This window comes from Desulfobacter sp., assembly GCA_028768525.1.
Taxonomy (GTDB): Bacteria; Desulfobacterota; Desulfobacteria; order Desulfobacterales; family Desulfobacteraceae; genus Desulfobacter.
Genome location: CP054837.1, coordinates 4,661,149 through 4,718,819, shown reverse-complemented (window position 1 = coordinate 4,718,819; position 57,671 = coordinate 4,661,149). Strand labels below are relative to the sequence as shown.

Here is a 57,671-nt window from a genome sequence, read left to right as displayed (position 1 = left end):
TGTGGCCTTGAATTCCGGGCACAGGTTTTCAAGCCCCTGCCGGCAGAAGCGGCACCTGCCGCAGGCAGAGTGGATCCATGCCACACCGACCCTGTCACCCTCTTTAAACCTGCCGGCATTGCTGCCGGTCTCCGCCACCCGCCCCACGACCTGGTGCCCGAGAACCACCGGCAGTACCGGCGGCGGTGTCCACCCCTCGATTTCATCCAGTTCGGTATGGCAGACGCCGCAGGCTGAGACCCGGACAAGGATCTCTTCGGGTGCGGGTTCCGGGACCGGCAGGACTGCCGATTCAAGCGGGTTCCGGCCCTCTTTAACAGGTGCGATCCTCTTTAATACCATTGCTTTCATAATATGAATCCTTGATTTTCTTATACCCCGATAATCTGTTTCATGGGAATGCCGCCACCGGCATCCCCCCTGATGATGGCAAAGGATTTTACCCCGGGGGATTTATGGATATATCCAGGGGAAAGATACGTATTTTTCACCTGCAGTTCCATAAATACTTCCTTGGGTCTTTTGTATCCGGCCCCGGCGCTGAGTTCATCGGCGAGGGAAAAAACGTCTTCGAGCTGGTCTATTTTCACCAGGTGGTCCACATGAAAGAAAATTTCCGGGTAAGATGCGAAAATATCCCTGATCCACGGGGTGTTTGAAAATTTTTCCGCATAAATGGCCTCAATGTTCATGGCATCGGCCAGATCTTTAATAAAGTCCATGGTCTTTGAAAACACCTCGGCCTTGGGACCCTTGCCCCCCGGGGAGATATCCTCCCGGAATGCCACCGTGGTTTCAATGGCGTCAACGGCCAGAAACATATAATCTGAAATTGCGGAGGCAGTGCCGCCAAAACTGATATACCCCTGGTCCCCTGTCACATAGATGGGCAGCAGGTGAACCTTCATGACGAACTCGCCCTCCAGAAAGACCTTGAGGATCTGGTAGTTTCTATCCAGGATCCATGAAAAAACCGTCCAGAAAATATTTTCAATGGTGCGGTCTGCCTGGAAATTCCTTTTATCGGCTGTGCAGTCTCCTGTCCGCTTGCCCAGTTCAAGGTAGGAATAATCCCGGGGGGCGTATTCAAACTCAACCCCCCTGCCGGTGACGGTGGAGACCGGTTCAACGCCCGAAAGGGGGTGTACCCCATGAAAGGCCAGAAGCGCCTTGCCGATTTCATCGGCAAAACAGGCGGCGTCATCCCCGGTGGGCAGAGAGGAACCGTCACGGGAATACTGCATCACCCCCTTTACGGCACCGTAGCAATTGAGGGTTGACAGCACCTCACGGGCCGGCGCCCCTGCCGGCCGCCCCCCGGCCCTGATCTTACGGGTCAGAATCTCGGTGGTCTTGGACAGCAGATGGTCCGGAGAGATGGAATTGAGCACATCCCTGCGGATAAGGCCGCTGTCCTGGAGGGTCTTTTTTATGTCAAGGCCGGCGGAATGAAGCAGGGCCGCCCTATTCCCCCGGAGGACTTTTTCGACCAGGGAGGGGCGGTTGATATTGAAAAAAGGGGCGGTGTTCACCCGGAATTCTGACTTGAAATCCCTGTGCCACTCCCTGAAAAAATCACAAACCTCCCTCTTTAAACTCCGTGTCTTATCCGACAGCAGTTCCCTTATCAGGGACCCGATATCCAGGTTGAGGGTTTTGTTGCTGGCCCTTCTTTTTTCGGCGGATACGAAACCGTATTTGCTGGGCAGCTGGCCGTAAGCTTTTTTTGCATCGTTCAGGGTGATGTCAAGGGGCCCCTCTTCCCAGCTGAAGCCGGCAATCACTGGATTGTATTCACTGGTCTGGTGTTCAGGCATTTTCTCCCTTTCAGCCTTGCGCTATAGTCCTTCCTCTTTTAATGATGATTCCGGCATCCGCCGCATTCCCCCAGGCCTTACCGTATCACCGGGCCGGAGGATTCGTCAATCTCGGTCCGGGATAATGGTTTTACGGATTCATCTGGTTGACAAAATAGAAGCTCCTATCTTAATCTAAGGGTGGCAGTTCCGAGGTTTGGCAATTTCTGACAACCGGGAATCCGGCATGAACAAACTAAATCAATGTAAAATTCTTCTCGTTGACGATCATAAAACGAATATCGATATCCTTGTTGATGTTTTGAGGGACCGGTACAGGCTGGGCATGGCGCTGAACGGGGAAAAAGCCCTGGACATCATGGACAGGGATAGAATCGACCTCATTTTACTTGATATCAGCATGCCCGGCATGGATGGATTCGACGTCTGCAGGCAGATCAAGGCCAATCCCCTCACAGCGCATATCCCTGTGATTTTCATCACGGCCATGGACGATCATAAATTCATCAAAAAAGGGTTTGAATACGGGGCTGTCGATTACATCACCAAACCCTTTAACCCGGAGGAGGTAGAGGCCCGCGTAACCACCCACCTCACCCTGAAAAACGCCAAAGAGGCACTGAAAAAACAAAATATCATTCTGGATGAAAAGGTAAAGGAAAGGACACGGGAGCTGGAGGAGGCCCAGATTGAAATCGTACAGAGGCTGGGGCTTGCAGCGGAATACCGGGATGAAGACACGGGCAACCACGTCAAGCGGATGAGCCATTATTGTTATATCATGGGCAAATCATACGGGCTTTCCAAAGAAGAATGCGACAATCTGTACCTGGCCAGCAAACTCCATGATATCGGGAAAATAGGGATATCGGATGCGATCTTGCTGAAAAAGGGAAAACTGACCCCGAAGGAGTATCAAATCATCAAAACCCACACCACCATCGGTGCCAAAATGCTCTCCGGAAGCCGGGTGAATTTGCTGCAAACGGCAGAAACCATAGCATATACCCACCATGAAAAATGGGACGGCTCCGGGTATCCCAGGGGGCTGAAAGGAAAGGATATCCCACTGGTGGGCCGAATTGCCTGCATCTGCGATGCATTTGATGCCCTTGTTTCCGAACGCCCATATAAAAAACCATGGCCCGTGGATACGGCGCTGGACGAGATACGCGCCGGAAGCGGCACCTTTTTTCAGCCGGAACTGGTTGAATTGTTCAACCGCCTTGAACCGGATATCCGCTCAATCGTAAATGAATTACAATGACACGCTTCTTTCGGCCACCCTTCCCACCATTGACGGCTTTTAATGCCATTGTCTTCATCATCTGTCTGCTCGGCCTGCCCGTCCACAGCCATGCAGGAAATCCGCCAATGGGCGGTGAACTGCATATCCGGCTGGGGCAGTCCCCCCATCACCTCAATCCGGCCATCCAGTCCGGAGTGGTGACCGGCATCCCGGGCGCGCAGATTTTTGCCGGACTGATCCGCATGGACAACGCATGGCGCCCCTCCCCATACCTGGCCAGGCGGTGGGAAACCGCCAAAGACGGCCTCAGCCTGACCCTGCACCTGGTCCGCCATGCCAGATTCCATGACGGCCGGCCCATCACCTCCGAAGACGTGGCCTTCTCCGTTTTAACCGTTAAAAGATGGCATCCCTTCAAGTCCATGCTTGCCCCGGTGTCCCGGGTGGACACCCCGGATCCCCATACGGCGGTCATCCGGCTCAGCACCCCCCATCCGGCAATCATGCTGGCCATGTCTCCCGTCCTTCTCCCCATTCTCCCCAAGCATATCTACGGCAGTGTGGAAGCGGTCAAAGGGCATCCGGCAAACCTGAAGCCCGTCGGCTCGGGTCCTTTCATCCTTGAAGAATTTTCACCCGATAAAATCATACGCCTCAGGAAAAACCCCCAATTTTTCCTGCCAGACCGCCCCCGCCTGGATTGCATCTGCTTTTCCTTCAGCAAAAATACGGAAGAAGGCGCCATAGAACTGGAAGTGGGGAACACCCACCTGATGTCCTTTTACCAGGATAGACATCAGCTCCGCCAGCTCAGGGATCTGGACCATATCACCGTGTTAGAGGATGCTTTCAAAGGGGTGGGGGGAATCCAGTGGCTGGCATTCAATCTCCGCAAAAAACCCTTCAATGATGTTCGCGTCCGGCAGGCCATCGCATATGCCGTTGACCGTGACTTTATAGTGGAAAAATGGTTCCAGAAGCAGACCCGCGTGGCCACGGGCCCCATATCGTCATCCAGCCCCTTCTATACCAGGGATGTAAACCTCTACCCCCAGGATTTTAAAAAGGCCAACCGCCTCCTGGACGAGGCCGGGTACCCACGGGGAAAAACCGGGAAACGCTTCTCTTTCAGAATGACCTATATCCCCGACAGGAGCGGCAACCGGCAAATTATGGCCGAATATTTTGAACAGCTTTTCCTCCGCCGCCTGGGCGTCGAGGTGATCATTGATCCCCCCAGGAATTTTAAATCCTGGGCCCGGAAAATTGCGAACTGGGATTTCGATGCCACCATAGACAGTGTCTACAACTGGGGGGACCCGGTTATCGGGGTCCACCGGACCTACCTGAGTACCAATATACGCAAAGGAATCATCTGGTCCAACACCCAAGGGTACAGCAACCCTGATGCGGACCGGCTCATGGAAGCGGCCGGCACGGAACTTGATTTCGGCAAGCGCAAAATTCTCTATAAACGGTTTCAGCAACTCATCATGGAAGACCTTCCCCTGCTTCCCCTTTATGAATCCCCTTTTGCCATTGCCCACCACAAGCAGCTGGCCGGCATCGGCGAAAGCATATGGGGTCTTATGACTCCCATGGACGGTGTATTTTGGAAAAGCCCCCCCTAGAGCGGACAACACCACGGCCGGCGTTCGGCATATTTGCCAAGGTATTGACAGGACTGGTACTCATCGTCATTGTTGCCGTGTGTTCCCTGGGCGTCACCCGGCATTATTTCACCACATTCGGAACCGCATTCCAGAAAATACCCCAGACCCACCTGCCGCTGTTTATAACGGCATCCGACCTGGTGAAGGGAACGGGAAAAATGATTCGGAATGTCCCGGATATCGTCACCGCCCAAAGCCCCTTTGTCCTGGAAATCCTAAAGAATGAGATCGAACAGGAATACAGGAATAATATCGCCCTCATCATCCAGATGGAACAGACGCAGATGGAAGGTATCCACAACCTTCCGGACAAGCTGAAGCAATTCTTTGCCCATTTTCAATCCCTGATCGCCCTGGCTGAAAAAAACATAGAGGTCAGCCGCCGGATCGTGCAGATATCCATCCATCTTCGGCGGGTCTCAGAAGAACTCACCGTAACAGGCAGCCCTGCCCGCCGGGACTGCGAATACCAATGGAAAACCCTGGTCCAGATTTTCAGTCTGCTCCAGGCCGTCCCGAATATTCCCACCCAGCAGCAGCTTGAGGAGTACAAAACCCAGATCAGCCAGCTGGAGCAGGCATTGGAAGAGATGTGCCCCATGGCCAGCCGCCCCCCCGATCTAAACCGCTATGGGACAACAATCAGGCGTTACGGCACCGGCGAGAAAGGACTGTTTACCCTGGCCGAAGCCCGGATCAGGCTTGAGGACGCCATCCGCAAAAACCTGATTGAAAACAAATTCCTCTCAGATAAACTGGTGGCGCATACGGATGAGATTTTTAACAAGGTCTCTTACAATGTCCAGGCAAAAAGCGCTGAAGTGGTTAACGACATTGGTTCTCTGGATACCCTCTTTGCGGTGACCCTCATTGCCATCACCCTGAGTGCCGTATTGATTTTCCTCTTTATCCGGAAATCCGTCATCGGCAGGATACTTGCCTTGGAACACTGCATGCAGCAACAGGTGAAAGGCAACCCGTTCCCCGTCCCCAGCGAAGGGCGCGATGAAATCTCAAGCATGGCCAAATCGGTCTCCTTTTTTATTGAAAAACGCAAAGAGTACGAAACAAACCTTGAACAGGCAAAGGAATCCGCGGAAAAGGCAAACCAGGCAAAAAGCATATTTTTATCCAACATGAGCCATGAGCTTCGCACGCCGTTGAACGGCATCCTCGGCTATGCCCAGATCCTGAAAAAGACCCGGCTGACAGCGGAACAGAAAAACGGCCTGGGCATCATCCATGACAGCGGGCAGCACCTGTTAACCCTGATCAATGATGTGCTGGACCTTGCAAAGGTGGAAGCGGGGAAAATGGAGCTCTGCCCCTCGGAGGTCAATTTGCAGGACCTGTTGTCGGAAGTGGTCGGCATGATGCGGATGACAGCCATGGAAAAGGATATCCACCTGGCGTTCACGCCGGATCCCCGCCTGCCCGCCCGTGTTCTGATTGATGAAAAAAGGCTGCGACAGGTCCTGTTGAATCTGCTGGCCAACGCCATTAAATTCACACGCCGGGGCAAGGTGACATTTGCAGTGGATGTGGTGGATACGGACCGCCATTCCCCTGGCACTTCCCGGACGGCCGCCATCCGTTTTGACATCCGGGATACCGGGACAGGCATGCAAAAAGAAGAGATAGAGCAGATCTTCGAACCCTTTGAACAGGTGGGGGGCAGAAAAGAGCGGAGCGGCGGCACGGGGCTGGGGCTCACCATCACCCGCAACCTGGTTCGGCTGATGGGAAGTGAGATCCATGTCAAAAGCAAATACGGAAAGGGATCGTCATTTTCCTTTGTTTTAAACGTCTCCGCGGCCATAAATGCGCCGGTTCAAACGCTCCGGGGCGGACGCCGGATTACCGGATACCGGGGCCGGCGCTACACCATGCTGGTTGTCGACGATCGCCCTGAAAACCTGTCCGTACTGAGGGACATGCTCACCCCCGCCGGATTTGAAGTCATTCCGGCGGAGAACGGGAAAGAGGGCTTTGAAAAAGCACAGAATTTGCACCCCGACGCTATTTTCACCGATATTGCCATGCCGGTTATGACCGGGTATGAGATGCTGGAAAAGATCCGGAACATTCCCGAAACCCGTGACATTCCGGTTTTTATGGTATCGGCCCACGCCTTTGACTCGGAAAGGGAAAAAAGCCGCACAATGGGCTGCCAGGGTTTTTTACCCAAACCGGTGGACCAGGACACCCTATTCTCCCTGATCTCAGACCATTTAGGCCCCCAATGGATCTATGAAGAGACAGCCACCGGAAAGCCGGAATCAGAAGACCCGGCCGACCTTGTTCCGCCGCCATTGGAGATATTAAACGCCCTGAATGAATGGGCAATGACCGGCAACCACATCAGGTTGCAGGAAAAAGCCGAAGCCCTCGAACAGATGGACGATAAATACATCCCCTTTGCCCGCAAATTAAAAGCCCTGAATGAAAGCTATGATGCCGATGCCATTACAGCACTGGTTGATAAGATGATGAAAAAAGAACGAAAAAAGGGAGGCTGACCGCCCCCGCCATTCTCCTTGTAACTTTTTTGTAACCCAGGTTGTGCTAATAGAGCATTTTTTTTGGACCAACCTGTGAGCTATAGAAAAGGAAGGGGAGGATGGAAAACAATACATTAAGAATCATTTCCAAGACCATGGGACGGATGGCGGCCAGGGAGCATCTGCCCCGGGAGCTGATGTCGCTTCTGGGCCGGACCGCCCAGCTCCAGGCGGATGAAAGCAACGGGCTGGACCTGGATCTGTCCGGCATCAATCTTTCCCGCTCTCCCATCTGTCCTCCGGAACAATTCCCCCTGGACCGGAACCGTTTCACGGCCCTTGCCCGGAAAATCATCAACCTCATCCTCAATTGCGCCGATGAAATGCCCCCGGCCATGGCCCAGGCAGCCCTGGCCTTTAATTCAGCCCTGAAAAACGGTGAACTGCACCTTGAAACCGCATTGCGCGAGGTACAGGCCTGCATTGCAGGGAAAAGCACCCCCGGCCCCACCCTTGCCGCATGGGCAAAACAAATACCCGGTGCCCCCTCGGCCATGGCCTTCCTTGTCACTGCCGCCGCAGCCCCGAGCATTGAATCCGGCGCCGTTGCCCTGGCCGAGGCCGCAGGGCTTGACCGGGAGGCAATCAATCCCACCGGCACCTGCCCCGTCTGCGGCAGCCTGCCCTATATGCTGGAACTGCGGGAAAAAGAGGGGCAGCGGTTCGCCCACTGCGCCCACTGCCGCCATACATACCGGATCAGGCGGCTTTCCTGTGCCTGCTGCAACACCGACAATGCAGATCAGCTCAAATACTTCACCGCCGACGGGGAGCCCGGATACCGGGTGGAAACCTGCGACGCCTGCAGGACATATATCAAGACCATTGACTTCAGGGAACTGGACCGGGAGGCCTTTGCCCCCTTGAACGACCTTGAATCCATGTCCCTGGACATCCTTGCCGGGAATGAAGGATTCCAGCGCATGGCTCCCTCGGTGTGGTCAATTTAACCCCCCTAAAAAAACATGCCAGGCATGAAATGCGGCCTGGCCCAGATACAGAAGCACCAGACAAGCACAATTGATTAAGTAAAATTAACCTTAAGGAGAAACAATGGACTTAACCCGCAGAAATTTTGTAAAATTTGCCTCTGCGGCAGCTGCCGGCCTGGCTGCGTCCCCGGTGTTCACCGGGCTCGGGCAGGCCGCTGTTTCAAAATCAAAGAAACGTGCCCGCCAGCTGGATCCCAAGTGGACAAAACAGACCACATCCGTCTGCGCCTTTTGCTCCGTGGGATGCGGCCTGCTGGTTAACACGGAACTCAAGACAAAACGTGCCGTAAACGTGGAAGGGGACCCGGACCATCCCATCAACCGGGGAGCGCTCTGCGCCAAGGGGGCCGCCGCCATCCAGATGACGGAAAACCCCAAACGGACCACCACCTGCCTCCACCGGGAACCCTACAGCGACCAGTGGGTGGAAAAGGACTGGGACTGGTGTAAAAAAAGGATCGCCCGGCTGATCAAGGATTCCCGTGATGCTTCCTTTGAGGCCAAAAACGAAAAAGGCCAGGAAGTCAACCGGACCATGGGCATCGCCTCCCTGGGATCGGCCGCCCTGGACAACGAAGAGTGTCTGGCCATGCACAGCTTCATGCGCTCTTTGGGGCTGGTCTACGTCGAACACCAGGCCAGGATCTGACACAGCGCAACTGTAGCGGCTCTGGGAGAGTCGTTTGGACGCGGTGCAATGACCAATCACTGGATTGACCTGAAGAACTCTGATTGTATTCTGATCATGGGCAGCAACGCTGCCGAAAACCATCCCATCTCCTTTAAATGGGCTCTCAAGGCCCAGCAGAAAGGGGCAAAAATCATCCATGTGGACCCCAGGTTCACCCGGACCTCGGCCAAGTCCGACATGTACATGGCCCTCCGGTCGGGAACGGATATTGCCGTCCTGGGCGGGATGATACGGTACATCCTGAACAATAAAAAATACTTCACCCCATACATGGTGGAATACACCAATGCCGCTTTCATCGTGGGCAAGGGGTATGGATTTGAGGACGGACTCTTTACCGGATTCGATCCGGCAACCAAAACCTATGACAAATCCAAGTGGGCCTTTGAAACCGACGCAAACGGGGTGCCCAGGCAGGACAAGAGTCTGACCCATCCCAGATGCGTCTTCAATATCCTGAAAAAACATTTTGAAAGATATAGCCTGGACCGTGTATCGGCCACCTCGGGCATTTCAAAGGAGGATCTGCTGGCCCTCTACCGCACCTACAGCGCCACGGGCAAAAAGGGCAAGGCCGGCACCATCATGTACGCCATGGGCTGGACCCAGCATTCTGTCGGGGTCCAGAACATCAGGGCCATGGCCATCATCCAGCTGCTTTTAGGCAACATCGGCGTGGCCGGCGGCGGGGTCAATGCGCTCCGCGGGGAATGCAACGTCCAGGGCTCCACAGACTACGCCCTGCTCTACCACATCCTGCCCGGGTACATCAAAACCCCCCTGGCGGGCCAGGAAACCCTGGCGGACTACAACACGGCCTTTACCCCGAAGAGCGCCGACCCCAAAAGCGCCAACTGGTGGCAGAACTATCCCAAGTATTCGGCCAGCCTCATCAAGGCCATGTACTCCGACGACACCGTGGAGGAAGGCTACAGGTACCTGCCTAAGCTGGAATCCCATGCGGCATCCAAATATTCCTGGATTCCGCTCATCCACCGGATGCACGAGGGTAAATTCACAGGCGGACTGGTCTGGGGGATGAACCCGGCCTGCTCCGGCTCGGACTCGGTGAAAACCCGTGAGGCCCTGGGAAAACTGGACTGGATGGTCAACGTCAACCTCTTCCAGTGCGAAACCAGCGACTTCTGGAAGGGTCCGGGAATGGATCCCAAAAAGATCAAGACCGAAACCTTTTACATCCCCTGCGCCTCGGCCATTGAAAAGGACGGCTCCGTATCCAACTCGGGCCGGTGGATGCAGTGGCGGTACAAGGGTCCTGAAGCGCCCAAGGGCGTGCTCACCGACGGCCATTACTTCCACGAACTCTGGGAAGAACTGGTCAAACTCTACGAAAAAGAGGACGGCGCCTTTCCCGAGCCCATCACCCGCCTGAGCTTTAACAACATGTGCGAAAAAGGCCGCAACGGCCACTACCACTTCAGTGCGGACAAAACAGCCAAACTGGCCAACGGCTGGTTCACCAGGGATGTCACCGTAAAGGGCAAAAACTTCAAAAAAGGCCAGCAGGTACCCTCCTTTGCCTATCTCATGGACGACGGGTCCACGGTATCGGGCAACTGGCTCTATTGCAACTCCTACACGGAAGACGGCAACAAGTCCCGGCGCAGGGACCCCGCCCAGACCGAGGAACAGGCCAGAATCGGGCTGTATCCCAAATGGACCTGGTGCTGGCCGGTCAACCGCCGGATCCTCTACAACCGGGCCTCCGTGGATCCCAAGGGACAGCCCTGGAACAAGGACAAGGCCGTTATTGCCTGGGACGGCAAGGCCTGGCAGGGAGACGTGCCCGACGGCGGCTGGGCTCCGGGGGAAAAACACCCCTTTATCATGAGAAAGCATGGATTCGGCCAGCTCTTCGGGCCGGGCCGTGCGGACGGCCCCCTTCCCGAGCATTACGAGCCCCTGGAATGTCCGGTTCACCGGCACGCCTTTTCCCCGCGGCTCCATAACCCGACCTCCGTGGAAGTGGGTAACGAAAAAAAGGCGGTGTGCGATCCCCGCTACCCCTTTGTGGCCACCACCTACCGGGTAACCGAGCACTGGCAGACCGGGTCCATGACCCGGTGGATGACCTGGCTTACGGAAGCCGAACCCCAGATGTTTGTGGAAATCAGCCCCAAGCTGGCCAAGCTGAGGGGGATTGAAAACGGGGAACGGGTGGTCATCGAAAGTGTCCGCGGGGCGCTCTGGGCCATTGCCATGGTCACCGAGCGGATCCAGCCCTTTAATGTACAAGGGGTGGAAACCCACATGGTGGGCATGCCCTGGCATTACGGCTGGGTAACACCGCTTAACGGCGGGGATTCGGCCAACATCGTCACCCCCAACGTGGGCGATCCCAACACCGGGATTCCCGAGTACAAGGCCTTTATGGTGAACCTGCGCAAGTGGAAAAAGGGAGATAAGATATGAACGGTAAAAGCTTTTTCGTAGACCTGACCCTGTGCACCGCCTGCCGGGGCTGCCAGGTGGCCTGCAAGCAGTGGAAGGACCTGCCTGCCGAGCAGACCAAAAACTTCGGCTCCCACCAGAATCCGGCGGACCTCTCCTCCCAGACCCTGCGCCTGGTGCGGTTCAACGAAGGCCGGGACAAACATGGGAAACTGCGGTGGAATTTTTTCCCCGAGCAGTGCCGCCACTGCATCGAGCCCCCCTGCAAATACATGCTCAACATGTACCGCGCGGACGCCGTAACCCATGATGAAAACACCGGTGCGGTGGTTTACAACGAGGGGGTTAACCTCTCCGCAACCGTGGGCCTGGAACCCAAGCAGATCTGCCCCTACAACGTGCCCCGGCTGGATAAATCAACCGGGCAGTGGACCAAGTGCGATATGTGCATCGACCGGGTAAAAGAGGGCCTAAAGCCGGCCTGCGTCAATTCCTGCCCCACCGGCACCATGAATTTCGGGGACAGGGAAGCCATGCTGGAACTGGCGGAAAAGCGGCTGGCCGAAATAAAAAAGACCCGGCCGGATGCCTTTCTGGCCGACCCTGAAGACGTACGGGTAATCTATCTTTGCGACTCCGAAGCAGAGAGCTACCATACCCACCTGACCGCCGATGCAGGGACAAAATCCGCCATCCTGGCCCAGGCCAGGCCGGCAGCACAGTCCAGGCGGGAATTTATCACCGGCCGCTTCACCTTCGGCACCCCCAAGGTTTAACCCGGGATATAAGGAGACTAAAATGAAAAACAAAGTGTTTATATTCCTGGCTGCAGCCCTTCTGACCCTGGGCTTGAGCCTGGCGGCCCAGGCCAACGATCCCGAGCCCGCGGAATTCGAGGCACCGGAAGACGGGCTTGAGATTAACTTTATCCAGGGTCACTCGGACCGCGACCTGTCGGTGGAATTCAATCATTCCAGCCACGAGTCCTACGAATGCATTGACTGCCACCACAGGATGGGGGAACTCAAAGGCAGAAAGCCCCCCAGAAGCTGTGCCGCCTGCCATGACAACTTCAGCCCCGACGACCTCAAGGGCTACAAAAGCTATTTCAAGGCCATGCACAAGATCCGGTACGCCCCCAACGCGGAACGGCCCTCCTGCCTGCACTGCCACACCAATGAATTCGGCGCTGACGATAAGGACATGACCGGCTGCAACGCCTCGGCCTGCCATTCCGACGGCATCCGCTGATTCCGGTTCAAAGCAAGATCTTTATCCCGGCCCTTCCAGGGCCGGGATATTTTCCCCCACCCAACCGCCTCCCATTTTTTCCATACCTGAAAGCATCCATCCCCCCCGTTCAAGGCCGGGTTCACGGCACTCTCTTTCAAACGTTTTAGAAAAAACAAATTTCAAGGAAAAGGCTTGCCAAAGATACCGGAGTAAGGTTAGTTACTCCAGTTGACTGAATATTTTTCACATGGGAAATTCCTGATTTTCACGTCAATATCAAATTATCATGGGGAATTGATCTGATAACAAAAATATGGGGTGTCATTCTGAAAATAAAAACCATGAAAATACCATTTAGTTTCTATTTTAAGCACTGGTTATCCACTTTGCTTTTAGCACTAACGACCGGAGCACTCGTTGGAATTTTCTCATTTCAAACTGGTTTTGGAATTGTATATAAATACGTAAACAATATCACCATAAGCATCGGCCTGTTTTTTTTATACTCCCAACTCATTTCTTATCGCCACTTCTGGGGCTCTCAGAGGGGAAATTTTGAATTCATGTTTGTGGAGAATACTTTTGAAAAAGAAATAGCAAATTCAATTTTAAGGTATTTTGGTTATATCACTTACTTAAGATATAAAATCGACAACTATCATAGCGCTGGATACTTTCAGTTTAGCATGTGTGATAAATTAATTCAGAAATCAGAGATTCATTCCAATTTAGAACTCTATCATCTGATTTTTGTTAAAATGGCACACCTTTCTTATAAAGATGGTAACTACTCAAAAGGGCTAAATTTTCTCCAAAAGGCCATAGAACTTAAAGAAGACAGTTTGATCGCAAATTTTCGGTTTGGTGTTGCCCAAGAAAAGGAGAATGAAGTTGAAAAGGCAGTCCGTTTTTATAAAAAAGCGTCAACCTCGCAGGAAATTACAACCAAAGGAATTCAAAATTTCATTATGGACCAAATTGATAGGGTTCAATCCAAAGGCCCCATGATTAAACCACCTATGCCAGGGACACGATTTAATATTCGGTAAATACTGATTTCAGTCCCCACTTTACATAAAGATACTAATTTTCTAAATTCAAAAATTTCAATCCATTATCATCGCCTTTACCTCGCCCCCAAAAATGGGCGGCGGAATTGTCCTGATGCAGACTGGATTACCATGGAACTTTCAACGGCAGCAAAGCTGGGAAAACGCATTTTCATCATCCGTATTGACGACAACCCCGCCGGCCCGTATTATTTTTTATGTTGCTTTTTTGCCTGCGGAAAGGATACTCTCATATTAATTTACATTTGTTAATCAATTCAAAATATACGGTCCGATTGTAAATTCAATGGAGAAAAAACCGACATACGAAGAACTGGAAGCCAGAATCCGGGAGCTTGAGCGTGACGCGGATGCCAAAGCTGAAAACAATGACAGTGATATTATCAGAACCCTGTCGGAAAGCTTCCAGCATCTTGCCGACTTTTCCCAGGATGCCATCTACCTCTTTGACATCGAATCCGGCACCTTCCCCTTTTTCAACAAACGGTTCCTGGAATTGTTCGAGACCAAAAAAGCGGGACGGTCCATATTATCTTCCAACAGCGTCGCCCGGTACATCCACCCGGATGACGCAGACAAACTCAGGACGGCAAGGAAAAAAACCCTGGAGGCCGGCGGCACTAGGGGGGAGGTCGAATACCGATACATCGGCCCCGACGGTACAACCCGGTGGATGCATGACCGGTGGTCGGTGGTCAGGGACAGCCAGAACAAAACCGTGGCCATAGAAGGGTTCATCCGGGACAACACCCAGAAAAAACAGGCTGAAGATGAGCTTGAACACAGCCGCAACAGCGCCCTCATCGGCAGCTATATTCTCCAGGACCGGCGGTTCAGGTATGTGAATCCCGAATTCTGCAGGATTACCGGATATGCAAAAGAGGAACTCATGGGCATGCCCTCCATGGACCTTGTGCACGAAGAGTATCGGGACGAGGTCCGGGAAAATGCCAGGCTGATGCTCACCGGGCAAAAAAACACCCCCTATGAATTACGGGTGGTGGACAAGACGGGCCGGATCAAATGGATAATGGAGACGGTGACCTCCGTCAAATACGAAGGCGCCCGGGCGGTCCTGGGGTATTTCATGGACATTACCCAACAAAAGCAGGTTGCAAAGGAACACCGGGACAAGGAAAAATTACGGGCCATTCTCGAAATGGCAGGGGCGGTCAGCCACGAACTGAACAATCCGCTGCAGGTGGTATTAATCGGCATAGAAAAACTGGACGATGAAACCCTGGAACCGTCCCGGAAAGAAGACTTAATCCGGCTGGTCAAAAAACACACCTTGAGAATCATGGAACTCTCTTCGAAAATTCAGCGTATTTCCCAATATGCCAGCAAGGACTATGTGGACGGCAGAAAAATATTCGATATCGACGCCGCCACCGGAGAATAGCCTCCCTCTCTTTACCCGATCCCCATTTTAATCTGGAAACTTCTTTTTAGGTTGTGTTAAAAAAGCGGGCTTGATATTTTTTACGGAGGATGAAAATCATCCGGATGTTTACCCCATTAAAAAAGACAGAGGAAGACCATGGGAATGTCACTCCAGGACCAGCTCCTGAAAGCGGGACTTGTTGATGAAAAAAAGGCTAAAAAAGTAAAACACCAGAAGCATGTCAGCCGCAAAAAGAACAAGGGCAAAAAAACAGCACCGAAAATCAATGAGACACAACAGGCCCAGCTGGCCCAGGAAAAGGCGAACCGGGAGAAAAACCTCAAGGCCAATGCCGAAAAACTGAAGCAGGAAGCCCGGGCCCAGATCAAACAGCTCATCGAAGAAAACAGGCTGGAACTGAAGAACTGCAACGACCCTTATTATTTTAAAATGGGAACCAAGATCAAAAAAATCTGGATCAAGGACGAAATCTCAAAAAAACTGGAAAAGGGGCAACTGGCCATTGTCATGCACGAAGGCAACTTTGAAGTGCTCCCCACCGCCATTGCAGCACAGATTACAGAAAGAGACAAGGAGTATCCGGTCATCCGCCACGAGCCGGAATAAATCCAGGGTTAGATCAGTTCCCTGAATTTCTTGAACTCCGCCTCGGAATAATGGAAAAAGCTGTCGTGCACGGTATCGGCAAAGGCCTCGAACTCCCGGTACCGTGCATCATCCAGGGAGGCGGAGTAAAGGTTGACCACCAGGTCATGGGCGATATAATCCTCGCTGACCTCGATAAAGCCCTCATCCCGGCTCCAGGTGACCTTTGAGGCCTCCCCACGGGAGACAATGCCCGAGACCACATGGGAATGGTCGATGATCACCGAAAGATACCGTTCTTTTTTTTCGGCCATATACCGCTTGATCCGACGGTGGGGCACCAGGTCCTCATAGACCTTTGCCGTACCGAAATATATTCCCCTCAGCCTCACCCCCCGTTCCAGGGCTTCATCCAGTTCCTCGGTCAGGGCGTTGAGTTCCTCATCCCAGATGGAGACGGCCATCCGCTCCCTGGCCCCTTTGATGAGCACCTTTAAAAAGGAAATAATATTATCCCGGCCCTGGATCACCACCAGCTTGTCATCCTGTTTGGGCTCCCGGTAGAGGGTGCCGGCATAATCGGTGAGGTCGTCAAAGATTTTGTTGTACCTGGCCCGCAGTTTTTTGATGAAAATCTCGGGTTCCATGGGGGTATAGACCTTGGTTTTCCCCTGGGCGTCTTCAAACACCATCTGCTTTGCAATGAGGTTTTTGATGACCTCGTAGATCCTGGAACGGGGAATGCCGGAGGCCTTGCTCAGGGCGTAGCCGTTCACCGGAAATTCCTCCAGCAATGCCAGATAGGCACGGGATTCATAGGCCGAAAATCCCAGGGTTTTCATTTCCTCCATCATCCGCTCGTCCATGGCGCCCCCTCTTTTTATAAAAAGCTTAAGGCCAGATAGGCCACACCCACCGACCCCAGCACCGGCACAATGATCCCGCCCCTGAACAGGCCGTAGACCAGGGTAAACCCCATGCCGGCCAGGGCCGCCACCGGCATGTCCGGGGTGGCCGTCACCGCACCGGGGATGATCAGGGCACCGATGGCCGCCACAGGGATGGCCTTTAAAAAAGCATCCACCACCGGGGGCACCTTCATATTGGAAAAGAAAAGAAAGGGGGCAAGCCGCGGACCGTAGGTAACGGCGGCCATGCCCAGAATCAGGGGAATCAGACTATACTTCTCCATGGACTTCCTCCTTTTGGGGCGTTGTGAGGCTCAACACGGCCCCGACGCCTGCGATCACAAGGATACAGACAATAATGTTCCAGCCTTTGGGCAAAATGTCCAGGTGAACCAGCAGCCAGTTGAGCAGTCCCGAGGACAGGGCCAGAAACAAAGACCTGTGCGACGATTTGATCTCGGGCATCAGGATGGCCAGCAGCAGGGCATAGAGGGCCACCCCCATGCTCTGGGTCAGGACAGGCGGCATGAACCCGCCCAATAGAAACCCGGCCAGGGTCCCGGACACCCATCCCGAATAGGCCGTCACCTCCACCACCAGCACAAAGGTCCGGGTCAGCTTTTCCCGGGTGAAAGAGAAGACGGAAAAACTCTCGTCGGTGATGCCGAAGGCCATGGGGAGGTACCAGGCCGCCGCCCTTTCTTTTATCCGGGTGGCAAGGTAGGTGCTCATGAGAAAATGCCTGAAATTCACCAGCAGGGTGGTCAGAATGATCCCCACCGGCCCCATGCCCGTCACCAGCAGGTTCAAGGCGATGAACTGGCTGGCCCCGGCAAAGACCACCGATGAAAATAAAAATGCCTCCAGCAGGGAGACCCCGCAGGTTTTGGCCAGGATGCCGAAGGCCACGGCAGCCGGGAAGTAGCCGATAAAAATCGGAATTCCCGCCTTGGCTGCGGCCTGTGCACTTTGTTTATCCATAATTACCGCTCCATCAAAATTATTTAGTGACTATTGTAGTAACTACTATCAATTTGTCAATAAAAAACTAATGAAGCAGACCGGAGATGCCCGACTCACTGATGTCGGCTTTCATGAACCGGATAAAGGTCCGTTCCGTGAGGCTGGGGATTTTATCCTGGAGCTGGGCCAGGGAAATCTTGTTGATGACATCATTGCGTTCCGTCTGGACCGGAATGATCTCCCCTGTGTCAATCTCGCTTTCCACGATATGGGTGGCAATGACCCCCATGCCCAGGTGGTTGAGGATGCCGTTGATCACGGCCTGGTGACTGTCCACAGTCATCACCCGGTTCAATTCCCCGGGAAAACGTTTAAAATGGTGCTTGAACCAATTCCTCAGGGTCAGAGCCCCCTTGCGGTAGGAGATAAACTCCTTTGACACCAGATTGGCAAAGGAATGGTCGCCCTGCACCGCCCGGTCGTAATAGGTCTTTGAACAGCCGAGGATCACCTCCTCGTCGATGAGGGGCTCAATGCTGTACCGGCCCAGGTCACCGACCATCTGCTCTTTGGTGAGAAACACGTCCACCAGGCCGAAATCCAGCTCCCCGGTGCCGATCATGGCGAAGATTTCAGAAGGGTCCCCAAGCACCAGGGTAAATACCACCTCGGGATACTGCTGCCGGAATGCAGCGAAAATCCGGGGGAAATAAGACTTTCCAAACTCAATGGGAGAGCCGATGCGAAGGGGACCTGAGGGCACCTCCCTGGCGCGGATGATCCGTTCCACCCCCGAATCCAGCTCCCGGATCAGGGGGGCGGCAAGGTCAAACAATTCCCTTCCCGCCGTTGTGGGGACCAGTTTCCGGTGAAGACGGGTAAACAGGGGCAGCTTCAGCTCCCCTTCCAGCTTGGCCAGGGCCTGGCTGACGGCCGAGGGGCTGATGTTCATTTCCCGGGCCGCCTGGGCCACGCTGAGGTGGTGGTAAATATAATAAAAGGCTTTGATTCGGTTCAGGTCGGGTAGCATTAGCAATACTTACGCAAGAGGTTAAATGTTTTAATTTTACTTAATACCAAAAAGGCGCTAATTTGGCAAACACAGACGGGGATTGTGTCTGGAACCCAAAATCACTGGAGGTGAAAAATGAAAGAACAGAATAAACTCATTGAGACCCTTATTTATTTTTTCACACCCGAAGACTCCTCAGCCATGGCGGGGAACGGGAACCTGTCCTTTGATTTCAGTCTTTCGGACCTGGGGCTCGGCAGTTTAAAAGCCATGTTCTGGGTGCTTGGGGCTGTGGGGATCATGTACCTGGCCTCCCTGATGTAAATAAAGACCAAACCAATACAAAAAAAATAAAACGGGCTGCTTATCTACCCTAATTTTTGGATCGACACCTTTTAACGTACAGCATACCTTAATAAATTGTCTTTCCTTCTCCTCCCCTTCTATTAGAAAAGTGATAAGCAGCTCTTTTATTTTTTTAGAAAAACATTCACCGCATCATAGTATCCCCTGAATTCTGAAATGGTATTGTGGCCGGCATCCCGGATCACCACCATCTCCCTGTCGTTTCCCAGAACATCATAAAGCGCCCGTGTCCTTTCCATGGGAATGATTTCATCATGCTCAGCGGCAAGGATGAGGGTCTCCACCTGAATCTGATCTGCAAAATCGACGGTCCTGTGCCTGTCCGTCAGTACCATGGACACCAGCCAGCCCGGATAGAACCCGGCAGCAACCTTCTCAATGCTGTCAAAGGGACAGGTCAGCAGCAGCCGGCCCAGCCCCCGCTGCCAGGTGAGATAGGCGGCCATGGACGATCCCAGGCTCCGGCCCCAGGCCCCGCAGCGGTCAGGAACGAGGCCGTAGTGTTCTGAAATATGATCGTACAGGGCCAGGGCATCGGCCTTGAGCGCCGCCTCGGTGGGCCGCCCGGTACTGAGCCCGTATCCCCGGTAATTGACCATCACCACGTTGGCGTCCACTTTTTCAATATAATCGGCAATATTCAGGGACACCTCCTCGGCATTGCCCCCGAAATAAAAGATAAAGGGCAGCCCCGCCGCATCCTTTTCCAGCACCCATCCCCGGAGCACAGCCCCGCCCGCCACAGGCAGGGATATCTCCTTGACCACCGCGCCGGTTTCCACGGGCCCGGCCAGGGGCACCGGGAAATAGAGCAGTTTCCTGGAAAACAACCGAAGTCCGGCAACGATGAAAATCACGGCCAGAATTATAATCATCACAAGTTTCATTTTGCCCTCCCTTATGGTCTCTTTATCCCATATACCAGACCGCGCAAAATTTCATCCCTTTTTCCCGGGATCAGCTCCCGGGCATCCCGCCAAAAAGGCAAGAAAATAAAACCCTTGCAAACACAGATGCTTTTTTATACAGTTTTTATTGTATAGCAGACGCCCTAAAACCAGCCAAAGCCCATTTTAAAGTTTACCATATCGTAACCGTTAATCAGGGGAGGGGTATGAAGACGACGATCAACCCGGTATTCTTGATAATCATGGTATTCATTCTGGGATGTTTCTGCCCGCCGGCCTCTGGTCAGCCCCTTATTTTCAATACCCAGGACTTCCCGCCTTTCAGCTACCTGATCGAAGGGCAGGTGGCAGGCCCTGCCGTCCGGATCATCCAGACAGCCTGCCGGAAAAGCGGTTTGGACTGCACATTCAAGCTCCGCCCCTGGACACGCGCCCAGAAAGAGGTGAGAAGCGGTAAGGCCCATGCCCTCTTCCTCATCGGCAGGAACCCGGAAAGGGAAACCTGGCTGCGGTTTTCCCCGCCGATTCTGAAAACGGAATACGGTTTCTTTTTCAGGTCAGACAACCCTGTAAACTATACAGGTATTGGTGATATAAGCGGGTATACCATAGGGGTTTACGGTCCCTCCAATACATCGGACAAATTGTCACAGCTCAGGTCAAAAACGAAAAACGCTTTCTCAATAGATATCCGCCCGGATGATGAATCCGGTTTCAGGAAATTGGCCATCGGCCGCATCCATGCGGTATTTTCAAATAGGGATGCCGGGTTCGCCCTGATATGCAAACTCAATCTCAAAAATATCTGGTATGCCGGAAAACAATGTGACCTGGACTACTACATCGGATTTTCCAAGGCGCATACCACCAAAACAATTGTGGACCGTTTCAACACCGCTGTTACCGCACTGAAAACCGACGGCACTGTCCAGCGGATTTTAAATTTCAATCAACTGACTCCGGCAGGCCCCTGCCAGAGGAAATAGCGCCATGGGCAGTTTCATCCCGGCATCCGGTCTGAACCCGGAGGCCCTCACAATAAATGGGTAATCTACAGGGAGGCCACATGAAATTCAAACTCACCTCAAAGCTGCTTTTCCCTTTGGGCGGACTGGTTGTCCTCGGGCTTGGCATTGCCATATCAACGGCATATATGACAGCCAGAAGCGGCCTGGAAAAAACCGTTACAAAGGAGCTCATACAGCTCTCCGCATCCACGGAAGGCAAGGTCTCCCAATGGATCCGGCGGAATGCCATCAGCGTCGACACCTGGTCCCGGATGGGGATAATGGCCGATGTCCTGGGCGGCCCGGACCGGGAGGCCGCAGGGCGGAAGGCCAGTGAAAAGATGAAATACTTCATCGACACCCACAAGGTATTCACCGGCATGCGCCTGGCCGACGGCACGGGGCTGGTCATGGCCTCCTCCCATGCCAAGAATATCGGCAAGGTCAACGTGGCCAACAGGGCATATTTCAAGGCCTCCATGGCAGGCAAAGCCTTTATCTCAGAGCCCCTGTTGAGCAAGACCTCGGGCAAACCCATTCTGGTCATGTCCAGCCCGGTGAAACAGGGCGCCAAAACCCTGGGCGTCCTCTACGCCGTCATTGACCTTGGCGGATTTACCGCCACCCAGCTGGACACCATCAAGGTGGGGGAAACCGGCTACGTCTACATGATGACCGAACAAGGACAGGTGCTGGCCTATCCACCGGAAACCGGACAGATCATGAAACTGAACCTGGGCACCTTTGATTTCGGCAAAAAGATACTGGCGGAAAAAAACGGTTTCCTCAACTATTCATACCAGGGCACAGACAAGATTTCCGCCTTCAGGCAGTCTGAAGAGACCGGCTGGATACTGGTCGCCACGGCACCTGCGGACGAGGTGTTTGCCGAAGCCCGGAAAATGAGGACCTTCCTCCTGATCATCGGCGCGGCAGTCACCCTGGTGATCTGCGTCGGCATTATCCTTCTTGCGGCAGTGTTTGTCATCCGTCCCATCAAAACTGTGGTGGCAAGCCTCAAGGACATTGCCCAGGGAGAGGGAGACCTGACCCAGCAACTTCCTGTCAAAAGCGATGACGAACTGGGAGAGCTGGCCACCTGGTTCAACACCTTCCTTGAAAACCTGCGCCAGATCGTGAAAGATATTTCCGAAAATTCAGGACAGGTCGGATCCTCCTCCTCCACCCTGCTGGATATCGCCCGGAACCTGGCCGGCGGCGCAGAAGAATCTTCCCGCCTGGCCAATTCAGTGGCAACCGCCTCCGAAGAAATGGGGGCCAACATGAATTCCATCTCCGACACCATGAACACAACAATGGACAATACCACCATGGTTGCGGCATCCACCGAGGAAATGACAGCCACCATCAATGAAATTGCCAAAAATTCGGAAACGGCCCGGACCATTTCCACCCATGCGGTCTCCCAGGCCGCCACCGTATCGGAAAAAATGTCGGAACTCGGGTCCGCCGCCCAATCCATCGGCGCGGTCACCGACACCATCAACGACATCTCTGAGCAGACCAACCTTCTGGCCTTAAATGCCACCATTGAGGCGGCCCGGGCCGGGGAGGCCGGAAAAGGATTTGCCGTTGTGGCCGGGGAGATTAAGGAGCTGGCCAGCCAGACCGCCAGGGCCACGGCCGATATCAAGGAAAAAATCACAGAGGTCCAGAACACCACGGTCGGCACGGCGGATGAAATCAAATCCATCTCAGGCATCATATCCGAAATCAACGACATCATCTCCACCATTGCCGCCGCTATCCAGGAACAGTCCGCAGCCACAGGCGAAATTTCAAACAATGTCAACCAGGCCGCCCAGGGGGTGGAGGAAATCACCGGCAACATCACCCAGGGGGTGGAAGTGATCCAGGAAATCAACCAGGACATCTCCTCGGTGAACGCATCCTCGGAACATATTTCAGGAGACAGCCAGAAGGTGGCCCAGAACGCCGAAGAGCTGAAGCAGATGGCAGCCCAGCTCAACGCCATTGTGAATAAATTCAAATATTGATACGCCGGCGCCTCCCCAGCCTTGACAAATGAGGGCCCCGTTCCAATGATGTACAGGAAATAAACAACAGCAAAGGAGGCGCCATGGCCCATCCCCCCACCCATCCCAGAAAAAAGGTATCACCCGAAGACTGCTGGGATCTGACCCCCATGTTCGGATCCGACGGTGACTGGGAAGCCCTGTACACCGACCTGGAATCCCGACTGGCGGAATATGAAACATTCAAAGCCGGATTCGGCGATGATTTCCGGCAGTTCAAGGCCTGCCTGGACTTTGACCACAGCATGGGCCGGGACCTGGAAAAGATATACACCTACGCCCATCTGAAAAACGATGAAGACAAAACCGCCCCCGCAGGGGACAGCCTTTTCCAGCGGGCCATGAACCTTTACACCCGGATTTCGGATGCCTCAAGCTTCATCGTTCCCAAGATCCAGGCCGTTCCCGTTGCCACCCTCAAGGCCTATATACAGGAGCCGGACATGGCGGCCTACCGGTTCTACCTTGAAAAAATCATCCGTAAGATTCCCCACACCCGCAACGAAGAGGCAGAACAGCTTCTGGCCATGGCCGGGGAAAGCCTGGCTGCGCCGGGACAGATATTCAGCCAGCTGGATAACGCCGACCTGGACTTCGGCAGCGTCACAGAAAAAGGCGAAACAAAACCCCTGACCCACGGCAATTTCATCTCTTTTTTAAGCAATAAGGAACGGAAGGTGCGAAAAGCCGCCTTTGACCGGTACTACGACGTATACGACGGCCATAAGCACGCCATCTCATCGGCCCTGGCCGCCTCGGTGAAAAAAGACCTCTTCCTGGCACGGGCCCGCAACTTTGATACGGCCAGACAGGCCGCCCTGTTCAGGGATAATGTCCCGGAACCCGTATACGACAATTTGATTATCAGCGTCAGGGGGGGGCTGTCCCCCCTCTACCGCTACCTGGATTTCAGGAAAAAGGCCCTGGGCCTGGATGAACTGCACATCTTTGACACCTATGTGCCCGTGGTCAGGGATGTGGAGTTTCACATGCCATACGATGAAGCGGTGCAAACCTGTCTGGAGGCCCTGGCCCCCCTGGGAGAGGAATACTGCAGCACCCTTGAAAAGGGGCTTGCCGCCGGCTGGGTGGACCGGTACGAAAACAAGGGAAAACGGAGCGGGGCCTATTCCTCCGGCTGCTACGATTCCCCGCCCTATATCCTGCTCAACTACGACGGCAATACCATCAACAGCCTTTTTACCCTGATCCACGAGGCCGGCCATTCCATGCATTCATGGTATGCCAACCGTGCCCAGCCCTACCCCACCCACGACTACACCATTTTCGTGGCCGAGGTGGCCTCCACCCTCAACGAAACCCTGCTGGGGCAGCATCTGCTCAAAAAATACGCGGACCAGCCCGAAATGAAAGCCTATATCCTCAACCGGGAAATCGATAATATCCGGGCCACATTTTACCGCCAGACCATGTTTGCCGAATTTGAACGGGTCGTCCACGGCAAAGCCGCCGAAAACCAGCCCCTGACCCTGGAAACCTTCACCACCATCTACCGGGAACTGCTGGCCGACTATTTCGGCGGGGGCATGGTGATCGACCCGGCCCTGGATCTGGAATGCCTGCGCATCCCCCATTTTTACTCGGCCTTTTATGTCTATAAATACGCCACGGGCATTGCCGCGGCCCTGGGAATTGCCGACCGGATCAACCGCAGGGGCCAGCCCGCCGTGGACGACTATATTTCCTTTTTAAAACTGGGCGGCTCCATGTTCCCCATTGACGAACTGAAAACCGCGGGCGTTGACATGGGCTCCCCCGGACCTGTGGAAGCCACCGTTGCCCACTTTGACAGCCGGGTGGATGAACTGGAGGCCCTGTGGCAGTCCAACTAGCGCCCGTCGGCATCCTGCACACCTGCTTCAAGGAGAAATTCGGCATTCCCCGCCAGCCCAACCTGGTGGGGACGGCCCGGGGCACCCTGGAGTTTTACCCCGAATTCGCCCGGGAGGAAGCGGTGCGGGAACTGGAACGGTTTTCCCACATCTGGCTGGTCTTTCTCTTTCACAAAAACATGAAGAAAGAAAAACCGCAATGGTCCCCCATGGTCAGGCCCCCCCGTCTCGGCGGAAACAAAAAGGTGGGGGTGTTTGCCTCCCGTTCGCCTTTCCGGCCCAATCCCATCGGACTTTCCTGCGTGGCCCTGGACCGGGTGGAGATCACGGACAGGGGGCCCATGCTCCACCTCTCCGGGGTGGATATCCTGGATAAAACCCCGGTACTGGATATCAAGCCCTATATCCCCTATTCGGATATCCTGCCCGATGCCCGGGATGGTTTTGCCCAGGGGCCGCCCCCGGTCCGGTTGCGCGTTGGATTTTCAGACCGGGCCGAAGCACAGGTCCGGGAAAAGGAAAAAGAATTCCCTGAGATCCGAACCGTGATCACCGGGATGCTTGAAAACGATCCCCGCCCCGCCTATGCCGGCGACAATGATCCGGAACGGATATACGGCATACGGGTATTTGATGTGGATGTGAAATGGATGGTGAACGGAAAGGCGGTCGACGTAGTGTCCCTTGACTGAAACGCGTTTTATGGCACCTTGCCCGCCAGGAGCTTTCCCACGGTTCCGGCAAGTTCGGCCATGGCCACCGGCTTTTCCATGTAGGTAATGCCCATGGCCACGGCCGATTCCTTTTCAATGGATTCGCTGTATCCCGTACACAGGATCACCTTCTGGCCGGGATTGATCCCTTTAACAGATTCAATCAGGGACAGGCCCGTCATCCCCGGCATGGTCATATCCGTAATGATGAGGTTATATCCCGACGGATTCTCTTCATAAGCCCCAAGGGCCGATACGGCCTCGGCAAAACAATGGACCGCGTATCCTTTTCGTTCAAGGTAGTTTTTCCCGATCTTCCGGATACTGGGTTCATCGTCAACAAACATGATGGTGCCGGTGCCCCCTGACGCTGAAAGGGCTTTAGACTGGGCCTCGCCCCCCTCTTTCACCCTTCCCCGGAACACAGGCAGGTGGACAATGAATACAGACCCTTTTCCAACATAGCTGTCCACATCAATATACCCCTTATGCTCCCTGACGATGCCGAAAACCACGGCCAGCCCGAGTCCGGTGCCCTTGCCTGACGCCTTTGTGGAATAATAGGGATTGAAAATCTTCTTGAGCACATCGGGTGCCATACCGTGGCCGGTATCTGCCACTTCCAGCCGAAGATATTGGCCGTGCCGCATTTCCTGCCCGGATTCATCGCCCCGGACCTCCTGCCTGTAGAGGGTGACAGAAAGGGTGCCCCCCCCTTCTCCCATGGCATGGTAGGCATTGGTGCCCAGGTTCATGACAATCTGGTGCATCTTTGCCGCATCGGCCATGACATGGCCCCGGCTCAGCAGCCGGGTCTTGATCTCAATGGTTGCCGGAATGGTTGCCCGGAGAAGTTTCATGGCCTCTTCCACCACCCTGCTGAGCTGGACCGGCTTTTTTTCCAGGGCGGAATTCCTGCTCACCGCCAGGATCTGCTGCACCAGGTCCGATGCTTTCTGGGCCCCGCTGATAATTTCATCAAGACACTCCGCCATCTCTGCGGGGTGATCCAGATCCATCTTGGCCAGATCGGCATACCCCAGTATCCCCGAGAGGATATTATTGAAATCATGGGCAATGCCCCCGGCCAGGGTGCCGATGGCTTCCATTTTTTCGGCCCTCAGCAGCTGTTCCTCCAGTTTCCGCCGTTCCCGGATATCCTTTTTCAACTCTTCATTCACCAGGACCAGCTGGGCGGTCCGCTGCCTCACCTTGTCTTCCAGGTAGGTATTAATCCGGTCCAGCCGCCTCTGATGCTTCTCCAGGGTCCGTTCAAAGAGAAAGGAAAAGCCCCAGATCATCAGATAGACCCCTGTCATGCGGATTGCCATGTCCAGCCCGTATCCGGTCCAGCTCCGCCCAGCAATCTCCAGGACCACGTCGGCAACCAGGGGAACCAACATAATGCCGGCGGCGATATTGCCCTCATCTCCGCCCAGCATGCAAAAAGCGGCCAACGGGTAGATCACATACCATATCCCGGCCGAATAATTGATTCCCCCGGAAAACAGAAGATAGACGAAACAGACCGAAACCAGCCCCAGTCCGACCCTGGCGTTGATTCTATGATTCATGCGCCGGGCCGCATCAACCAGGTTGAGAGCTAGCCCTGCCGAGGTCACCACCCCGAACATGCCCAGCAGGACGTGGTCCCGGAGAAAGGCGGAAACGGTAAAGATCGTGAAAAACAGGATGCCCGGCAGGGAGAGTCCCACCAGCATGATGGCCCGCCGCCGTTCCTCCGCAACCATATCGTCGGATAAATAGATGCCCATAAACCTGTTTTTAAAAAGTTTCATTCTAAGAATACGCTGTTTTATGGTTAATGAACGAATTGAGAGCGGGCCTCAATAAATTATTGATACCACAGTTTTACCCCCGGTCAAATATTTTTCCCAAACGTCTTCACAATTCCCGCCGCCGGATCGGAAAGTGCATCCCCAGGGGCCGGAGACCGGCAATCCCCCCCTTTTCACATTTATTTCAATTTCACTTCATATTGGTTTCACTTTCCTGACCTACCCTGGTTTCAAATGACATCCAAGGATGTCGAACCCATAACCCGATCAGGAGGCAAGGTGAAAAATATTCTGATACTGTTCATGTTTCTGGCATTTTACCCGGCCGCGTTTGCCGAGAATGCCGTGACCATCCCCTACGGGGAATTTAAAAAACTATACGGCGATGAAATCCGCCGTGAACTCATGGCAGAAGCGCCCGACACCCCGTTTATCCACACCATTAGCAGCACCAGGTACGACATGGCCATCGGCCCGGAAGGCGCCCTGTGCCGCGCGGAGATTTCCGGCAGCATGATCTCGGGCTCCCCCGAAGCCATCCCGCTGTTCAGTGATAAAATCATCATCCGGGAGGTTAAAAACGTCACAGGCGGTGCCCTGGTCAGCGGCGAGAAAAATTCAGGGGGCATCTGTTTTTTCCCTTCCGGGGACCCCGCCTTTTCCCTGGCCCTGACCTTTTTCATCCCCGCCGGCGAAGACAACAACAGCGCCTATATCGCCCTTAAAATCCCCAGGGCCCTGGAAAATGCCCTGGCGGCCACGGCACAAAACGACACCGTGCTTCTGGACCTGCCCGGGGTGCAGACCCGTACCGGCACCTGGCATTTTTCCCCACGGTCCACCCTGAAAATACGGTTCAGTCACGGGGCAGCGGCCCGGGCCAGGGCCGCCGAAAAACAGGCAGCCATTTCCCGAAGCTATAAAGCGGTATCCACCCCGCCCGTGGTCCTGGATACGGTCCACTGCTTTACCACCTTTGAGGAAGGCGGCAATATTCTCTCCGTCATCTCGGCCAAAATCCCCCCGGAAGCCGGGGCCGCCTTTGCCGTGAAAGCCCTGGCCGGAGCGGAAATCTGGCAGTGCAAAATCAACAACAAAAAAGTAAAAGTCTATAAAAGCCCCGGAGGCGACTGGATCTTCCCCCTGGCCCGGGACAGGGACTCCCGCCTGGAACTGTCCCTGCTCAGCCGGGGCAGGAAACTGGGGCTCCACGGCCGGCTGGACCTGACCCTGCCCCGAATGGCCCTGCCCGCCCGCAGGATCAATATCGCCCTGGGCCTTCCCAAGCGGGTGGAACTGGTCTCCTTCCAGGGGCCGCTCTCCCCGTCCCGCCCCTTTAAAGCCAGGGCACCGGGGGAATTTTCCGGCACCCCCTATTATTTTTCCCGCTCCTTTCACAAAGGCGAAGCCGTGACCATGGCCGTCTCTTACAAAGAACCCGTTAAAAAAGGAAACCCATCATGAGCATCAAAAAAATCATCTGCATCGCCGTTATCTATGCCCTGGGATGGGCCGGATGGTGGACCCTGGGCACGGTCACCTCGGTCCGGTCCCACACCTATGCCGGCCGGCTGGGTCCCATGGTGGCCGCCCTCTGGGGCCGCCCCCTTTCCCAGGACGCCCCCCGGTTCTGGGTAAAAATCCCGGGCACGGACCGGACAAAGGAACTGATGCCCGAAGCCAGCAGCATCCGGGTGGACATCACACCGGACTACCGTAAAAAAGGGCTGCTCTGGTATTCCACCTATAATTGCGAATTCGACGGAATATACACCGTAAAAAACCACCAGCCCGTGGCCCAGACCGTCTACCTCCATTTTGATTTCCCGGCCAAAGGCGCCACCTACGACGCCTTTGCCGCCCGCCTGGACGGCCGTCCCCTTTCCGCCCCCGTGGACACCCGGGGCGGCATGGACGAGATCATTGAACTTGCACCGGGCAAATCGGCCCGGTTCCATCTCCATTACAGGACCCGGGGCCTGGACACCTGGGAGTACCGACCGGTCGGCCACCCCCGCGGCACAGGCCGGGTGAAAGACTTTTCCCTTACCGCCAATACAGGCTTCACCGATGTGGATTTCCTGCCGGGCAGCCTCTCCCCCATGGAAAAGGCAGGGGCCGGAGACCAGGGAATGACCCTGGAATGGAAGGCCTCGGACCTGATCACCAACAGCACCGTCGGCATCATTGTCCCCAAAAAACTCAACCCCGGCCCCCTGACCACCCGGATCACCTATTTCGCCCCGGTCTGCCTGCTCTTTTTCTTCATCCTGGTGACCACCATGGGCATCATGTACAATATCAGCATCCATCCCATGCATTTCCTCTTTGTCACGGCCGGCTTTTTTTCCTTCCACCTGCTGCTCTCCTACCTGGCCGGCCATGTCTGGATCCACCTGGCCTTCCTTTTGTCCGCCGCCGTCTCCGTGGGCCTGGTCACCTTTTACCTCTCCGCGGCCCTGGGAGACCGCTTTCCCTGGAAGATCGCCGTGGCCGGCCAGCTTTTTTTTCTGGTGCTTTTTTCCTACACCTTTTTCATCGAGGGGATCACCGGCATCATCGTAGCCTGCGGCACCGTGGTCACCCTGGGGGTGCTCATGAAGGTCACGGCGGGGGTGGACTGGGACCAGGTTTTCAAACCCAAACCCAGGCCGGCCAGAACAACACAGCGCAGGATACGGGTGCCCGGCATAAAAAAGGCGCGCCCCACCGACGCTCCCGGTTGAAAATAAGGAATCGATCCGGTATGAAAGAGGACATGAAACCCTTAATACTCATTGTGGAAGACGAACCGGCCATCGCGGACAATATCATCTTCGCCCTGTCCACCGAGGGCTTTGACACCCTGTGGGAGGCCGAAGGGGGCCCCGTCCTCCACCGGATCGATTCCCATCCCGTGGACCTGGTGATCCTGGATATCGGGCTGCCGGACATGAACGGGATGGAACTGTGCAAGGCCATCCGGGAAAAAGGCAACATTCCGGTGATCTTCCTTACCGCCCGCGCCCAGGAAATCGACCGGGTGGTGGGCCTGGAAATCGGTGCCGACGACTATGTGGTCAAGCCCTTCAGTCCCAGGGAACTCACCGCCAGGGTACGGGCCGTACTCCGCAGGACCCGGGGCAGCATGGAGACGCCTGCCGCCCCCGGCAGCACCCGGGAAATCTTCACCGTGGACCCCGGCCGTCACAAAATCGTATACAGGGGCCGGGCCCTGGACCTCTCCCGGTACGAATACCGCCTCCTTGCCATCCTCATCCGGCGGCCCGGGCAGATCTTCTCCCGGGACCGGCTCATGGAGATGGCCTGGGACGAGCCGGATATGAGCATGGACCGCACCGTGGACGCCCACATCAAAAACCTGAGGGCCAAGCTCAGGGCCGTGACACCGGAAACAGACCCCATCAAAACCCACCGGGGCCTGGGCTATTCCCTCAAGGAATCCCTGTGAATAGGGCAGATCTGTGAAGCTGGCCGCCAAAATACTTTTTGCCGTATTCCTGATCACGGGCACGGGGCTGTGGTGGCTCACCTCGGGCATGATGGACAATATCCGGCTGCGCTACCTGGAAGGGGTGGAAGAGGCCCTGGTGGACCAGTCCCGCATCCTGGCCGCCATGGTCTCCCGGCAGATGGAGGCAGGAGAATTCGCCCCCAATGAACTGGGGGAAATATTTCACCGGGCCTATGAAAGCCGGTTCAACTCCAGAATATACCACCTGGACAAAACCGGGGTGGACCTGAGGATCTATATCACCGATGAAAAGGGAATGATTCTCTTTGACTCCCAGGGTAAGGCCGCCGTGGGAGAAGACTATTCCAAGTGGCGGGACGTCTGGCTCACCCTCAGGGGCCAGTACGGGGCCCGCTCCTCCCGGGAGGACCCCGGCAAAGAAACCTCAACCATCCTCTACGTGGCCGCACCCATCCTGGTGAAAGATGACATCCGGGGGGTACTCACCGTGGCCAAGCCCACCACCAACATCAATCTCTTCATGACGGCGGCCCGGGAAAAGATCAAATCCCGTGCCCTGGCCATCGGCGCCGTTATCCTTGGGCTGTCGGTCCTGGCCGTGGTAGTCATCACCCGGCCGGTGAAACGGCTGACCCGCTATGCCGAAGATATCCGGGCCGGGCGCAAAACCGCCCTCCCCCGGCTGGACCGCACGGAAATCGGCGACATGGGCCGGGCCTTTGAACGGATGAAAATCGCCCTGGAAAACAGAAAATACGTGGAAACCTACGTCCAGACCCTGACCCACGAAATCAAAAGTCCCCTGGCCGCCATTCAGGGGGCGGCCGAACTTCTGGAAGAAGATATGCCCGAGGAACACCGGGAGCGGTTTCTGGGCAATATCCGCACCGAATCCCAGCGGATCCGCCGGCTGGTGGACCGGCTCCTGGAACTGGCCGCCATCGAAAATATGAATGCCCTGGACAACACCGAATCCGTACCGGCCACGGACCTGATCCAAAAGGTCCTTGAGCGCCTGGGACCGATGCTGGACAGCAAAGGCGTCTCTGTCACCACGAATATCCAGCCGGATACCGTTGCCGCGGGCAACCCTTTTTTGCTCCGGCTTGCCCTGTCCAACCTCATCCAGAATGCCGCCGACTTCAGCCCGGCCAAAGGAAAAATTGTCATCCGCGCCGCCCGCACCCGGGGGATGCTGGCCGTGGAAATCAGCGACCAGGGGCCGGGCATCCCCGGTTACGCCGCGGACCGCATCTTTGAAAAATTCTTTTCCCTGCGCCGCCCGGACAGCGGCCGGAAAAGCACCGGTTTAGGGCTCAACTTTGTCCGGGAAATCGCCCTGCTCCACAAAGGCGATATCACCCTTGAAAACCTCCCGGCGGGAAGCGGAAGCGGCACCCTTGCCCGGCTTCTCCTTCCGGCGCCCCCGGGAAATTAACCCGCTTTGCCCTCCCGTCAGGGCGTGTACAATCCGGCCCAGATGGGCAGGTAAAGGGAGAGCACCGGCAGCAGGGAAAGGATCACCAGCACCACCAGGTCCATGAGCACAAAGGGGATGGCCTCCCTGGCAATCTCGTCCACATTACACCCGGCCAGGTTGGCCGCCGTAAAGAGGTTCACCCCCACGGGCGGGGTGGCCTGGCCGATGGCCAGGGCGGAAATAAAGATCACCCCGTAATAGACCGGATCGATCTTAAAGGCCGCCAGCACCGGAATGAGAATGGGCATGAGCAGATAGCAGATGGAAATAGCGTCCAGGATCATGCCCAGCCCGAAAAGCAGGATGTTGACCAGGATGATCATGACCACGGCATTGGGGGATATCCTGATGATGATCTGGGCCAGGGCGTCGATGACCCCGGTGACCGAAGCGGCCCAGGTGAAAATCCCGGCAAAGACCACGATGAACATGATCACCGAGCTGGTCACGGCGGCATCCACCAGGATCTCGACCATATCCCGCCATGTAATGGACCGGTAGATCAGCACCGCCACAAAAAGGCTGTAGAACACTGCCACCACCGCCGCTTCCGTGGGGGTGAAAATACCGGTGTAAATTCCCCCCAGCACCACCACCGGCGCCATCACGGCCCAGATGGACTCCTTGAAGGCGACCATGATTTCTTTGGCGCTGCCCCGCCGGGACACGCCCCGGTAGCCCCGCCGATGGGAGATGTACCAGGCCACCAGGATGGTGCCCAGGCCGGTGATGATCCCCGGGACGATCCCGGCCACAAACAGGGCCCCCACCGAAACCGAGGTGATATTCCCGTAAATGATGAAGGCAATGGAAGGCGGAATGATGATGGAAAGATCCGAGGCATTGGCAATGGTGGCCCCGGCAAAGGCCTTGCCGTAGCCGTTCTTAAGCATGGGGGCCAGCAATATCATGCCCACAGCCGCCGTGGTGGCCGGGCCGGACCCCGACAGCGCCCCCCAGAACATGCAGGTGAGTACGGCCACGATGGCCAGGCCGCCGGTGGCCCGTCCCACCAGCAGTTCAAAAAACCGGGCAATGGTGGCGGCCAGCCCGGCCCGCTGCAAAATAACCCCGGCCAGGACAAAAAAAGGAATGGCCAGCAGGGGAAAGGAGGCGATGCCCGAGGCGAAATTCACCCCCAGCATCTCCGCCCCCAGGTCAAAATAGAGGATGGTGGCCACGGCGGATACCCCCAGGGAGGTGCCGATGGGGGCGCCCATGACCATGAGCAGGAAAAACAGGGCCAGGATCAGTACAAACTCCATGGATTATTCCCCCACTGTCCCGGTCACCGTCCCGCCGTCTCCGGACAATTTGGCCCTGGCGTCGCGCCAGATCCCCCGGAAGACAAATACCGACAGCAGGGGCAGGCCCGAATAATAGATCCACACCGGGATCCCAAGGGAGGCGGACTTTGCCTGAAACAGGGTGATTTCATCGTAAATGGCCTGGATCATATAGTAGTTGAGGACCAGAAAAAGTCCGGCCGCCAGCAGGGAATAGATAAGCACCGACGCCTTTTGCAGCCGGGACGGAAACATATTGAAAAAGGTGACCATGCCCAGCTGCCCTCCCCGTTCAAAGGCAATGCCCATGCCGATCACCGTCATCCAGACAAAGAGGTTGATGGTGATCTCCTCGGTGGCTGCAAAGGAAAAATGAAAGATATACCGGCTTAAAATATTGATAAAGGCGATGAGGGCCATCACCGCCAGCAAAATGGCCACCAGCCAGTGGTCCAGCCGGATGCCCAGGATTCCCTTTTTCACATTAACTCTCCCTGAAACAAAGGGCCCCGAAAACCGGACTGCCGGCTTCCGGGGCTGATTAACAACCAATGGGTCTTACAGGCCCGGGGGGTTGAGCGGCTCCCCTTGGAGGCGTTTCAACCCTATTGGGCCATATCCTTTTTGGCTTTTTCGTAGACATCCTTGCCGATCTTGCCGATCCACTTGTCGTATACGGAGCGGGTGGCATCGATAAAGGCCTGGCGCTCTTCATCGGTGAGGGTGTTCACGCTCATCCCCTTTTCAGCCATATGGGCCAGGGGCGCAGGCACCGCCATCTCGGTGTTGAATTCCTCTTTAAGGATCCTGATGGATTCCCCCTTGTCAAGGCCGGCCCGGCAGAGCGCGGTCTCATACCGGCCGGCTTCCCTGGCCGCCGCCATGATGGCATCCTGGATCTCCTTGGGGAATTTCTTCCACTGACGCTGGTTCCAATAGAAAATCAGGGGATCCACCACATAGTTCCACTGGGTGGCATATTTATGGTACTGGTGGATCTGGACCGGGACCAGAACCCCCACCGGATTTTCCTGGCCGTCAACCACGCCCTGCTGGAAACCGGCAACCGCATCCCCCCAGTTCATGTTCACGGGATCGGCCCCCAGGGCCCTGAAGGTGTCCAGGAACATGGGATTGCCCACCACCCGGATTCTCAGGCCCTTCATGTCGGCGGGGCGCTTCACGGCCCGCTTGCTGTTGGTCAGCTGGCGGAACCCGTTTTCGGCCCAGGCCAGGGGCTGAAGCCGTTTGGCCTCCATGGCGGCAAACACGGCCTTGCCCGCTTCGCCGTTTTTCACCCGGTCCAGGTTCTCAAAATTATTCAGGAAAAAGGGAAGGTGGAAAATATTGGCCTCGGGGATCACCGGGCTGATGTTGATGGTGGAATCCATGGCGCAGTCGATGACGCCCTTGGCCACCATCTGGGAGCTTTTAAGCTGGGCCCCCTTGAGCAGGGCGGATCCGAAATAGGGTTTGATATTAATCTGCCCATTGGTCTTCTCCTTCACCAGTTCGGCAAACTTAAGGGCCCCCATGCCCCAGTAGAACTTGGGCCCCACCGTCACCTGCATCTTGTACTCTTTTTTGAATCCCGCAGCCCATGCACTTCCCGCCGCAGCCATAAATACGGCAGCCACAGCCAGGGCCACCCCTTTTTTTACCGTTCGTTTTGTCAACATTTCACAACTCCCATAATTCGGTTTAAGATCATCAATTCAGAAACAGGGGAATTGGAGTAGCATAATTTTACCCCCGAAATCAAGCATGATTTAAATAAGTTGCATATGGACTAAACTTAGTTTAAGGATAGTAAACTTTCAAATGGGGATCCGTAATGGATGCCGGCCTGGGGCCCCCTATTGGGAATTTTCTTCGGCGCCAAGGGGCAGATAGATGGAAAATTCTGTGCCCTGCCCCGGTTGGGAAGAGATATCCATGCTGCCCCCGTGGTCTTCAACAATGATAAAATAGGAGACGGACAATCCCAGCCCGGTCCCCTGGTTCACCGGTTTGGTGGTGTAGAAGGGTTCGAAAATCCGTTTGGCCACCTCCGGGTCCATGCCCGGGCCGTTGTCCCGGATGGCAATGCAGACCTTTTCCTTTTCCCATGATATGGAAATGTCTATCCTGGGCTGTTTTTTCGAGGAATCGGGGTCGTCGGCCATGGCCTGGGCGGCATTCTTCAGCATATTAAAAAATACCTGCTGAATATTGATCTCTTCACAAAGCACCGCAGGCAGATCCGGTGCATAGGTTTTGGTTATGCGGACCTGGCGGATATCGTAATTCTTCGCCAGGCTGAAATCGTTTACGGCCAGTTCAATGGATTGGTCCATGATCCGGCCGATGTCCCCAAAGCTTTTCTCCCCCGGTTTCTTACGGATGAAATTGAGCATGTTGCTCACAATCCTGGCCGCCCGGTCGCCTGTGGCGACAATGGTATCCAGAAAATTCAAAATATCCCTCTGCCGGGCATATTCCCCCAGCCCCTCCAGGCTGATGCCCACTTTTTTGGCGGCAGCCACATTGGCGGGAAGGGTGGGATTCATCCTGTTTTTAATCACCTGGGCACTCTGGATCATGCCGGCCAGAGGATTGTTAAGTTCATGGGCCATGCCCGCCGCCATGCCGCCCACGGTGATCATTTTTTCCGTTTGGATCATCAGGGCTTCGGCCTTTTTCCGGCCGGAGATATCCCGCCAGGTGGTATGAAGGATCTGCCGGCCGGCCTCGGTTGCAATGGCCGTGAGCAGCACCTCCATCGGCACCACACTGCCGTCCGCCCGTTTATGCTCCCATTCAAACCGGTGGCTCCCCTTTTGTGTGGCCATATCCATCATTTCTCTGGCCTTGGCAGCGGAATCCCTTCCGTCCGGCTGGACCGGGGGCGAAATATCCGACGGCAGGACGGAAAGCAGCTGATCTTTGCCGGTATAGCCCAGCATATCGATGGACGCCTGGTTGCAGTCAACGATTTTCCCGTCGTCAATGAGCAGAAAGGCATCCTTGGACTGTTCGAACAGTCTGCGGTATTTTTTTTCGCTCCTGGCCAGTGCCGCCTCATAGGCGTTTCTTTCACTGAGCATCTCATTGGCCGATGCGGCCAGGGGAACAAATTCTGAAAAAGAAATCTGCTCGTTTTCCAGGAGTTTGTGCCGGGTGGCAGACTGCTTGAAAAAACGGGTAAACAGAGCCAGGTTGATTCCGATTCTTTTCGAGACCCGCCATGCCAGGAAAACCGAGGCCAGGACAGAGGCGGCCAGCACCAGGACCGTTTTTAAAATCAGCATCCGGGTATTGTGTGCCAATTCGTCCTGTTTCCGGGCAATGCCCTTTTCAATTGAATCCACATAGACCCCGGTGCCGATATACCATCCCCAGTCGTCTACGGTCTGTGCATAGCTGATTTTCGGGGCAGGCCTGTGGCCCTTGAACCTGGGGGCCACATAGGTGACAAAACCGCCGCCGGAACGGGCTGACTTGATCAGTTCCTGAACGATTTTCACCCCATTGGCGTCCTGTATCTCATAGGTATTTTTCCCTTTCAGGGGGCCGGTAAGGCTGACGCCCTCAAAGGTGGCCGCAAAAATATACCCCTCTTCCCCCAATTTTAGGCTGTCAAGATATGCCAGGACTTCGCGCTTTATTTTTTCTTCTTCCTCAGCTATGTATTTTCCGCTCCCGATCACCCAGTCCAAGGGGGCAAAATACTTGAGGTAGGAAATTTTGGGTACCAGGATACCGGGCGCGTCGGGCTTGTTCCAATGGTAGGTGGAGAACCCTTCCCCTTCAGGCGACCGGACCACACGGATAAAATCCCTCATGATATATTTCCCCTTGGAGTCCCGGGTTTCCATGAGGTTTTTGCCCTCCAGCTCAGGATTATTCCGGTTCACTCTCTCCTTTCCGGCCATGTCCTCAGCAAAATAGTACCCTTTTCCCTCGTCCCAGACCGCAGCGAACAAGGCGTCATGGATCAGCCTTTCAATCCTTTCGGGGGGCAGACGGGCCTCATTTTTTTTCCATATGTGGCTGGCGATTTCCCAGGCCTCAAGGGTCCGTGACCTCACCTCGGACCTTACCCGTTTTTCAGCCAGGGATTTTTTATGCTCAATATAGTGAATGGCCTGCTGGACCTGTTTCTTTATGGCGGATTTCTGGGTTTCCACATAGGTTTGCCGGACCTGGTTGAATTCCCTCTTCCGGGTTTTGAGTTCCCAGCCCACCCAGAGATAGACCAGGAGGCAGACCATCACCAGATAAAGTAAGGTAATTGAACTCCAAAAGACGGTAACAAGGCTTTTTTTTCCAGTCATAAATGATCCGCTGTATCCAGGGTGAAAAAATAGAAATTTAATGAACCGAGTCTTTTAAATTAGCAACTCAGTTAACCGGGTGTCAATATAAAAACATGGGCACATGCATCGACAATCAGCCGGAGCAAATCAAGGAACGGTTTGCGGCCTGCCGGGCATCCATGCCCAATGTTTCATCCACCAGCAGGGCAAATTCATCTCCCCCGATCCTGAAGGCCCTGCCGGCGCCCAGCCGTTCCAGCCGGCGGGCGAATTCCCTCAGCAGCAGATCCCAGCACCGGTGCCCGTACAGGTCATTGATGCGCTTGAAGTTGTCCATATCCATTAGAAGCAGGGCCAGCGTCTTCCGCCTGTCCACCGCCAGGGTGTCAATCTCTTTTACGGCCCGGGTATAGGCCAGCCGGTTGCCAAGCTGGGGCAGATAATCGGTCCGGCTGTCATCCCGGTATTGATTCATCAGCCGGAGTAAACGCTGCTGGAAATAGGCCATGGTGGAGGCAAACCCGGAGATGGCCACCAGTTCGGCCATATCCTCCAGCAACAGTTCAATGCCCTCTTCGTGAAACCCTATATAGTAGGGGATGAGCAGTAAAAGGGCGCCGGCCACATCTTGTTTCATCGTCATGGGGACCTGCCTTAAAACACCTTATCATTTAGGTTCCGTTTCTTATACAGGCGAGACCATACAACGATCAACTCATTTCAACATATTTGCGGATAATTTTTTCACATTAACGGGATTTTTCAATGCCTGCATCAGGCGGCGAGTCCAGGTGCATTTTCAGATAATGCTTGGGCAGGATGCCGAACCGCTTTTTAAAGGCGGCGGAAAAATGGCTGACATTGACATACCCCACCTGCCAGGCGGTTTCGCTCACGTTGGTGTCCGTCCGGGCCAGAAGATCCCTGGCCTTGAGCATCCGATATTCCCTGAAATAATCAAACACGCTCATCCCGTAGGCCTGCCGGAAACCGGCCTGGAGCTTGGCCGGACTCATGCCGGCCCCGGAGGCAAGCTCCCTGAGGCCGGGGGGGGACTGGAGATTATCCACCAGGAAGGCCCTGGCTTCCTTGATCCGTTCCCGTTCGCCCCTGTTGAGCCTCTTCGCCGTTGGCCTGCGGTGGTCAAGACTCAGGGCCGCCAGCTGAAGGGAGAGCAGTTCCAGACTTTTCCCCTCCAGGTAAAGGGGCCAGGGATAGGCGTTGCTGGAGGTGTTCAGCACCTGGTAGACCACGGACTGAATATCCGGCCCCATGGGCCCTGCGCTGGTAAACTCGGCCTGGGAATCCCCCTTGAGGGCCTCCCTCAGCCCCCGGGGCAGGACACCGGCCTCGTCTTTGACCACGCTCCTGAAAAAGGGAAGGGTCATATGAAGATGGAGGATCTGCTGTTCCTGGCGGGGCGGCACCACAAAGGAGCCGGACTGCCGGGTTTCCAGCCGGGTGCCGCTGATGCCGCTTCTCACCTGGAGCGGTTCCGGGCGGGATTCCGGTCCCGGCCCCCGTCTCAGGATATTTCCGGAAATCACGAACCCGAAATCAATCACCGGAAACTGCTTTTCGTAATCCAGGCTGATCCGGTCGGCCGAGGTGAAATTAATCAGACTCATCCACAGGCCCGGCCGGATACTTATCTCCCTGTGGCCCCATGCCGCTTCATTGGAGATGCTGTCCCGGGAACCGGTGGAGGGTTTAAAACAAAAAAGCGTTGGTGCCTTGCCGTCCTGCATCTGACTCTCCTATTCTTATGCCGTTTTCGGGGCGGCCGCATTTCTCTGCACAGATACCCGGTTTTAACAAATTTCCGGGCCGGCCGCGGACTGCCCATGTTAGACCATAACGGCGGTAAAGTAAAAATGATTCTGCCGGCCCCGATCCGCCACAGGTCCGCCAATAGTACTCCACTGACCCGCCACGAATCCGGCGATCAGGCCTCCAGGGTAAAACTGAGAAGATAATTGTACCCGAAATTCTTTAACCCCGTTTTTTGGAAACCATACCCCCGGATAAAGGTCTCGACCTCCCCCGGGGACAGGCGCATGTGCAGGGGCGGGCCAAAGGACCACTCCTCTTTTTTGCACTCCAGCACGGCCAGGCGCCCCCCCGGGCGGATCACCCGGGCCAGTTCCCGGAACACCCTGTCACTGAAGCGTTCCATGTCAAAAATGTGGAGCACGGTGAACACCATGCACAGGTCCACGGAATTTTGGGCCACCGGCAGGGGGGGATGGAGGAGATCGGCCTTAAGGGCACGGACCTGGGTGAGGCCCCGGGCCCCGGCCGCAGCGGCCATCCCGTCAACGGTAGGGGGCCAGTGGTCCACTGCAGTGACGCAGCCCCCCTCCCCGGTTCTTCGGGCCGCCTCCAGGGTATAATCCCCGGCCCCGCACCCCAGATCCAGAATTTCCTCCCCGGGCCGGATGCCCAGGGCGTCGAACAATAACACCGGGTCCTGCATCCAATAGCTGCTGGGCCCGTTGCCCCCGCATTTTTTCACTTCAGGCTTCATTACATCTCTCCTTATTTTCCCGGCCATTTTCATACCCATTAAAAATGGTACCGGATGGCTGCATATACATTATTATTATTTTCAAACTGCCCGAAAAAGGTGTGAGGCTCCCGGCCCCGGAAAATATTGGCCCCGGCCTCCAGGGTGATCTCATCGGTGTACTGGTATCCCAGACAGGGCTTGAGATAAAGGTCTTGGTCGCCGGGGCAGAAATACCCCGAAAGGCTCAGTTCCAGGGTCTGGCCCAGGAGCAGCTGGGTGACCTGCACGGTAATCAGATGGCGGAAGCGGTCCTTTGCCGGTTGTCCGCCCAGGCCTGATTCATAGGCACCGTGGCCCAGGATATGCTCCATATAATACTGGAGGCTGGCATTGAGATCCCCCCCCAGGTCCCGGGCATACCCGGCCAGGAACCTGAGCTGGGAGTTGTCCACCAGGGGGTTGCCGCCCCCCCGGTCCTCCCTGGAATCGTACCAGGCCAGTTCCAGGTTGCCGATGCCCCCGGCCACAGGCCCCCGGATGCTGGCCCCGTAAACGTTGAGCCGGGGAAACACCGCCCTTCCCCGGCCGTCGCTGCCGGCCGGGGTCTTCCAGAATCCCCGGTAGCCGTAGAGGGCCAGCTCCCAATTGGCCATGGCCCGGTAGATCCGGCAGGCCAGTTCATGGTCCCGGAACCACCGGCCGGGCCGGGCCGCCCCGGCCATCCCCTCCCTGCCGGTGATCCGCCCGGCGCCGGCATTCCAGAAGGAGAGGTACTCCCCGGTGATATACCGGTCCGGGTCAAAGAGCGGGGTGTAGACCAGATCCACGTCGGCCAGGTCCGAAAAGAGGCTGAGCTTGACGGCATCCGAGGGCGCCTTGAGGTACTCGGCGTCCCTCCCCGTGAAAAAGGACTGCCAGTCCTTGGGGAAGAGGTCATTTAAAAAGACCAGGTCCCCGGTGCCCCAGGTCAGGACCTGCCGGCCCATTGTAAGGTCGCCCCCGCCCAGGGCCCGGGTGAATATCCAGGCCTCCCGGGGGTCGAATTCAACCCTGTCCATGATGCCGTCGGCCGCCACATCCCCCTTGAATTTCATATCCATATGGTCCGTATAGGTGAACAGCTCCAGCTGGAGCCGGGCCTCCATCACCGATGCCCGGTCTTCCCCGGGATCTTCCCCGGTGCGGCAGCCGGCCCTCACCTCGACGAACCCGTTGACCTCAGCATTTTCCACTATGGAAACCACCCCGGGGACGGGCGCTCCGGCCCGGACAGGGGCCAGCCAGAAGAGGACCGCAGCCAGGGCGGCCAATGCCGCCCCGGTGCATGCCCTCATCGGGTGATCTCCCTGGGCGGCCGCCTCAGGTACCGCTCGCTGAAGACCTTCTCCCCCAGTTCCGGGTTGTATTCAATATCCGTTACGGTCATCAGGGAGACGCTGCCCGTTGAAAGGTTGCAGGCCTTTGATTTCACCACCGTGGGATAGGAGACGGGCCGGCCATTGTCCAGGGCCGCTATATTCTTCACCTCCAGGGCCTCCATGGTGCGGTAGAGCCGGCCCCCCTTTTTGTAAAACTCGAGTTTTTCCGTAACAAAGGTGCGGCGGTTGATATGGGCCAGGTAATGGTCAAAGGCCACGCCCCCCGGGTCTTTGGGCCGGTTCTCCAGGATGAAATGGGTGGCCGTGGTCTCGACCAGCCTGTGGCTGTCCTCGTATATTCCCCGGCCAGAAATGTCCTCGTAGAGGAAATCCGAGCCCACAAAACTGGTGCGCTTGTCCCCGGAGGCGATGCGCTTCACCAGGTCCATGGCCGGCATATAGAGCCACCGGTCATCCTCCTTTGCGGGATCGGCATGCTTGTGTACCATAAAGACCATCTTCCTGACATCGGCCGGGGATCTGAAATAGGCAAAGTATTTCTGGCCGCCCTCCCCCTCCCCGTCATTGTCCCGGCGAAGGATATTCAGGACCCGGCGCCTCACCCGGCCCTGTTTGTCCCGAATTTCAATGCTCACCCGGCCCTTCATGGCTGCGCCCTGGTAAAGGGCCATGTGGTTGGCTTTTTTTACGATGGCCTGGGCATGGGGGGCGGCATCTCCCGCCACGGCTGCCGCTGCCGTAAAAAGGATGAACATGGCTGCCATATATATCTTTTTCATGATTGAACTCCTTATATCTATTATCATGGGTTCTCCCCTGCCGGGGCCGCGGCCTTGGGGGACCCGGCCTTTTCCCTAAAAAAGAAGGGTTCCAGGGCCCCCAGCAGGGCCGGCAGGGCCAGGAGGGTGACGATGCCGGAGATGGAGAGGATGCCGCAGAGCATGAGGCCGGTGATCTTATAAGGCACCAGCCTGGCCAGGATCAGGGGCAGGAACCCCACGGCAATGACCATGACGTTCCGGCTGATGGCCCTGGCCGGCTCCCCGAACATCAGGGGCAGCACCCGCTGCCAGCTCCCCTCCCGCTCATAGGCCTTGCGGCTGCGCTCCAGAAAATGGATGGCGAAATCAACGGCAATGCCGATGGAGAGCACGCTGATCACGGCCACGGGCATGTCGTAGTCCTTTCCCATGAGCCCCACGGTGCCGTAGATGGCGGCAATGGTGACGCTCAGGGGAACCATGCAGAGCACCCCCCATTTAAGGGAGCGGAAGAGCAGAGTCATCATCACCAGGACCACCACAAAACTCTGCACAAAGGCCCAGAGCATCTCCCAGAACATCTTGTTCTGGAAGAAAAGGTTGACATAGTGCAGCCCCGCCCAATTGTGCTCCAGCCTCACCGGCGGGGGATTCACCGCCAGATAATCCGCCACCGCATTGACCACGGCCGCCATATCCATGCTGTTGCCCGAGGCCATCTGGAGCATGATGTTGGCGGATGAAAAATCCGGAGTGACCCGGTGCCAGAGGTCCTGGGGCCGGTGTCCCTGCTGGAACTGCATATAGCATTCCCCCACCTTGGAGAGGGTGTCGGGAATTGTATAATTTTCCGGGCTGCCGCCCGTCAGCTCCTGGTTGACCTTGGAAACGATGTCGGCCACGGAAGAGGCCTTGCCCACAAGGCCCTCTGATTCCAGGTGGCGCTGGAGGCCGGCCATATACGACAGGACCCCGGGCTGCTTGAACACCTTTGTTTTTTCCCGCTGGCTGCGCAGAAAATCCCCCAGGATCTGCCAGGCCTCCCAGGCATCGTCCGGGGCCGAATCGGCCATGGTGTCTGCGAATTCGACGGCCCGGTCCAGAAAATGGCCATCTTCGGCCCCCTTTTTGGTTCCGGCCACCGGTGCAATCAGGGGGGCGATCCGGGCAGCCATGCCCGGGATGCGGTCATCCGTCTCTCCCATGACCCGGGCATAGGCGCTGAAGGCCTGCCCGGCTTCTTTCACTGCGGCCATGGAATCATCCCGGGGCCCCTCCAGCACCAGGTAGGCGGTATAGGTGCCGGAAAAATGACTGTTCAGGGCAATGTCGGCCCGGCGGAGGGGATGGGAGATGGCAAAGCGCTTGGAGTAATTGTCGTTGATCCGGGTCTGGGAGATGCCGGCCACGGCCAGGAGGGCGGCCAGGCCCAGGCCCGCGAATATCATCCCCCTGCGGGCGGCGGTAAACCGGCCCAGGGCGCCCAGGAACCGGGTCATCCGGCCCCCCGCCCGGCCTTGGCCCGCGGCCAGGCCGAAATTTCTAAATGTTTTTTCAGGCATGAGGACAATATAGGCCGGCACGAACATCACCGTGCACAGCCAGGCCAGCATCACCCCGAAACAGAGAAAGAGCCCGAAAATCCGGGCCGGGGGAATGGAGGTGAGGGTCAGGGAGAGGAATCCCGCCGCCGTGGTCAGGGAGGTGTAAAGCATGGGGGTGAAAAGGGTTCCCAGCACCTCGCGGACAGCTTCTTTCCGCCCCCTTTCAGGGGTGTAGACATCAAAGAATTCCGACAATACATGGATGCAGTCCACAATGGAGATGGACATCAGAAAAATGGGCAGCATGGAGCTGAGGATGTGGACCTCAAACCCCAGGCCGATCATCAGCCCCATGGAGATGACGATGGAAACCGTGGCAATGACCATGGGCAGCATGACCAGGGACCATTTCCTGAAAAACAGGAGCAGCAGCCCCAGGACCACCAGCATGGCCAGGGGGGAGGCCACCTTCATCTCCGAAAACATCTCCACCCCGATGGCCCCTTCGGCCACGGGAAGCCCTGTGATATGATAGGTGTCCCCGGCATTGAACCCTTTTATCTTTTCATTCAGGGCCGTGTATACCTTATAGGAGAGCAGCTTGTCCGTCAGGGGCAGGTAGATGCACAGCCCCTTTCCGTCCCCGGACCCCACCATCCCCCTGAGCATGGGGTTGGACATGATCCGCTCCCGGACCTTGAGGGCCTCTTCCCGGGTGGCCGGGGGCCCGGGCATCAGGTATTCGAACCGGATGGTCCCCGGCCCGGCCTGGCTGATATGGTCGATGAGGGAGGGGGCGATCATGTCCGCCTCGATCACCCCTTTATACGATCCGGGATTCTCATTGTCCTCCCACCAGAGTGTTTTGGCGAACTCGGTGAGCGCCCAGACATGGCCCAGGGTGTCCACGTTGTACACCCCGTCGGGGTGGGTGTCGTTGACCACCCCCACCACCACGGTGTCGCTGAGGCCGAATTCCTCCTTGGTCTGGTTATGGAATATGCGGACCGGCTCGGACTGCTCCAGCATGTTTTCGGGATCCGTATCGAGTTCAACGCCGGGCAGGAAAACGCCCGCCGCCAGGGTGGCGGCCACCAGCAGCGCCGCCACGGTCCGTGCGTGGTTAATGGCGAAATTAATCATCGCCGCTTTCATCAGTTTCATTACCTTGCTCCGTATTTACTTGGTTATTTCCGGGGAAAGGGGAGAACGCCCCCCGTCCGCAGGCAATGATAGGGATATTTTCCCCCCGGTTCTGCCCGGCCCGCGTTTTTTTTTACCCCGGGACAGGCGGTTCATAAAAAACGCCCCTGAAGGCTGGGATCCGCCAGGGGTAAAAAAAAATCCCCCCGGGGTAGAAACCGCCCCCGCTGCCGGATTATTCATCTGCGGTAATCCCCGGGGAGCTCGGTCCTCCCGGGGCAATAAAATTTAAAGGAGTGTTCATGAACAGCCAGCAAACCATCAGCCTTTGTCCTGTGGGCCTGATCCACAGCAAAATCAAAACCCCCTTTTTAAAACCCGGCCCCAAGGGCATAAAATCCGAAAGGGATCCCCGGGAGGTAAAGGCCCATCTCAAGGAACTCAAGGAGACCGTCTCCCGGATCGAAATCCGGCCTGAACTTTCCGGCATCCTCGACGGCATCCGGGACTATTCCCACCTGGTCATCCTCTACTGGGCCCACCGGGTGCCCGAGGCCAGCCGGTCCATCACCCGGGTCCACCCCATGGGCCGAAAAGAGAATCCCGAGGTGGGTATCTTCGGCACGGGCAGCCCGGTCCGGCCCAACCCCATCCTCACCACCGTGGTCAAACTGGTGGACCGGGAGGAGAATACCCTTTCGGTGACGGGGCTGGACGCCGTGGACCAGAGCCCGGTCCTGGACATCAAACCCTATGTCAGGGCCTTTTACCCCGAGGGAGAGACAAGAATACCGGACTGGATGGCCCGGATCATCGAAGAGGTAAATCCATAAAATAAGGAGAATCCCAATATGAAAAAAAATATGGAAAGAAGTATGGAACCAGAGAGAATGAACCGGCTGAAGGAAAACCCCAGGGCCGATTTCAACCGGGCCGTGGGGGAAAAGGATGCGGCCTGCTGTCTGGTCAAGACCGCTGAAATCCACGGCCACTACTGCCCGGGCAGCGCCTTCGGCGTCATGGCCGCCCTGACGGGGCTGGCGGCCCTGGGCGCCGGCACCTCCCGGGGCATGGAAGACCTCATGGCCGTGGTGGAAATCAACGCCTGCTTTGCCGACGGGATCCAGGCCGTATCCGGGTGCACCCTGGGCAATAACGGTCTGGTCTTCCAGGACCTGGGAAAAATGGCCGTGAGCTTTGGCCGGCGCAGCGCCGACACAGGGGTGAGGGTGAGGGTCAAAGGCCATGTCCGGGACCATGTGGACCGGGTGATGCCGGAATTTTTCCCCCTGATGGAAAAGGTGATCCGGGACCGGGCCGGCACCCCCGAAGAGGAAAAGGCATTCCGGGAGATGGGAAAAGCGGCGGCCTTTAAACTGATCCAACAGCCCTTTGACACCTTTTTTCACACCGAGCCCATTGACCCGGACCTCCCCCCCTACGCCCCCATCGTGCCCAGCCTTGTCTGCCCCGGCTGCAGGGAAACGGTGATGGCCAGCAAAACCGTCCAGGAAGGGCCGAAAAAAGGATACTGCCTCGCCTGCGCAGGCGCCCCCCGCCACTGGGTGGACGGCCGGGGCATCCTCTAAAAACCGCCGCCACCGGTTCCCCACCATTCAACCGGCACCATGAAGGTGCCCTGGGAACCTGTTCCAGCCCATTCAACCCGGACATTCAATAAAATCAAGCCACGAAGGCTTTGGGACCCCACAGGTCTGCTGCGCCTTCACGGCTTTTTGTATTTTAAAGCCCGGAGCGGCCCAGGCCGGTTGGCCCGTATGGACATTTACCAATGATTATGAAAGGAAAAATGATGAAGCGGTATTTTATTGCCATCCTGCTGATCCCCTTACTGGGCGCCCCCGCCCTCCACGGCCGGGACCTGGCCCCCGGGGACGAATTTCAACTGGAAACCATTGTGGTCACGGCCCAGAAACGGGAAGAAAAGGCCCAGGATGTCCCCGTGGGCATGGATGTATTTACCGGCGCCCAGATTGAGGATGCCGGCCTCGAAAAAACCAACGACCTGGTGCGCATGAGCGCCAACGTCAGCATGATGGACAGGTCATGCGAGCACATCGTGGTCATCCGGGGCATCTCCCCCTTCAGGGGATGCACCTATTCCCCTGCCGGCTTTTACGTGGACGATGTCAGCTACCCCCTCCACTACATGCAGAACATCGATCTTTTCGACCTTGAGCGGGCGGAAATCCTCAAAGGGCCCCAGAGCACCCTCTACGGAAGGAACTCCGAATCCGGGGTCATCAACATCACCACCCGTCAGCCGGACAACGAATTCACGGGGAAGCTCCTGACGGAATACGCCGGCCACGACACCTTCAGGACAGGGCTGAGCCTCAAGGGGCCCGTGAAGGAAAACCAGCTCTACCTGGGCGGGGCCTTTCAGTACAAGCGGTCCGACGGCTACCTGGAAAACCTGTCCACGGGGGACGACAGGGCCGCGGACCTGAACCACCTGTCCGGCCGGTTCACCCTCAGGTGGACCCCGGGGGACCACTGGGACATCGCCCTGACGGCGGACGCGGCCAGGGCCGATGACCACGGCGCCGGCGGACGGATTCTATACGGCCCCCAGGCCACCGGAAAGGACCAGATCAGGAGCGATGAGGACGCCTACCTCAACCAGGACTGGAACGGCCAGACCCTGCGCGTCAAATATTTTGCCCCGGATTTCACCCTCCTCTCGGTCACCGGCGTCCAGGACCAGAGCCTGGAAAAGGTCAATGACTGCGACCTCTGGGATAATCCCCTGAACCGGCGGATCAACCCCATGTCCCTGGACCAGCGCCACTACAGCCAGGAACTGAGGATATCATCCAATGACAGCGGCCCCTTTGAATGGCTGGCCGGCCTCTTTGCCTTCCATGAGGACGCCGCCTTCGATTACAGCTATAAAATCCTATCCGCCGGCATGGTGTACATGAACCCGGTGACCGATGTGGAAACCCAAGGGGCGGCCGTCTTCGGCCAGGGCAGTTATACAGTGTTCGACAGGCTGCGCCTCACCGCAGGGCTGCGGCTGGACCGGCATACCAGCCAGGGGGACCTCAGGGACACGGCCCAGGGCAAGGCCTATGGCGGCGACTTGAGCCACACGGAACTTTTGCCCAAATTTTCCGTAGACTATGATTTCTCCGACCATGTCATGGCCTATACCTCCGCTGCCAAGGGATACATGCCCGGCGGCTTCAACTGGGGCAACACCGGCACCCGGGAAACCTTCGAATACGGGCCGGAATACACCTGGAACTATGAAATGGGCATCAAGTCCACCTGGCTGGACAACCGGCTCATGGTCAATATGTCGGCCTTTTACATCAAAATGGAGGACAAGCAGGTCTCCCAGCTCCACCCCACCCTGGCCGTCCTCACCATTTCCAACGCGGCCGAGGCCCACTCCAAAGGGGTGGAGCTCCAGGTTGAAGCCCGTCCCTGCCAGGGGCTGGACCTCTTTGCAGGACTGGGGGTAAACAAGGCGGTGTACGATGATTTCACCGCCGTGGTCAAACAGGGTGCCAGCCTGGTGGAAAAAGACTACTCGGGCAATTACCTGACCTACGCCCCCAAGTACACCTACAACCTGGGCATCCAATACCGCTCGCCCTCAGGGCTCTTCGGCCGGGCCGACCTCCTGGGCACCGGCCCCTTCTACGGGGATGCCGCCAACAGCGCCCGGCAGGACGCCTATGAAATCCTTAACCTGAGGCTGGGATATGAATGGGATAATTTTGAATTCACCCTCTGGGGCAAAAACATCCTTGACCGTGAATACGAAACCTTTGTCGCCCCCTTCCTGAACTCGGTCATCGGCATCGACGGCCCCGCCCGCAGCATCGGCGCCACCCTCACCTACAGCTTCTAAGCAACCCTGCCACCCGGGCCGGGACACCCATGGTGCCCCGGCCTTTCTCTGCCCCGGCACCGGACTTCCCTTTGCCCCCCTTTCGTTGCATGTCACCAATATCGCAAAAATATCTCAACCGGTTTTCACTGAGCTGAAAAAAAAGAGACGGGAAAGCACCCTCCCGACAATTTTCAGCCTTACTAACATGGTTTCAAACGCCCTCCTCATTGCCCGTATTATTTCTCTCTGATTTTATCGCAAGCTATTAATTGGGCATTGACAGTGCACCCCAAAGGGAGTCTCAATCAATATCAAAATAACAGGGGCTGTAATCAATAATAATGCAAGTATTCTTAACTTCCGTCACGCTTATCTTTAGAATACGATTTTTGAATACCTGCAGTCACTATCCCAATGAATAGCCCCATAAATGTGTATCCTACAAAAGCTTCTATACCAGCAAATAGCCGTGAGTTGGCATGTGGTTGAAAATCACCATAACCTAATGTTGTCCATGTAACAGTGCTGAAATATATATATGTCAAGAAATCGCACTGGCCTCTATCGCAGTTAGAAATTCCATTATATTGATATATGGATGCAAAAAAAAGAATATGAAATGCAGAAGATAAAAGAAAAACCCAGAAAGCCGTTATAATATCGCTCTCAATGAAAATAGATCTCATTATTATCAATAAAGTTACGATACAATATAGGAATATAAAAAGGAGGGCGAAAAAATGGTCAAATCTTTTAGCAGAATCTAAAATCATAAACCATATAAAAAGTGAAAAAAAGAAAAGAGCGCCGACACGTAACACATTAATTTTGATCAACTTATACCACGTTAATACATCAGGAAATATCATATTTTTTAAAAAAGTTAGCATTATCCTCTCCATTGCCGATGCGGTCAATTCCCTGACCTCCGTGGCCGGCGGGGTTGCCACGTACGAGGCCCGGCGCCAGCGGGGGGAAGATCAGGCATTTATTCCATGGGTGTCCACTCTATGATGCTCCTAGCTTGATCATTCACGGGAAGCCCCGGACGAATCGGATTTCTACGTTTCGGCATTTTTTAGGGCAGTGAATCTTTTCTTGCAATCCTTGTTTCAATCAGTCTAAGATACATTAAACTAATTTTCCAATAGATCAAATAGTTATGTAATGGAGCGGCAAAATGTGTTTTACCGTGCCCGTGAAGGCCTTGAAACAAAGGAATTGCGAAAAAGGTGAGGCTTGGTTATTCGGGCATCCTTTTGTAAAGGAGAGGTTCGTTTGCAGTTTTTTAACGCTTATTCTATGTATCTTCTTAGTTGTTTTGCCCCATCCATCAACTCGGGCCGAGGATTTGACGGTATTAACTGAAGAGTGGAAGCCCTTATCGTTTGTGGGAGAAAACGGAAAGCCGACGGGGCTCGCCGTAGAAATCGTACGGGATATTATGAAGCGTCTTAATCTGCCTGGAAGCATTCATATTGTTCCTTGGGCGCGTGCGTATCGAACGGCTTTGGTGACGCCAAATGTGGTTATCTTCTCTATGACACAGACAGTGGAGCGGGAACAATTATTTAAAATGATTGGCCCCATAGCCTTGGGCAAGACAATTTTATATGCAAAAAAAGGATCCGGCCTCACCATAACTAGTCTTGAGGAGGCCAAACAACTCACTGCCATAGGCGTATACAGCGATACGGCTGCTCAGCAAATCCTGACACAAGCCGGGTTCACCAATCTGCAACTTGTCCCGTCACCGGATTTGAACATTAGAAAGCTGATGAAGGGGCGTATTGATGTTTTTTCTGGGGTAAATTTGACCGTCGGCGAATTATTAAGTAAAGAAGGACTCTCCCGTGATGCGGTTGAGGGCCTCTATACCATTGGGGAAAATCGACTCCACATTGCCATGTCAAAAGCCACACCCGAAACAATCGTAGATCAATGGAAGACAGCGCTTGAGAAAATGCATAATGACGGTAGGTTTGAGCGCATTTACCATAGATGGCTGCCTGGTGAAGAAGCCCCCCCGCAGGTTGAACGGATAGGGTGGAAGGAGTAGGAATATCATTCTTGCATTCCCCCCCTTGTATCAGCCTCCATCAATAATGGACAGGAAGACGCTTTTTATCAAGAATAGTACGCGTTAACAAAAACATGCTGCGGACATTATTTTGAGAACCGCTATAGGATATTTCTTCTCTGAATTCTTTTGTGTATTTTCCATAAGGATTTTTTGACATTTCGCCCCCTCCTCCATTTCGTTTATAAAAGAATGATCTGTTCTGATGTGTGACGTTTGCGAACTATAGTAACCTCATTCTTTATATGGTCCCTATCAGAAAACTCTCTCAAAATTTGGATCAGTTTTTAGGGGGCTGGTCACTGTGAGATCTGTCATAATTTTGTACCTGATACCTTGTTGGCCTGGATTCCATATTTTTTCTCAGTTTCTTGACAGTATGATACTTTTTTGGCAAACTGGTAATACCACCAGCCAAAAATCAATATGGAGGATATATGCTGACGCAGTTTGAACCTGTGAAAACCGATAGCCTGAAAGAGGTGTGTGTTAAGCGATTTGAAGAGATGATCCTTTCGGGCAAACTGTCTCCGGGGCAAAAACTCCCCCCTGAAAGGGAGCTTGCACTTCAACTTGGGGTCAGCCGACCTGTCATCCACAAAGCCCTTTTGGATATCGCGTCAAAAGGATTGGTTTCTCTAAAGCCCCGAATCGGAACAATTGTGAATGACTACCGGAAAGACGGTTCTCTTGCGTTGTTGAACTCCCTGGTAAACTATCATCATGGCAGACTGGAGTCCAAACTACTGGAAAGCCTTCTGGATATGAGAGTTTTGTTTGAAATAGAAAATGCCAGGCTGGCGGCCCGTAATCGAACCGATGCACAGGCCCTGGAAATCAGGCAATTGGTCCGGGAAGAGCGGAAAACAGCTATAGCTGACACCCGCCGGCTGGCCGAACTTGACTTTGAATTTCATCTTCTGATTGCAATTTCGACCGCCAACATGGGGTATCCGCTCCTGTTGAATTCTTTCAAACAGGTTTATACCAATCTTACGGGAACGTTTTTCAGCCGGCCGGAAGAATACCCTGTGGTCCTTGGGTTTCACAGGGAACTCGCAGCGTCAGTAGAGGTGCGGGATGAAGACAGGGCAGCCCGGGTGATGGGGCGTCTTCTGGATCACGGACGAACCGTGCTCACTGATATTTTTTCCCGCAAAGGAGACGGATGATGTCACTTCAATCAAAGACAACGGATTTCGGGATAAAAAAGCCCGGAAATCTTTCCGAAAGGATTTCCTGGCTGAGAGATTATTATTTCGAGGGCACCGGGCGTTCCTGGAACAACGAATTCACTTCCTGGACCACTGGAACACCCTGGGACATCCAGTTCAATGAAATGACATATTACATTGTCCCGGAAACCTATATGTTGATGCAGACCATGTTAAGTTCCTACAGGCAGGCTGCCAGAGCGGTTGCACTTGATAAAAATTTCTGGACCTGGAGCCGGCCTGAAAGGCGGGCATGGTTCGTCAAAGAAGTCATGGTGAACCATATTCCCAAAGAAATTCTTCCCGGAGATCTTATCGCAGGCGCACGGTTCAACATCCAGGCATCACTGTGCCTGAATGAAAGGGAACAGAAGGCATATAACCGCCTGGTAAGCGGGAAAAATGGTGCGAGAGCCAAAATGAAGCGGTTTCATGATCACGGATACGGCAACTCAGGGGCGACAAGCGGTCATCTAATTCCCGGGCATGAAAAGGCGCTTAAACTCGGATGGAAAGGCATCCATGAAGATCTTGCAGACAGATATAATCACCTGAATGAAACAGAAAAAGCGTCAGCCAGGGGCGCTCAGCTCCGGGCAATGCTCACGGCCAGCACGATGCCCCGGGACTATGCCGCTGGTTATGCAGCACTGTGCCGCAGTATGGCCCAAAAGGAAAAAGAAGATGTTCGAAAAAAAGAACTTCTCCAGATGGCAGCCAATCTCGATAGGGTACCGTGGGAGGCGCCGGAGACCTTCTGGGAAGCGGTTCAATTTTTGTGGATTACCCACATGCTGGTCATGAGTGATGAAAATTATCCCGGCCCCGGCATATCCTTCGGGCGCATTGATCAATACCTTCTGCCGTACTGGAAAAACTCAATCGAAAAAGGGATGAGCCCCGACTTCGGCAAAGAGATCCTGAAATGTTTCTGGATTCACTGCAACACGGCTTATGATGCCATGATAAGGAACGGAAACCAGGGAATCACTGCAGGCTTCGGACAACTCATCACCCTGTCCGGAATGGGAAAATCAGGCGAAGACATGACCAATGAACTCACCTATATATTCCTGGAAGTGATCGATGAAATGAGTCCGATCCTGGAACCCAAACCCAATGTGAGGCTTCACCGGGGATCGCCGGAAAGGCTTCTGGACCAGATTACAGAGATGATTTCCGCCAGCCAGGGCGCCCCGTTCCTGCTCAATTTTGACGAACGTTCCATGGCGGGAATGATGTTTGAATCAGATCAGGCAGGCATTGAGCATCTGATTAACAAAGACAATGTTTTTGACTATGCACCGGTGGGATGCCTTGAAAATACCATGATCGGCAACGACAGGTCCGGGACGGTGGACAATAACCTTAACCTTTTAAAGGCGGTTGAGCTGACACTGACTGGCGGCAAAGACCTGCTGCCATATCAAAACCCCATGACGGGTAAAACGGAAAAAATCACCCAGGATGGACCTGCTACAGGGGATCCCGCGAGTTTTGACACCTGGGATCAGTTCTGGAAAGCGTTTTCGCAGCAGACCCGGTATATTATCGAGTCTTGTGTCGCGCTTTATGAATGCTCGGAAGCCGTTCGTGCCAGGTACTTCAATACCCCATACCTGTCATGCCTGGTGGAAGGATGTGCCCGGAAAGGCCTGGATATCACCCAGGGCGGCGCTGAAATTAATCATACAACGATAGAAGCAGTTACCTACGCCACCACCGTGGACTCCCTGCTCGCCATAAAATACCTGGTATACGATCAAAAGAAATGCACCATGTCAGAGCTCATCCAGGCGCTGAAGAAGAACTGGAAAGGGCATGAAATCCTCCAGGCCATGGCCAGAAACAAGGCCCCGAAATATGGAAGAGATGACGATGAGGCAGACCAGATGGCCCTGAGGGTGATGGAACTGTGGTGCAATGAGACCTGGCGGCACAAGACCCGATCAACCGGCAGAAAATTCAGACCCGGCATGCTGAGCTGGAACTACTGGGCAGGCGATGGATACGTGATGGCGGCAAGTGCGGACGGCAGAGAAAAAGGCCAGTTCCTTTCCAATGCCATCTGTCCGTCCAATGGTGCGGACATCAACGGCCCGACCGCCAACGCCAATTCCGTCGGCAAGGCTCTGGGCGGCAAATCAGACACCCTTGGAACCTGGGAGGATTATGTGAACCTTCTGCCGAACGGTGCCAGTCATACCCTGACATTTAACCCCTCTATCATAAAAGATCCCGGACACAAGGAAAAGTTCAAGGCTTTTTTAAGGGGTTATATTGAAAACGGCGGTACGGCGCTTCAGGTGAACATCCTGGACCCGGAGGTCCTGATGGAAGCACAGAAACATCCTAAGGATTACCGGCATCTGCTGGTACGAATTACCGGGTACAACGCCTATTTCACATCTGTCGGCAGAGAACTGCAGGATGAAGTCATACAGAGGATAAGCCACAATGGATTCTGAACCGCAGGCAACCATCCTTGAAATCCAGCGGATGTCCACCGAAGACGGACCGGGAATACGAACTTCCATATTTTTTAAGGGATGTTCATTAAAATGCCGGTGGTGTCATAATCCTGAAAGCATTTCCGGCAGACCGGAACTTCAGTGGGTGGATTCCGGCTGCATCGGGTGCAAAACCTGTGAAGGGATTTGCCCTGAAGGTGCGCTCAAATGGTCTGAAACCGGCTTAAGCATCAACAGGTCTCTCTGCAGAGGGTGTGGAACCTGCGCAGCGGCCTGCCCGTCGGGCGCCCTTGAAATTTTTGGGAAAAAATGGCGTGTGGATGATCTGGTTTTAGAAGTGCTGAAAGACAGGGTGTACTTTGAAAAATCCGGGGGCGGCATAACGGTTTCTGGCGGAGAGCCGACCTTGCAGGCCGAATTTGTTGAAATATTCCTGGAACGCATCAGAAAAAAGGGAATTCACACGGCAGTGGATACCTGCGGAATGTGCCGGCCGGAATCACTTGCCCGGGTCCTGCCGCATGCCGGCATGATCCTTTACGACCTGAAAGAAATCAACCCTGAACGGCACCGGGACCTGACCTCGAAAACCAATGATCAAATCTTTAAGAACCTGCTTGATGTGGCCGGTTTTATCCGAAAACACCCCGATCCTCCGGATTTGTGGATACGGACCCCGGTGATCCCGGGAATGACCGACCGGGACAAAAACATTCTTGGTATAGGGAAATTCATTGCTGAAAATCTGAACGATATCGTGAGTCGCTGGGAACTGTGTGCATTTAACAATCTGTGCAGGGATAAATATCTTAGGCTGGGTAAATCCTGGGAACTGGATGACGCGCGGCTCATCAGAAAACCTGCCATGGAACATCTTGCGGCGCTGGCAAAAACATCCGGCGTTAATCCGGGAATTATTGCCTGGAGCGGTTCAACATGTATAGAAGCAGACGCTTCCACAAAAAATCAACCAACTGTCTGCTGAAAGGAAACCCCGATTATGCCTGGAACACGCACGACTTTTAAACCAGAGGAAATTCAGGCTTTCATGCCGGAAGAAAAAATCGGAATTGTCGCATCTGTCAACTCAGAAGGGCTGCCGCATATTTCCCTGATCACATCCATCAGGGCAGCCGGACCTTCCCAAATCACCCTTGGTGAATTCTGCAAAGGGAAAAGCAAAGAGAATATTCAACAAAATAAAAAAGCCGGTTTTCTGATCATGACCATGGACAAACGGATGTGGCGAGGCAAGGCAAACTGGACACACCTAAAACAGGACGGCCCGGAATTTGAAGCGTACAACCTGATGCCCATGTTCCGATACAACGCATATTTCGGCATCAACACTGTCCATTACCTGGATCTGTTGGAAACGTCAGCGCCTGAACCCCTTCCCCTGGGGCGAGTCATATGGGCGACACTTCTGACCCGCCTCGTAAAAGGCGCCCGTGCCTTAAAAGAAAAACAAAATCCGCTTAACCCGTTTTCCAAAAACCTGTTCAACCAGATGGATGCGCTGAAATTTATCTCGTGGATACCAGATGACGGTTTCCCGGTAATTGTTCCGGTTTTCCAATGCCAGGCAGCCGACAGCGGAAGAATTGTATTTTCTTCATCCGTATACAAAAAAGAATTGTCTGCCATACCACCCGGAACCACAGTGGCTGTGTTTGCCATGAACATGAAGATGGAGGATGTATTGATCCGAGGAAAATTTTCCGGTTTGACAAGATCCCGGTTAATCACTCTCGGTCAGGTTGACATCGACTGGGTATACAACTCGATGCCGCCATGTCATGGCCAGATCTATCCTCAGATTCCAGTAAAACCGATCGTAAATTTTTAAATTCACCAGGGTTTACGGCTCGTTTAAATTAAATTGTACTGCGATAGGGTATTTCACTGATAAATTTAGATTTTGGACCAATCCGATTAAAAATCGCGCAGCAACATAATTAATGTTATGCTCCAATATAAAGAAAAAAAAACAGGGAGAAGATTGTTTCATTATGAACATGATTAATAAACTCGGCTTATGGGCAGTACTGCTCTGTCTGTCTCTGCCACGTCCTGCAATGGCGCAGGAAACTTGTGGATAATAATATCGTGATTGATTATCTGGCTGACGAAAAAAATCAGATAAAGAAACTGAATTTGGGGCGTATTGATGCGATCATCGGATTCATGCCCGACTGGATTCCTTTTCTGGACACTCTCTCTTATGATCCCGAATTCCCCGTTCACACCGGCTACGACTACATGACTGTATGGAAAACACCTGAAGGAAAATCCTTTGTTGCCAAAATATCTTCCGCACTCCGGGAGCTGCATTCCGACGGCACGCTGAAAAAAATTCTCGGCGACCGGTATATGGATTTTGAGTACAAAGCGACAAAAAAGTATGAATGGGACCCGGAACGGTAAGAATGAAACTGATGACAGGAAAAGCGGAATAAGAGCATAACCCGTCATTGAAGCGGACAGGGGCTTACGGCGGGCTGATATTGAGAGCGTTATAAGCTCGGCTTTAAAGTGACGGGGATGCCCCAGCCGCTTAATTCAGCGTTAAAATCGCAGATCTTTAGAAATTCTGAGCAAATGGAAACCCCGCAATATGTTATGGCTTAGATTTTCAATTCCATCTCGACCACAATATATCATGGGGGTGCTTCCTTTTTGTCGAAGAGGAAGGACTAATACCGGATTAAGTTGATTCCTTATGTTTAAAATTATCTCACCGAAAATTTAACAGGGCATAATCTTGATTTTGTTAAGGTGCATTATTCGAATGTTAATTCGATCCATTATCCTGATTCTCAGGGAAACCTTTTTCAAAGAAAGTTCTAAAGGTTCGATTTCCATTTTCCGATATCGTGTAGTCACTACTTT

The 57,671-nt window shown here is 54.8% G+C and carries 48 protein-coding genes (1 of these 48 running past the window's edge); 28 read left to right on the top strand and 20 right to left on the bottom strand.

The window, feature by feature from the left end; translation table 11 throughout:
- Positions 1 to 351: the 5' end (the start) of a zinc-dependent alcohol dehydrogenase family protein gene (locus HUN04_20775; protein WDP92019.1), read on the bottom strand. Its footprint begins 678 nt before the window's first position; only the first 351 of its 1,029 coding nucleotides appear in the window; it begins with the start codon at positions 349 to 351; its stop codon lies off the left edge, out of view.
- A 20-nt stretch (positions 352 to 371) separates the two neighbouring features.
- Positions 372 to 1,817: a hypothetical protein gene (locus HUN04_20770; protein ID WDP92018.1), complete on the bottom strand. Its 1,446-nt coding sequence runs from the start codon at positions 1,815 to 1,817 to the stop codon at positions 372 to 374.
- 226 nt (positions 1,818 to 2,043) lie between these two features.
- Between HUN04_20770 and HUN04_20765 the strand changes: the two genes are divergently transcribed.
- The 10 genes from HUN04_20765 (at position 2,044) to HUN04_20720 (ending at position 15,709) form a co-directional block, all read left to right on the top strand.
- Positions 2,044 to 3,084, top strand: a complete 1,041-nt coding sequence (locus HUN04_20765) for a two-component system response regulator (GenBank protein ID WDP92017.1) — start codon at positions 2,044 to 2,046, stop codon at positions 3,082 to 3,084.
- 107 nt (positions 3,085 to 3,191) lie between these two features.
- Positions 3,192 to 4,697, top strand: a complete 1,506-nt coding sequence (locus tag HUN04_20760) for an ABC transporter substrate-binding protein (protein ID WDP92016.1) — start codon at positions 3,192 to 3,194, stop codon at positions 4,695 to 4,697.
- Complete coding sequence (locus tag HUN04_20755) at positions 4,646 to 7,258, top strand: response regulator (protein WDP92015.1); 2,613 nt, start codon at positions 4,646 to 4,648, stop codon at positions 7,256 to 7,258. The genes HUN04_20760 and HUN04_20755 overlap by 52 nt, the downstream gene beginning before the upstream one ends.
- Positions 7,259 to 7,359: 101 nt before the next feature.
- On the top strand, positions 7,360 to 8,250 hold the full coding sequence (locus HUN04_20750; protein ID WDP92014.1) for a formate dehydrogenase accessory protein FdhE: 891 nt from the start codon (positions 7,360 to 7,362) through the stop codon (positions 8,248 to 8,250).
- 103 nt (positions 8,251 to 8,353) lie between these two features.
- Positions 8,354 to 11,416, top strand: a complete 3,063-nt coding sequence (gene fdnG, locus HUN04_20745) for a formate dehydrogenase-N subunit alpha (protein WDP92013.1) — start codon at positions 8,354 to 8,356, stop codon at positions 11,414 to 11,416.
- A complete protein-coding gene (locus HUN04_20740; protein ID WDP92012.1) occupies positions 11,413 to 12,171 on the top strand; it encodes a formate dehydrogenase in 759 nt (252 codons plus the stop codon). Before fdnG ends, HUN04_20740 begins: the two co-directional genes overlap by 4 nt.
- Before the next feature lie 22 nt (positions 12,172 to 12,193).
- Positions 12,194 to 12,646, top strand: a complete 453-nt coding sequence (locus HUN04_20735) for a cytochrome c3 family protein (GenBank protein WDP92011.1) — start codon at positions 12,194 to 12,196, stop codon at positions 12,644 to 12,646.
- 323 nt (positions 12,647 to 12,969) lie between these two features.
- Complete coding sequence (locus HUN04_20730) at positions 12,970 to 13,677, top strand: hypothetical protein (protein ID WDP92010.1); 708 nt, start codon at positions 12,970 to 12,972, stop codon at positions 13,675 to 13,677.
- A gap of 307 nt (positions 13,678 to 13,984) precedes the next feature.
- Positions 13,985 to 15,100 carry a PAS domain S-box protein gene (locus HUN04_20725; GenBank protein WDP92009.1) on the top strand — a complete coding sequence of 372 codons (1,116 nt, stop codon included), beginning with the start codon at positions 13,985 to 13,987 and terminating at the stop codon, positions 15,098 to 15,100.
- A gap of 138 nt (positions 15,101 to 15,238) precedes the next feature.
- A complete protein-coding gene (locus HUN04_20720) occupies positions 15,239 to 15,709 on the top strand; it encodes a DUF2058 family protein (GenBank protein ID WDP92008.1) in 471 nt (156 codons plus the stop codon).
- Between the two features lie 8 nt (positions 15,710 to 15,717).
- Here HUN04_20720 and HUN04_20715 read toward each other — a convergent pair whose 3' ends face one another.
- The 4 genes from HUN04_20715 to HUN04_20700 all read right to left on the bottom strand — a co-directional run bounded on the left by HUN04_20715 (position 15,718) and on the right by HUN04_20700 (position 18,589).
- Complete coding sequence (locus HUN04_20715; GenBank protein WDP92007.1) at positions 15,718 to 16,554, bottom strand: TrmB family transcriptional regulator; 837 nt, start codon at positions 16,552 to 16,554, stop codon at positions 15,718 to 15,720.
- 14 nt (positions 16,555 to 16,568) lie between these two features.
- Positions 16,569 to 16,880 carry an AzlD domain-containing protein gene (locus HUN04_20710; protein WDP92006.1) on the bottom strand — a complete coding sequence of 104 codons (312 nt, stop codon included), beginning with the start codon at positions 16,878 to 16,880 and terminating at the stop codon, positions 16,569 to 16,571.
- Positions 16,867 to 17,577: an AzlC family ABC transporter permease gene (locus HUN04_20705; GenBank protein ID WDP92005.1), complete on the bottom strand. Its 711-nt coding sequence runs from the start codon at positions 17,575 to 17,577 to the stop codon at positions 16,867 to 16,869. The genes HUN04_20710 and HUN04_20705 overlap by 14 nt, the downstream gene beginning before the upstream one ends.
- Before the next feature lie 67 nt (positions 17,578 to 17,644).
- Positions 17,645 to 18,589 (bottom strand): LysR family transcriptional regulator, encoded by a 945-nt coding sequence (locus HUN04_20700; GenBank protein WDP92004.1) that lies wholly within the window; start codon positions 18,587 to 18,589, stop codon positions 17,645 to 17,647.
- 117 nt (positions 18,590 to 18,706) lie between these two features.
- On the opposite strand from HUN04_20700, the gene HUN04_20695 reads away from it, so the two are divergent.
- Positions 18,707 to 18,895, top strand: a complete 189-nt coding sequence (locus tag HUN04_20695; GenBank protein WDP92003.1) for a hypothetical protein — start codon at positions 18,707 to 18,709, stop codon at positions 18,893 to 18,895.
- Positions 18,896 to 19,041: 146 nt separating this feature from the next.
- Here HUN04_20695 and HUN04_20690 read toward each other — a convergent pair whose 3' ends face one another.
- Entirely contained in the window at positions 19,042 to 19,824 is a 783-nt protein-coding gene (locus tag HUN04_20690; GenBank protein WDP92002.1) for a hypothetical protein, read from the bottom strand.
- A 227-nt stretch (positions 19,825 to 20,051) separates the two neighbouring features.
- Between HUN04_20690 and HUN04_20685 the strand changes: the two genes are divergently transcribed.
- The 4 genes from HUN04_20685 (at position 20,052) to tsaA (HUN04_20670) (ending at position 25,454) form a co-directional block, all read left to right on the top strand.
- Positions 20,052 to 20,831, top strand: a complete 780-nt coding sequence (locus tag HUN04_20685; GenBank protein ID WDP92001.1) for a transporter substrate-binding domain-containing protein — start codon at positions 20,052 to 20,054, stop codon at positions 20,829 to 20,831.
- 80 nt (positions 20,832 to 20,911) lie between these two features.
- Positions 20,912 to 22,870, top strand: coding sequence for a methyl-accepting chemotaxis protein (locus HUN04_20680; protein ID WDP92000.1), 1,959 nt, complete (start codon positions 20,912 to 20,914; stop codon positions 22,868 to 22,870).
- A gap of 83 nt (positions 22,871 to 22,953) precedes the next feature.
- A complete protein-coding gene (gene pepF, locus HUN04_20675; protein WDP91999.1) occupies positions 22,954 to 24,762 on the top strand; it encodes an oligoendopeptidase F in 1,809 nt (602 codons plus the stop codon).
- Positions 24,747 to 25,454: a tRNA (N6-threonylcarbamoyladenosine(37)-N6)-methyltransferase TrmO gene (tsaA, locus tag HUN04_20670; GenBank protein ID WDP91998.1), complete on the top strand. Its 708-nt coding sequence runs from the start codon at positions 24,747 to 24,749 to the stop codon at positions 25,452 to 25,454. Before pepF ends, tsaA (HUN04_20670) begins: the two co-directional genes overlap by 16 nt.
- A gap of 8 nt (positions 25,455 to 25,462) precedes the next feature.
- On the opposite strand, the gene HUN04_20665 is transcribed toward tsaA (HUN04_20670), so the two are convergent.
- Entirely contained in the window at positions 25,463 to 27,274 is a 1,812-nt protein-coding gene (locus tag HUN04_20665; GenBank protein WDP91997.1) for a response regulator, read from the bottom strand.
- Positions 27,275 to 27,553: 279 nt separating this feature from the next.
- Here HUN04_20665 and HUN04_20660 point away from each other — a divergent pair, with 279 nt between their 5' ends.
- The 4 genes from HUN04_20660 to creC are packed head-to-tail and all read left to right on the top strand — an operon-like array spanning position 27,554 to position 32,187.
- Positions 27,554 to 28,738, top strand: a complete 1,185-nt coding sequence (locus tag HUN04_20660) for a hypothetical protein (protein ID WDP91996.1) — start codon at positions 27,554 to 27,556, stop codon at positions 28,736 to 28,738.
- Positions 28,735 to 30,000, top strand: coding sequence for an inner membrane CreD family protein (locus tag HUN04_20655; protein ID WDP91995.1), 1,266 nt, complete (start codon positions 28,735 to 28,737; stop codon positions 29,998 to 30,000). The genes HUN04_20660 and HUN04_20655 overlap by 4 nt, the downstream gene beginning before the upstream one ends.
- 32 nt (positions 30,001 to 30,032) lie before the next feature.
- Positions 30,033 to 30,725 carry a two-component system response regulator CreB gene (gene creB / locus HUN04_20650; protein ID WDP91994.1) on the top strand — a complete coding sequence of 231 codons (693 nt, stop codon included), beginning with the start codon at positions 30,033 to 30,035 and terminating at the stop codon, positions 30,723 to 30,725.
- A gap of 13 nt (positions 30,726 to 30,738) precedes the next feature.
- On the top strand, positions 30,739 to 32,187 hold the full coding sequence (gene creC, locus HUN04_20645; protein ID WDP91993.1) for a two-component system sensor histidine kinase CreC: 1,449 nt from the start codon (positions 30,739 to 30,741) through the stop codon (positions 32,185 to 32,187).
- Positions 32,188 to 32,204: 17 nt separating this feature from the next.
- On the opposite strand, the gene HUN04_20640 is transcribed toward creC, so the two are convergent.
- The 10 genes from HUN04_20640 to HUN04_20595 all read right to left on the bottom strand — a co-directional run bounded on the left by HUN04_20640 (position 32,205) and on the right by HUN04_20595 (position 45,170).
- On the bottom strand, positions 32,205 to 33,494 hold the full coding sequence (locus HUN04_20640) for a TRAP transporter large permease (protein ID WDP91992.1): 1,290 nt from the start codon (positions 33,492 to 33,494) through the stop codon (positions 32,205 to 32,207).
- Positions 33,495 to 33,497: 3 nt separating this feature from the next.
- The gene (locus tag HUN04_20635) at positions 33,498 to 33,998 is read right to left on the bottom strand and encodes a TRAP transporter small permease (protein WDP91991.1); all 501 of its coding nucleotides are present in this window, start codon (positions 33,996 to 33,998) and stop codon (positions 33,498 to 33,500) included.
- 122 nt (positions 33,999 to 34,120) lie between these two features.
- The gene (locus tag HUN04_20630) at positions 34,121 to 35,194 is read right to left on the bottom strand and encodes a DctP family TRAP transporter solute-binding subunit (protein WDP91990.1); all 1,074 of its coding nucleotides are present in this window, start codon (positions 35,192 to 35,194) and stop codon (positions 34,121 to 34,123) included.
- Positions 35,195 to 35,371: 177 nt separating this feature from the next.
- The gene (locus HUN04_20625; GenBank protein WDP91989.1) at positions 35,372 to 37,831 is read right to left on the bottom strand and encodes a cache domain-containing protein; all 2,460 of its coding nucleotides are present in this window, start codon (positions 37,829 to 37,831) and stop codon (positions 35,372 to 35,374) included.
- Between the two features lie 115 nt (positions 37,832 to 37,946).
- The gene (locus HUN04_20620; protein WDP91988.1) at positions 37,947 to 38,456 is read right to left on the bottom strand and encodes a GGDEF domain-containing protein; all 510 of its coding nucleotides are present in this window, start codon (positions 38,454 to 38,456) and stop codon (positions 37,947 to 37,949) included.
- A gap of 106 nt (positions 38,457 to 38,562) precedes the next feature.
- Entirely contained in the window at positions 38,563 to 39,561 is a 999-nt protein-coding gene (locus tag HUN04_20615) for a helix-turn-helix transcriptional regulator (protein ID WDP91987.1), read from the bottom strand.
- 197 nt (positions 39,562 to 39,758) lie between these two features.
- Positions 39,759 to 40,340: a methyltransferase domain-containing protein gene (locus HUN04_20610; protein ID WDP91986.1), complete on the bottom strand. Its 582-nt coding sequence runs from the start codon at positions 40,338 to 40,340 to the stop codon at positions 39,759 to 39,761.
- A gap of 38 nt (positions 40,341 to 40,378) precedes the next feature.
- A complete protein-coding gene (locus tag HUN04_20605) occupies positions 40,379 to 41,656 on the bottom strand; it encodes a hypothetical protein (protein WDP91985.1) in 1,278 nt (425 codons plus the stop codon).
- Positions 41,653 to 42,465: an outer membrane lipoprotein-sorting protein gene (locus HUN04_20600; GenBank protein WDP93354.1), complete on the bottom strand. Its 813-nt coding sequence runs from the start codon at positions 42,463 to 42,465 to the stop codon at positions 41,653 to 41,655. Before HUN04_20600 ends, HUN04_20605 begins: the two co-directional genes overlap by 4 nt.
- Before the next feature lie 38 nt (positions 42,466 to 42,503).
- Positions 42,504 to 45,170 carry an MMPL family transporter gene (locus HUN04_20595; GenBank protein WDP91984.1) on the bottom strand — a complete coding sequence of 889 codons (2,667 nt, stop codon included), beginning with the start codon at positions 45,168 to 45,170 and terminating at the stop codon, positions 42,504 to 42,506.
- Between the two features lie 281 nt (positions 45,171 to 45,451).
- Between HUN04_20595 and tsaA (HUN04_20590) the strand changes: the two genes are divergently transcribed.
- The 3 genes from tsaA (HUN04_20590) to HUN04_20580 all read left to right on the top strand — a co-directional run bounded on the left by tsaA (HUN04_20590) (position 45,452) and on the right by HUN04_20580 (position 49,032).
- On the top strand, positions 45,452 to 45,982 hold the full coding sequence (gene tsaA / locus HUN04_20590; protein WDP91983.1) for a tRNA (N6-threonylcarbamoyladenosine(37)-N6)-methyltransferase TrmO: 531 nt from the start codon (positions 45,452 to 45,454) through the stop codon (positions 45,980 to 45,982).
- A 42-nt stretch (positions 45,983 to 46,024) separates the two neighbouring features.
- On the top strand, positions 46,025 to 46,738 hold the full coding sequence (locus HUN04_20585) for a formylmethanofuran dehydrogenase (protein ID WDP91982.1): 714 nt from the start codon (positions 46,025 to 46,027) through the stop codon (positions 46,736 to 46,738).
- 203 nt (positions 46,739 to 46,941) lie between these two features.
- A complete protein-coding gene (locus HUN04_20580; GenBank protein ID WDP91981.1) occupies positions 46,942 to 49,032 on the top strand; it encodes a TonB-dependent receptor in 2,091 nt (696 codons plus the stop codon).
- A 335-nt stretch (positions 49,033 to 49,367) separates the two neighbouring features.
- Here HUN04_20580 and HUN04_20575 read toward each other — a convergent pair whose 3' ends face one another.
- Positions 49,368 to 49,904 carry a hypothetical protein gene (locus HUN04_20575; GenBank protein ID WDP91980.1) on the bottom strand — a complete coding sequence of 179 codons (537 nt, stop codon included), beginning with the start codon at positions 49,902 to 49,904 and terminating at the stop codon, positions 49,368 to 49,370.
- Between the two features lie 290 nt (positions 49,905 to 50,194).
- Between HUN04_20575 and HUN04_20570 the strand changes: the two genes are divergently transcribed.
- A complete protein-coding gene (locus tag HUN04_20570) occupies positions 50,195 to 51,073 on the top strand; it encodes a transporter substrate-binding domain-containing protein (protein WDP91979.1) in 879 nt (292 codons plus the stop codon).
- Positions 51,074 to 51,113: 40 nt separating this feature from the next.
- Here HUN04_20570 and HUN04_20565 read toward each other — a convergent pair whose 3' ends face one another.
- Positions 51,114 to 51,254, bottom strand: coding sequence for a hypothetical protein (locus HUN04_20565; protein WDP91978.1), 141 nt, complete (start codon positions 51,252 to 51,254; stop codon positions 51,114 to 51,116).
- A 277-nt stretch (positions 51,255 to 51,531) separates the two neighbouring features.
- On the opposite strand from HUN04_20565, the gene HUN04_20560 reads away from it, so the two are divergent.
- The 5 genes from HUN04_20560 to HUN04_20540 all read left to right on the top strand — a co-directional run bounded on the left by HUN04_20560 (position 51,532) and on the right by HUN04_20540 (position 57,206).
- Complete coding sequence (locus tag HUN04_20560) at positions 51,532 to 52,266, top strand: FadR family transcriptional regulator (protein ID WDP91977.1); 735 nt, start codon at positions 51,532 to 51,534, stop codon at positions 52,264 to 52,266.
- The gene (locus HUN04_20555; protein WDP91976.1) at positions 52,263 to 54,776 is read left to right on the top strand and encodes a hypothetical protein; all 2,514 of its coding nucleotides are present in this window, start codon (positions 52,263 to 52,265) and stop codon (positions 54,774 to 54,776) included. Before HUN04_20560 ends, HUN04_20555 begins: the two co-directional genes overlap by 4 nt.
- Positions 54,766 to 55,764, top strand: coding sequence for a glycyl-radical enzyme activating protein (locus HUN04_20550; protein ID WDP91975.1), 999 nt, complete (start codon positions 54,766 to 54,768; stop codon positions 55,762 to 55,764). Before HUN04_20555 ends, HUN04_20550 begins: the two co-directional genes overlap by 11 nt.
- Positions 55,765 to 55,779: 15 nt before the next feature.
- The gene (locus HUN04_20545; GenBank protein WDP91974.1) at positions 55,780 to 56,628 is read left to right on the top strand and encodes a pyridoxamine 5'-phosphate oxidase family protein; all 849 of its coding nucleotides are present in this window, start codon (positions 55,780 to 55,782) and stop codon (positions 56,626 to 56,628) included.
- A 245-nt stretch (positions 56,629 to 56,873) separates the two neighbouring features.
- Entirely contained in the window at positions 56,874 to 57,206 is a 333-nt protein-coding gene (locus tag HUN04_20540; protein WDP91973.1) for a hypothetical protein, read from the top strand.
- The last annotated feature ends 465 nt before the right edge of the window (positions 57,207 to 57,671 follow it).

Coding starts and splice junctions, on each gene's coding strand:
- HUN04_20770 (WDP92018.1), bottom strand. CDS start 1,817: ATGCCTGAACACCAGACCAGTGAATACAATCCAGTGATTGCCGGCTTC.
- HUN04_20765 (WDP92017.1), top strand. CDS start 2,044: ATGAACAAACTAAATCAATGTAAAATTCTTCTCGTTGACGATCATAAA.
- HUN04_20760 (WDP92016.1), top strand. CDS start 3,192: ATGGGCGGTGAACTGCATATCCGGCTGGGGCAGTCCCCCCATCACCTC.
- HUN04_20755 (WDP92015.1), top strand. CDS start 4,646: ATGGGGTCTTATGACTCCCATGGACGGTGTATTTTGGAAAAGCCCCCC.
- HUN04_20750 (WDP92014.1), top strand. CDS start 7,360: ATGGAAAACAATACATTAAGAATCATTTCCAAGACCATGGGACGGATG.
- HUN04_20740 (WDP92012.1), top strand. CDS start 11,413: ATGAACGGTAAAAGCTTTTTCGTAGACCTGACCCTGTGCACCGCCTGC.
- HUN04_20735 (WDP92011.1), top strand. CDS start 12,194: ATGAAAAACAAAGTGTTTATATTCCTGGCTGCAGCCCTTCTGACCCTG.
- HUN04_20730 (WDP92010.1), top strand. CDS start 12,970: ATGAAAATACCATTTAGTTTCTATTTTAAGCACTGGTTATCCACTTTG.
- HUN04_20725 (WDP92009.1), top strand. CDS start 13,985: ATGGAGAAAAAACCGACATACGAAGAACTGGAAGCCAGAATCCGGGAG.
- HUN04_20720 (WDP92008.1), top strand. CDS start 15,239: ATGGGAATGTCACTCCAGGACCAGCTCCTGAAAGCGGGACTTGTTGAT.
- HUN04_20715 (WDP92007.1), bottom strand. CDS start 16,554: ATGGACGAGCGGATGATGGAGGAAATGAAAACCCTGGGATTTTCGGCC.
- HUN04_20710 (WDP92006.1), bottom strand. CDS start 16,880: ATGGAGAAGTATAGTCTGATTCCCCTGATTCTGGGCATGGCCGCCGTT.
- HUN04_20705 (WDP92005.1), bottom strand. CDS start 17,577: ATGGATAAACAAAGTGCACAGGCCGCAGCCAAGGCGGGAATTCCGATT.
- HUN04_20700 (WDP92004.1), bottom strand. CDS start 18,589: ATGCTACCCGACCTGAACCGAATCAAAGCCTTTTATTATATTTACCAC.
- HUN04_20695 (WDP92003.1), top strand. CDS start 18,707: ATGAAAGAACAGAATAAACTCATTGAGACCCTTATTTATTTTTTCACA.
- HUN04_20690 (WDP92002.1), bottom strand. CDS start 19,824: ATGAAACTTGTGATGATTATAATTCTGGCCGTGATTTTCATCGTTGCC.
- HUN04_20685 (WDP92001.1), top strand. CDS start 20,052: ATGAAGACGACGATCAACCCGGTATTCTTGATAATCATGGTATTCATT.
- HUN04_20680 (WDP92000.1), top strand. CDS start 20,912: ATGAAATTCAAACTCACCTCAAAGCTGCTTTTCCCTTTGGGCGGACTG.
- pepF (WDP91999.1), top strand. CDS start 22,954: ATGGCCCATCCCCCCACCCATCCCAGAAAAAAGGTATCACCCGAAGAC.
- HUN04_20665 (WDP91997.1), bottom strand. CDS start 27,274: ATGAAACTTTTTAAAAACAGGTTTATGGGCATCTATTTATCCGACGAT.
- HUN04_20655 (WDP91995.1), top strand. CDS start 28,735: ATGAGCATCAAAAAAATCATCTGCATCGCCGTTATCTATGCCCTGGGA.
- creB (WDP91994.1), top strand. CDS start 30,033: ATGAAACCCTTAATACTCATTGTGGAAGACGAACCGGCCATCGCGGAC.
- HUN04_20640 (WDP91992.1), bottom strand. CDS start 33,494: ATGGAGTTTGTACTGATCCTGGCCCTGTTTTTCCTGCTCATGGTCATG.
- HUN04_20630 (WDP91990.1), bottom strand. CDS start 35,194: ATGTTGACAAAACGAACGGTAAAAAAAGGGGTGGCCCTGGCTGTGGCT.
- HUN04_20625 (WDP91989.1), bottom strand. CDS start 37,831: ATGACTGGAAAAAAAAGCCTTGTTACCGTCTTTTGGAGTTCAATTACC.
- HUN04_20620 (WDP91988.1), bottom strand. CDS start 38,456: ATGACGATGAAACAAGATGTGGCCGGCGCCCTTTTACTGCTCATCCCC.
- HUN04_20615 (WDP91987.1), bottom strand. CDS start 39,561: ATGCAGGACGGCAAGGCACCAACGCTTTTTTGTTTTAAACCCTCCACC.
- HUN04_20610 (WDP91986.1), bottom strand. CDS start 40,340: ATGAAGCCTGAAGTGAAAAAATGCGGGGGCAACGGGCCCAGCAGCTAT.
- HUN04_20605 (WDP91985.1), bottom strand. CDS start 41,656: ATGAGGGCATGCACCGGGGCGGCATTGGCCGCCCTGGCTGCGGTCCTC.
- HUN04_20600 (WDP93354.1), bottom strand. CDS start 42,465: ATGGCAGCCATGTTCATCCTTTTTACGGCAGCGGCAGCCGTGGCGGGA.
- HUN04_20595 (WDP91984.1), bottom strand. CDS start 45,170: ATGAAACTGATGAAAGCGGCGATGATTAATTTCGCCATTAACCACGCA.
- tsaA (WDP91983.1), top strand. CDS start 45,452: ATGAACAGCCAGCAAACCATCAGCCTTTGTCCTGTGGGCCTGATCCAC.
- HUN04_20585 (WDP91982.1), top strand. CDS start 46,025: ATGGAACCAGAGAGAATGAACCGGCTGAAGGAAAACCCCAGGGCCGAT.
- HUN04_20580 (WDP91981.1), top strand. CDS start 46,942: ATGATTATGAAAGGAAAAATGATGAAGCGGTATTTTATTGCCATCCTG.
- HUN04_20575 (WDP91980.1), bottom strand. CDS start 49,904: ATGCTAACTTTTTTAAAAAATATGATATTTCCTGATGTATTAACGTGG.
- HUN04_20570 (WDP91979.1), top strand. CDS start 50,195: ATGTGTTTTACCGTGCCCGTGAAGGCCTTGAAACAAAGGAATTGCGAA.
- HUN04_20565 (WDP91978.1), bottom strand. CDS start 51,254: ATGTCAAAAAATCCTTATGGAAAATACACAAAAGAATTCAGAGAAGAA.
- HUN04_20560 (WDP91977.1), top strand. CDS start 51,532: ATGCTGACGCAGTTTGAACCTGTGAAAACCGATAGCCTGAAAGAGGTG.
- HUN04_20555 (WDP91976.1), top strand. CDS start 52,263: ATGATGTCACTTCAATCAAAGACAACGGATTTCGGGATAAAAAAGCCC.
- HUN04_20550 (WDP91975.1), top strand. CDS start 54,766: ATGGATTCTGAACCGCAGGCAACCATCCTTGAAATCCAGCGGATGTCC.
- HUN04_20545 (WDP91974.1), top strand. CDS start 55,780: ATGCCTGGAACACGCACGACTTTTAAACCAGAGGAAATTCAGGCTTTC.